The organism is Streptomyces kurssanovii, from assembly GCF_040677245.1.
GTDB classification, from domain to species: Bacteria; Actinomycetota; Actinomycetes; order Streptomycetales; family Streptomycetaceae; genus Streptomyces; species Streptomyces kurssanovii.
Genome location: NZ_JBFAQK010000027.1, coordinates 1 through 57671 on the forward strand (window position 1 = coordinate 1; position 57671 = coordinate 57671).

Below are 57671 nucleotides of genomic sequence, written 5' to 3' on the forward strand. Positions count from 1 at the left end.
TTTTTTGTCTCATTTTCTTTTTTTTTTCTTGTTTCTTTTCTGTTTTCTTGTTACCCTGGGTGTGGGCCCCTGGCCACACCCCCCCACCGACGGCTTCGGCCGGTCACGGCCGGCAACCGCGCGGCGCCGCGCTGGAGGTGGAGCGGCTTCGGCTGCGGCTGCCGGGCGCCTCGGCGCGCCCCGAGCATGCTCGTGTGCCGGAACACATGCAGGGCCGCCGGGCGGCGCGGTTCTCGAGGTCGCCACCGCTCTGGCCGGGATCGACGGCTGCTTGGGCAACCGTTGCACGGCCGGTGGCGGCACCGGGGCGACGTAGCGCCGTCGAGGCGGCCGCCGGCCCGGTGCCCGCCCGGCCGGGGCAGGCCCGCACAGGCGTATGTCGGGTCCGGTCGCGGCGGCGGGTCGCTGTCAGCCGGCGGTACGGCGCCGGTCGCTGCTCCGGCGCAGCTTCGTGGCCTGGCGATCGAGGTCGTCGACGCGGGCGGCCAGTTCCGGGTGGTCGCCCAGATGCGCGCGGGACTCCATCAGCGGGCCGACGAGGCCGGCGGCGTCGTCGTCGCCGAGGGCCCGGACGAGGTCGTCCACCGTGCCACGGGCCCGGCTGGGAAGGTCGCCGAGGGAGGCGATCTGACCCGCCAGCCGGCGCAGGTCGGCTGCATTGTCGCGGGCCCAGGCGGTGACGGTGCGGTTGGCGGCACGCCGGTCCCGGGTGGCCTGGATTCGCTGTTCACCCGTGGTGCCGGCGGCGCCGGGGCGCAGCCGCAGATAGCGGCGCTCGGCGGCCTGGCGGCTGGCGACACCGAGGGGCTGGGCCAGGTCGGCCCAGCTCGCGCCCGCGTCACGGGCCGCCTCGATCAGGCCCGTCTCCCAGCCGGCGAGCTGCCGGCGCATCTCACGCAGCAGGAGCAGGGCGGCCAAGGCCTCTTCCGGCCCGGTGGGGCCGGGGTCGCCGTCGTCATGGTGGTCACGGCCGGTGCCGGCACGGGCAGTGCGCACCGCTTCGTCGATGGTCCGCAGTGCCGCCGTCGCGGCGAGCAACGAAGCGGGGCTGCTCGGCGGTCCGGCCTGGTCGGCTGGGGTCACGCTGCCTCCTGAGGTGTCACCCTTTCAATGACATTCCGTCTTGTCATCGGATGGATGACATGTTACAACGGTGTCAGGTGAAGCGCATTGGCCTTGGCACTACTGCCTGAACCAATGGAGGTGTTCTGCGATGTTGATGCGCACCGACCCGTTCCGTGAACTCGACCGGCTCACCCAGCAGCTCCTGGGTTCCAGCGGCACTTGGTCGAGCCCGTCGGCGATGCCGATGGACGCCTACCGCGAGGGCGACGTCTACGTGATCGCCTTCGATCTGCCCGGCGTGTCCTCCGACGCGATCGAGATCGACGTCGAGCGCAACATGCTGACAGTGAAGGCGGAACGGCGACCGGCCACCAAGGCCGACGACGTCCAGATGGAGCTGTCCGAGCGGCCGCTGGGAGTCTTCTCCCGGCAGGTGATGCTGGCCGACACTCTCGACACCGAACACATCGAGGCGGCTTATGACGCAGGTGTCCTGACCCTGCGCATCCCGATCGCCGAACGCGCCAAGCCCCGCAAGATCAGCATCCGCGCCGGCGGGGAACAGAAGCAGATCGGCGGCTGAGCGGCAGCCGTCACTCATCGACGGAGGACGGGGCACCACGCACTCCCCCTCCCGGCCCCGTCCTCCGCCACCGTCGCGAGCACAGTCCGCGAGCAGAGTCAGGGGGCAGCAGATGGCCATGCGTTGGCAGGCATTTCTCGACGCCGTGCAGGAGCGCGGCGAATACTCGTCGGCTCAGGAGGCCGAACGGGCCGCCCGCACTGTGCTCGCCCTGCTCGGGGCGCATCTGGTGGGCAAGGAGCGCGCGGAGCTGGCAGCGCGGCTTCCGGAGACCTTCGCCATGATCCTGCTCAATCCGCTTCAGGCGGCAGAGCCCCTGGATCCGGAGCGCTTCGTGCGGGCGACGGCGGCCTGGATCGACGGGGCGACGGAACAGACCGCCAAGTGGGACGTCAGCGCGGTACTGAGCGTGGCGGCCGACGCCGCCGGCGACGACCTGTCGCGCCGTGTCCTGCTCCAGCTGCCCCCGGGCTACGACGTCCTTTTCGGGCGACCCCAGCACATCTGACACACCAGACCGACCCGCCACGCGGTGCGGCACCGACGTGGCAGGACCACAACGAAAGAGAGGACCACCGACCGTGCAGTGGCAGCAGCTCATCGAGCAGGTGCGCTATTCGGGGCGCTATGCGACCGGCGAGGAGGCCGAAGACGTTCTGCGTGCCGTGTTGACCGTCCTGGGCAGTCATGTCAGCGGCGACGAACGCTGCGAACTGGCCCGCCTGCTGCCCGTCGAGGCTGCCGCGCTCCTCACCGCCCAGATCCCGCTCACGGAGCCGTTGACGGCACCCGCGTTCGTCGACGCCGTCGCCGGACACCTGCCCGCGTGCACCGGACCGGAGGCGCGCTGGGCCACCAGCACCGTCCTCTCGCTGATCGCGCAGCTCGCCGGCGAGGACCTCTCCCTGCGGATGCTGTCCGAGCTGCCGCGCGGCTACGCGCTCCTCTTCGGCCGGGCCGAACTCACCGCGGCCGCCTGACCGTCCCACGCGCCGCACCGCCCGGCCATGGCCCGCGGGCTCACGGCTCACGGCTCACGGGCTCACGGGCTCACGGCCAGGAAGATGTACGCGGCGAGGATCGCCAGATGCACGCCGCCCTGGAGCAGCGTGGCCCGGCCGGGCACGATGGTGAGAGCGCCGACGACGACGGTGAGCGCGAGCAGCACCATATGGGTGGCACCGAGACCGAGCAGCAGCGGCCCCTCCAGCCAGATGGTGGCCAGGGCGATCACCGGGATCGTCAGCCCGATGCTGGCCATGGCGGACCCGAGCGCCAGATTGAGGCTCCGCTGCACCAGGTCCCGGCGGGCGGCACGCACCGCGGCGAGCGTCTCCGGCATGAGGACGAGCAGGGCGATGACGACGCCGACGACGGAGTGCGGCAGCCCCGCGGAATCGACGCCGGACTCGATGGTGGGCGACACCGCCTTGGCGTCGCCCACCACGGCGACCAGCGCGACGAGGAGCATGACGAGGCTCAGCAGAGCGACCGAGCGGCCGGGCACCGCCGAGCGCTCCTCGTCCGTGGCGTCCTTGACGGCCCCGTCGTACGTGACGGGGAGGAAGTGCTCACGATGACGTACGGTCTGCATCGCGACGAACAGCCCGTACAGCCCGAGTGATGCCACCGCGGCGAACGTCAGCTGGGCGGCGGAGAACTCCGGGCCCGGCTTGCTCGTGGTGAAGGTCGGCAGCACCAGACTGAGGGTGGCGAGGGTCGCGACGGTGGCGAGCGCGGCGCCGGACCCCTCGGCGTTGAACACGGCGACTCTGCGGTGCAGGGCCGCCACCAGCAGGGACAGTCCGACGATCCCGTTGCAGGTGATCATCACGGCGGCGAACACGGTGTCCCGGGCAAGGGACGCCGACTTGTCGCCTCCGTCGACCATGAGAGTGACGATGAGCGCCACTTCGATGACGGTCACGGCGACGGCGAGCACCAGCGACCCGAACGGCTCCCCCACCCGGTGGGCGACGACCTCGGCGTGGTGCACGGCGGCGAGCACCGCACCGGCCAGGCAGAAGGCGACGACGACCACCGCGAGCAGCGGCAGGTCCCTGCCCCAGCTGAGCACCAGGGCGACCAGCGCGACCAGCGGCACCCAGACGGTCCATTGACCCATGACGGACTTGATCTTCACCGCGCTCATAGGTGCCAGGCTGCCAGCGCCCGGCGGTCACCGCGCGACGACCCGCGGCTGCCTGCGCAGTCCTGCGGCCTGAGGAGGGCAAGGAGGCGACGTCCCGTCGTGCTGACGATGCCGAGGTCCGCAAGGCGGACGCGGCGCGGCCGATGATGCGAGGCCCATCTCCGCCGAGGCCGAACGCAGGCGGTCATTCCGCCGAGCGTTTCGGCGGGTCAGCTCTGCAGTCGCGCCTGACCTTTCTCTGCCACTGCGTAGCCCGGCACGGACGGCCACCGAACCGTCAGAACCACCGACTCTTCCTCCGCGAACCACGAGTGGTCGACTCCGCGCCCCCACACCACGTAATCGCCTTGCTCTTCCAGCAGGGCGCTGCGGCCGGGGAATTCGACGCGGAAGCGGCCGCTGATGAGAACCAGGAGAGCGGTGCGCTCCTCGCCCTCCACCCAGTGCAGTCGCTCGTCGCCACGGGGGTGGACACCCCATTTGATCTCTACAGCCTCGCTGTGCCGCGCATCGCCGGCGTCCTTGAAGTGCCCGAGCAGCCACCCGCGGTCCAGTGCCGCATCCTTGCCCGCGTTGCCCACGTACACGCTGTCGTTCACACGGCGGGACGCTAGCAGTGGCTCTTGTGCGCGTCCTCGGACGTCCGGCACAGGCCCGAGAACTGCCAACGGCCGTTGGTGTGCCGGTCCGGGCGGCTGGCCGGAAGGGAGCGTGGCTGCCCGGAGTGGCCGGTGGGCAGCGCCTGTGGCCTTCAAATCCGGTAGGGGTGCAGGCCGACGTGGTCTGCTTCGACACTGATCTCCACCCAGGATCCGTCCGTGTCTCTGTGCACGGGCGATGCCATGTCGACGAGCACGGGCCAGTCAGCCAGCTGAAGCCACGGGCCGGCCTCGTCAAGGTGGACCATGCCCCTCATGATCACGCGATTGTCCTCCTGGCGGAGTTCCGGCTCGGCAGAAGAGACGGCGCCTCTTGTGGATCACCGTGCCAGCGAACGACGGCGATGCCGATGTGGGTATGGACCCGCACTCTCATGGTGCCGTTCGAAGCGTGCGGCAGACTCTCCGTGCGGACCGGCATCGGCCCATCATCCACGGTCCCATCGGTCCTCGCGACGGGACCGGGTTCATCGCGGCCGTACGCAGCCCGGCAGCCGGGCGGACGTCTCGGGCCGCGGGCGGCGAGCGTGACCGGCGACACCGGCACCGGGCCGGGTGCGACGGTGCGGGTGCCATCCGTCGTCGGTGGCCGCCCGCGGTCACAAGGCGCGTTCGTGGCCCTCCCAGTACGGCTCCCGCAGGCGCCGCTTGTAGAGCTTGCCGTTGGGATCGCGTGGCATGGAGGCGACGAAGTCCACCGATCTGGGGCGCTTGTAGGGGGCCAGGTGCCGTTCGCAGTGGGTGAGGATCGCGGCGGCGAGGGCGTCGCCCGGCGGGTGGCCGTCCGCCGGTTCCACCACGGCTTTGACCTCCTCGCCCCGGTCGGCGTGCGGGACGCCGAAGGCCGCCGCGTCCGCGACCGCGGGGTGGGTGAGCAGTGCGGCCTCGATCTCGGCGGGATAGATGTTCACCCCGCCCGAGATGATCATGTCGATCTTGCGGTCGCGCAGGAAGAGGTAGCCGTCCTCGTCGAGGTGGCCGAGGTCGCCGACCGTGAAGAAGTCTCCGATGCGGTTGCTCCGCGTCTTTGCCTCGTCCCGGTGGTAGCTGAAGCCGCCGGTCGTCATCTTCATGTAGACCGTGCCGAGTTCCCCCGGCGGCAGCCGGTTGCCGTCGTCGTCGAAGACGGCCAGCTCACTGATCGGCCAGGCCCTGCCGACCGTGCCGGGCCGCTTGAGCCATTCGTCGGCCGTCGCGAACGCGCCGCCGCCCTCGCTGGCCGCGTAGTACTCCTCGACACAGCCGCCCCACCAGTCGATCATGGCTCTTTTGACGTGCTCGGGGCAGGGTGCCGCGCCGTGGACGGCGTGCCGCATCGACGAGACGTCGTAGCGCCGCTTCACCTCCTCCGGCAGGGCGAGCAGTCGGTGGAACTGGGTCGGCACCATGTGGGTGTGCGTGCAACGGTGCGCGTCGATGAGGCGCAGCATCTCCTCGGGCGTCCACTTGTCCATCAGTACGAGGGGGTGCCCGATGTGCAGGGCCGCGCCCGCGAACTGCAGCACCGCCGTGTGGTACAGCGGCGAGCAGACGAGGTGCACGTTCCCGTCGTGGGGCCGGATGCCGAAGATGCCGAGGAAGCCGCCGAGGTGGCTCTCCTCGGGGAGCCTGCCGGGCAGTGGCCGCCGGACGCCGCGCGGACGGCCGGTGGTGCCGGAGGTGTAGTTCATGACCCAGCCGAGCGTGCGGCCTTGCGGCGGTGTGTCCGGATGTCCCTCGAGGAGTTCCTCGTAGGGGCGGAAACCGGCCACGTCGCCGACGGAGTAGCGGTGGGTCCGCGGCAGGTCCGCCTCGTCGGCGGCGGCGGCCGCCGCGTCGGCGAAGCGTTCGTGGGTGACGAGCACCTTGGCGCCGGAGTCGGAGACGATCCACGCGATCTCGGAGCCGACCAGGTGGTGGTTGACGGGGACCAGGTAGAAGCCCGCCTGGGCGGCGGCGAGATAGGCGGTGACGAGTTCCGCGCAGTTCGGCAGGACGACGGCGAACGCGTCCCCGCGTTCGAGGCCCGCCGCGCGCAGCCCGTGCACCAGCCGGTTGGCTGCGGCATGCAGTTCGCCTGCCGTCCAGCTCCCGCCGGCCGGGGCGGTCAGTACGGTTCGGCCGGGGTCAGCGGCGGCCTGCGCCCAGAAGCCGTTCCCTGCCGGCGCGGACGCGTCCATCGGCGCACCGGTCATGACGTGCTCCTTCCGGCGATGCGGTTGATCCGGTCGACGGCCCGCTCGAAGCCGCGGGTCAGGTCGTCGAAGACCTCCCGTACGCTGCGCTCGGAGTTCATGCGGCCGACGATCTGACCTACGGGGGTGCCCAGCAGCGGCCCGACCTCGTACCGCTGGATGCGGGATACCGCTTCCGCCACGAGCAGTCCCTGGAGCGGCATGGGCAGGGTGCCGGGGCCTGCCGGGTCGTCCCAGGCGTCCGTCCAGGCGGTGCGCAGCTGGCGGGCCGGCTTGCCGGTGAGGGCGCGGGAGCGGACGGTGTCGCCGGAGCCCGCGGCCAGCAGTTTCGCGGTGAGGGCGCGGGATCCGAGGGTGGCCTCGGTGGTGGTGAGCCACAGGGAGCCGAGCCAGACGCCCTGGGCGCCGAGGGCGAGGCCCGCGGCGATCTGCTCGCCGCTCCCGATGCCTCCGGCCGCGAGGACCGGCAAGGGGCCGACCGCTTCGACGACTTCGGGGGTGAGCACCATGGAGGCGATCTCACCGGTGTGGCCGCCGGCCTCGTACCCCTGGGCGACGACGACGTCGATGCCCGCCTCGGCGTGGCGGCGGGCGTGCGCGGCGCTTCCGGCGAGGGCGGCGACGAGGACTCCCTGGTCGTGGGCGCGTGCGACGACGTCGGCGGGTGGCGGGCCGAGGGCGTTGGCGAGCAGTTTGACGGGGTGGTCGAAGGCGACGTCGAGCTGGCTGCGGGCCACCTGCTCCATCCAGCCGGTGATGCGCCATCCGGAGGCCTCGCCCTCGGCCAGTTCGGGTACGCCGTGCCGGGCGAGGGTGTCGGTCACGAATCTGCGGTGCGTCTCGGGGATCATCGCCTCGACGTCCGCCTCGCTCACGCCCTCGACCTTCTTGGCGGGCATGACGACGTCGAGCCCGTAGGGCATGCCGCCGGTGTGCTCCTGCATCCAGCCGAGGTCTCGCCTGAGGTCGTCGGGCGCGGTGTAGCGGACCGCGCCGAGTACGCCGAAGCCTCCGGCACGGCTGATGGCGGCGGCCACCGCGGGGAACGGTGTGAAGCCGAAGATGGCGTGCTCGATGCCCAGTTGTCTGCTCAGCTCCGTCTCCATGGGCGCAGGATGCCGCAGGGCGCCGGACGAGGGAAGACGTTTTCTGATGCAGCGTCAGATTCTTTGGAGTGGTTGACAGACCCAGAGGACCGCAAGAAAGTTTCACGTGTCGTGGAAGATCCGAAAGATACTTTCAAAGACGCGCAGAGAGGGGTCCGTATGACCGACGACTCGGCGGGCAGAGGGATCAGCAGACGAAGGCTGGGCGGCGGAGTGCTGACACTGGGCGGTGCGCTCGCCCTGGGACCGGTCCCCTTCGCGGCGGCTGCCGGACGCGACGGAGGCCCGGGCGCCGGTGGAACGAACCCGGGCGGCGGCTCGGGACACCGGCCGACACTGCGGCGGGGCACTCCGCAGCGGGCCGGGCTGCTGGCCCGTCATCTCGACCAACTGGTCTCGGACGCCGAGAAGTTCCTCGCCCCTTCCCCCAAGCACCCGTGGTACGCGGGGGCGGTGCTGCTCGCCGGGCGGGGCGGCACGGTGGCGCTGCACCGGGCGATCGGCAAGGCGCTGCGCTACTCGGCGTACGACGAGAAGACCGACACGGCCGTCGAACTCCCGGCCGACCAGCAGATCCCCATGACCGAGGACACCGTCTTCGACCTGGCGTCCGTCTCGAAACTCTTCACGTCCGTGCTGGCGGTGCAGCAGATCGAGCGGGGCACGCTGGAGCTGGAGGCCCCGGTCGCCTCCTACCTGCCGCGGTTCGCCGGTGCGGGCAAGCAGGACATCACGGTGCGTCAGCTGCTCACGCACACCTCCGGCTTCCGTTCCTGGATCCCGCTGTTCAGGGAGCCCACGCAGGAGGCCAGGCTCGAGCGGCTGTGGAACGAGGCCCCCGCGAACCCGCCCGGCACCACGTACCTCTACTCCGACCTCAACCTGATCTCGCTCCAGCTCGTGCTGGAGAAGATCACCGGTCGCCCGCTGGATGCGCTGCTCCACGACGAGATCACTGCTCCGCTAGGGATGCACCGCACGCGTTTCAATCCACCGGCCTCCTGGAAGCCGAAGATCGCGGCGACCGAGGACGCCAGGCTCCCCTGGTCCGGACTCGAACGCGGCATGGTGTGGGGCGAGGTCCACGACGAGAACGCGTACAGCTTCGGCGGCGTGGCCGGGCACGCCGGCGTCTTCTCCTGTGCATGGGACCTGGCGGTCCTCGCCCGTACGCTGCTCAACGGGGGCGTCTACGGGAGCTCCCGGATCCTGCGCCCGGCCTCCGTCGAGCTGATGTTCTCCGACTTCAACACCGCCTTCCCCGGCGACGAGCACGGCCTCGGCTTCGAGCTCTACCAGCACTGGTACATGGGCGCGATGGCGACACCGCGGACCGCCGGGCACACCGGCTTCACCGGCACCAGCCTCGTCCTCGACCCGACCACCGACTCGTTCCTGATCGTGCTCGGCAACTCCGTCCACCCCGTCCGCAGCTGGCGGTCCGGCAGCGCGCCCCGGGTCGCCGCGGCCAACAACATGGCCAGGGCCGTCGCCGTCCGTCCCGACCACGGCCGCACCGCCTGGTTCGCCGGCATGGCCGGCTCCACGGCGGCGACCCTCACGCTGCCCGCGCTCACCCTCGCCTCGGCCGGGCCCCTGCTGCGGTGCTCGTTGTGGTGGGACACCGAACCGCGCTCCGACGCGCTGTACCTCGAGGCGTCCCAGGACGACGGGGCGACCTGGCGGCCGGTCCCGTTCACGGCGGCCCGCAAGGGGGGCGAGGAGTCACCGCACCCTGCCGGCTCGGCCACCGGCTGGTCCGGGCGGGCATGGCACCGGGTCACCGCGGACCTGACCGCGTGGCGCGGCTCGCCGGTACGGCTGCGCTGGCGGTACGCGACCGACCAGCTCTACGTCGGCCGGGGCGCGTACGTCGACGCGATCCGCGTCGAGGACGGCCCTGGCCCGGCGGCCTTCGACGAGGCCCGCCCCGAGGACGCCGCCCTGATCGACCCCAAGGGCTGGACGGCCTCCAGGGACTGACGCCCCCTCACCGGCCGGGACCGGCGCCCCTGCCCGACACGGGGCGCCGGCACCCGGCCGGCGCCCCGTCCCGCCGCACGGCAGACCCCCCGCCCGAAGCCTCGCCCGCCGCGCGGCAGACCCCCGGCCCGGAGCCTCGTCCGCCGCGCGGGCGTCAGCGCCCCAGCGCGGCCATCGCGGCGTTGTGTCCCGGCACGCCGCTGACTCCGCCGCCGCGGACGGCGCCCGCGCCGCACAGCAGGACGTTGGCGTGCGCGGTCTCCACGCCCCACCGCCCCGTGGTGCCGGTGCCGGTGCCGGTGGCGTACGGCCAGGACAGGTCACGGTGGAAGATGTGGCCGCCGGGCAGCCGCAGTTCCCGCTCCAAATCCAGCGGCGTCTTCGCCTCGATGCACGGTTCGCCGTTCGCGTCGAGGGCGAGGCAGTCGGCGATCGGCTCCGCCAGGTACGCGTCGAGTTCCGCGAGCGTCGTGGCCAGCAGCTCCGCGCGTGTCCGTTCGTTGTCCTCGGCGAACAGCCTGGCGGGGGTGTGCAGTCCGAAGAGCGTCAGTGTGTGGCAGCCCTGGGCCGCGAGTTCCGGCGAGAGGATCGACGGATCGGTCAGCGAGTGGCAGTAGATCTCGGACGGCGGAGCGCTCGGCAGCCGCCCCGCGGCCGCCTCCTGGTAGGCGGTGGCCAGTTGGCCGTAGCCCTCCGAGACGTGGAACGTGCCGGAGAAGGCGTCCTCGGGCGCCACGGAGCCGTCCCGCAGCCGCGGCAGCCGCCGCAGCAGCATGTTGACCTTCAGCTGCGCGCCCTCGGCGGGTTCCGGGCTCTCCTCTCCGAGGAGCGCGGCGAGCGCCTGCGGCGAGGCGTTCACCAGGACCCGGCGGGCGCCGACCGCCCCCTCGCCCACGCGGTTCCGGTAGGCGACCTCGGCCCGCTCGCCGTCCGTGTCGATCCGGGTGACCTCGTGTTCGAGCGCGAACTCCGCGCCCGCGTCGCGAGCCGCGGCGGCCAGCGCGTCGGTGAGCGCGCCCATCCCGCCGACCGGCACGTCCCAGTCGCCGGTGCCGCCGCCGATGACGTGATAGAGGAAGCAGCGGTTCTGCACCAGCGACGGATCGTGGGCGTCGGCGAACGTGCCGATGAGGGCGTCGGTGAGAACGACCCCCCGGACCAGGTCGTCGGTGAACCGCTTCTCGATCGCGGCGCCGATCGGCTCCTCGAAGAGCATCCGCCAGGCCTGCTCGTCGTCGACCCGCCTCCGTAGCTCGTCCCTTGTGGGCAGCGGCTCCGTCAGCATCGGGAAGACCCGCCGGGCGACCTGGCCGGTGATGCCGTAGAACTCGCGCCACGCCTCGTACTCGCGGTCCCCGCCGGTGAGGGCCCCGAAGGACTCCCTGGTCCGGGCGCCGCCCACCAGCAGGCCGCCGTCGCCCTTGGGCGTGTAGGAGGAGATGGTGCGCTTGCGCACCGCGAAGTCCAGCTTCAGGTCGCGCACGATCTTGTCGGGCAGCAGCGAGACGAGATAGGAGAACTGGGACAGGCGGGCGTCGACACCGGGGAACGGACGGGCGGAGACGGCCGCTCCCCCGGTGTGCGGCCGGCGCTCCAGCAGCAGGACGGAGCGCCCGGCGCGAGCCAGATAGGCGGCGGCGACCAGGCCGTTGTGGCCGCCGCCCACGATGACGGCGTCGTACGAGGCGAGTGCGGGCATGGGCGGACACTAACCGCCGGACGCCCGCTCCGTCACCGTCCCGCGCAGCGCGGCGACCCGCCGGTACAGCTCCAGCGCCTCGGTGTGGCGGCCCAGCTGCTCCAGGCAGTGCGCCTCGTCGTTCCTGCTGGACAGCGCGTCGGGGTGGTCGGGGCCGAGGATCCGTTCTCGTTCCCGCGCCACCTGCTCGTAGACGCCGAGCGCGTCGGCCCAGCGGGCGAGCCAGCCGAGCGCCACGGCCACCTCGCGCCGGCTCACCAGCGTGTCGGGGTGGTCGGGGCCGAGGACCCGCTCGCGCAGGGCGCTCACTTCGCGCGCCTCCGCGAGGGCCTCCTCCCAGCGGCCGAGCCGGCCGAGATTGACGCCGAGTCCGTGGCGCGCGCGGAGGGTCTCCGGGTCGTCGGGCCCGCAGACACGGGTGCGGTCCTCGACGAGGGAGCGGTAGAGGTCCAGGGCCTCCGCGCCGCGGCCGAGCCGGCCGAGGCAGATCCCGGTCTCGTACCGGGCCGCGAGGGTGTCCGGGTGATCGGGGCCGAGGGTCGCGGTGCGGGCCGCGGCGACGTCCTGGTACGTGGCGAGCGCCTCGGCCCAACGGCCCATCAGTCCGAGCGCGTAGGCCATCTCGTAGCGGGTGACCAGGGTGTCCCGGTGGGTGGCGCCGAGCACGCGGGCGCGGGCCGCCGCCACGTCGCCGGCGATCCGGAGGGACTCCTCGATCCGGCCCATCCGGCTCAGGTTGAAGGCGAGGTTGTGCCGGCAGCGCAGGGTGTCGGGGTGGTCGGCCCCCATGGCGCGCTCGCGGGACTCGAGTACGGCCGCGTAGATCCGGTCGGCCTCGGCGTACCGTCCGAGCCCGCCGAGCACGTACGCCGTCTCCTGGCGGGCGGCGAGCGTGTCGGGATGGTCGGGGCCGAGGGCGCGCTCGCGGCCGGCGGCGACCCGGCCGAACTCCTCGAGCGCCTCCGTGGCGCGGCCGGTGCGGCTGAGGCTGAAGCCGACCTCGTAACGGCTGGACAGGGTGTCGGGGTGGTCGGCGCCCAGCAACGCCTCGCGTTCCGCGGCCACCGCGCGGTGCACCTCCCCCGCCTCCTCCCACCGGCCGAGGCGGCCCAGGCTCAGACCCGCGTTGTGCCGGGTGGCGAGGACGGCGAGCAGCTCGGGCGGCGGAGTGGGCCGGGCGGGGACCTGGGCGGGCACACGGGCGCCGGTGTGCGGGACGGCGGCGACGGACGGGCTGGTCCACCGGCCGGTGAGCGCCGCGGTGTGGTCCTTCTCCGGTGCCACGGACTGCGCGGCGAAGGCGCCGGTCGCCTTGTGGCCGACCGTCATGCCGCGTGTCCAGTAGGGCAGGGCGGCCTCCCGGGAGGCGTCGGGCACGGGCCGGCGCTGGAGCGGGACGACGGCGGGGACGTGCCGCGTGTGTCCGGACGCGCCGATCCTGCGCCGCAGCTCGCCTGCGGCGGCGGGCCGCTCCTCGGGGGTCTTGGCGAGCAGGTCGAGGACCATCAGGTCGAGGAACTCGGGGATCTCGTCGCGGTGTTCACGCAGCGGCCGGGGCACGGTGTCACGGTGCCCGACGAGGATCGACCAGGTGTCGCCGACGTCGAAGGGCGGGGAGCCGGTGGCGAGCTCGTAGAGCACGCAGCCCAGCGAGTACAGGTCGCTGCGGTGGTCGACCTGTCCGCCGGCGATCTGCTCCGGTGACATGTAGTGCGGGGTGCCCATGGCGATGCCGGTGCCGGTGAGCTTGGACGTGAAGCCGATGTCCTCCCCGAGGCGCGCTATGCCGAAGTCGCAGATCTTCACCGCGCCGCCGCCGGTGAGCCGCATGATGTTGGCGGGCTTGAGGTCCCGGTGGACGATGCCCTGTTCGTGGGTGTAGTCGAGGGCGTCGGCGATCTGGTCGGCGATGTCGACGACATCGGTGACGGGCAGCGGCTGCTGCTTGTTGTCCTCGAGCAGCTGGCTGAGGTTGCGCCCCTCGAGCAGCTCCATCACCAGGTACAGGACGCCCTCGTGCTCGCCGAAGTCGTGGACGACGGTCACGCCCCGGTGCTGGAGGGCCGCGGCGACGCGGGCCTCACGGCGGAAGCGTTCCCGCAGGATCCGGGTGAAGGACCGGTCGTGCTGGGACCCGATCGGCTTCAGGCACTTGACGGCCACATGACGGCCGAGGGATTCGTCGCGGGCCCGCCACACCTCGCCCATGCCGCCCCGCCCGATGAGATCGAGCAGTCGGTAGCGGTCCTGGATCAGTCTGGTTTCCGCCATCGCGTGCTGTCGCCCCCGTCACTTCGCTGCGCCCTCCCCGGCCGGTCCAGTATGGCGGCCCGTCTGCGTAGTTTGTACGGGGCCGGGCGTGCGCCGGGCCCGAGTCGCGCCATCGCTTCGAGAATGTGACCGGGCGGGAGTTGCCAGCGTATACGGGAGGGGACGCAGCGCAGCAGGTTGCCCGTGACGGTGAGTTGCCGTGTCACGCGTCCGGGCGGCGGGGCGGCTCTGCCGTAGAGGTCGTGGGCGTACGGGGGCAGGGCGTTGTACGCGAGTGCCGACACGCGCTCCCATGCCAGTCGGCGTGCCGGGACCAGGAGCGGGTGGACGGGCGGGCGGCGGAGGAAGTCGTCGACGTCGAGGGCCTCCGGGCCGGCGGCGAGTCCCGGCCGGACCGTCTCGAAGTAGTCCGCCAGCTCTCCGACGGTGGCGGGCACGGCGGCGGGGTCCAGCCCGACGAGGCGGGCGGCTTCCCGCTGTTCGCCGAGGTAGCGGTCGGCGTGCTCGTCGTCCAGCGGGAGCCCTGAGCGGCGGGCGACCTCGAGGTAGGAGCCGACCTCCGCGCAGTGCACCCACAGCAGCAGTTCCGGTTCGTCGACGCCGTAGCGTTCCCCGGTGGCGGGGTCGGTGGCCTTGAGCCGGCTGTGGATCCGGCGGACGCGGGCGCCGGCCTTCTCCGCGGCCTCGGCGGTTCCGTAGGTGATGGTGCCGACGAAGTCCGCGGTGCGCATCAGCCGGCCCCAGGCGTCCTCGCGGAAGTCCGAGTTCTGCATGACGCCGCGGACGGCGCGGGGATGCAGCGCCTGAAGGTAGAGGGCGCGCACGCCGGCGATCCACATCATCGGGTCGCCGTGGATGTTCCAGGTCACGGAGCCGGGTCCGAACAGTCCGGGGTCGGCGGCGTGTCCGGGCGCCGTGTCCGGAGTCATGTGAGATGACGTGTCGGACGTCGTGTGAGGCGTCGTGTCAGGGGTCTTCGGGGTCATGTCCGGGGTCATGGGTCACCCAGCTCCCTCGTCCGGCACTGCCGCTCGACGGTCACCTCGCAACCGGCGCCGCGGGCGGGTCGAACCATGGTAAGTGCGTCCGGACCGAAAGGATCAATCCGGGTATTCAAGAACTTCCGACCCTAAGGTGGGGCAGTGTGAAGGGCCACCAGCGAGTACGGGACGACGAGGGGAGCGCGGTCCGGCTGATCGCACTGTCGGACGGCGTGTTCGCCATCGCCATGACCTTGCTGGCGCTGGACATCGCACTGCCCGACGGTGTGAACTCCGCCGATTTCGACGAGGCGCTGGCGGATGTGATGCCCAGCGTGTGGGCATACGCTCTCAGTTTCCTGGTCATCGCGGCGTTCTGGCGGGGCCACCACCAGGTCTTCCGGTACGTGGAGAAGGTGGACGGGACGGTCATCAGGCTGGGGCTGCTGGGCCTGGGGCTGATCGCCCTGATGCCCTTCCCCACCACCCTGCTGGCCGAGTACGGGGACCTGTCCTGGTCGGTGGCCGTCTACTCCGGCGCCGTCGCCGCCATGGGGATCGCACAACTCGCATTGACGATCGCGTTGTGGAAGCGCCCTTGGCTGTCGGGGGCGGCGCTGCCCGACCGTGTCGCGCGCAACGACGTGGCCGATCTCGCGGCGACCGCGGCGGTGTTCGCCATCGCCGTGCCGCTGGCCTTCGTGTCCCCGACGGGCGCGAAGCTCTGGTGGGCGGTGCTGATCCCGGTCAAATGGGTGCTCGGCGAGCGGGGCAACCGCCTGCGCGCCGCCGCCGGCGATTCGGCTCCGGAGAGTACGTCACACGATCACGGCCATGATCCTGGCAGACGCGATGAGCCCGGTCGATGACCGAGGCCGGTCGCTCCCGGCGCACGGTGACAACGGCCGGCGCACGGAACAGTGAGCGCTGGAGGAGCTGACGTGGACACTGACCGAACCGCCGGGAGCGGCGGACCGCACTGTCTGGTGACCGGCGCGTCCGGCTACATCGGCGGGCGGCTGGTTCCGGAACTGCTGAAGGCCGGCCACCGGGTGCGATGCCTCGCCCGCACGCCGGGCAAACTGCGTGACCACCCCTGGGCGGGAACGGCGGAGGTGGTCAAGGGTGATGTCACCGACGCCGACTCGGTCGCCGCGGCGCTGCGGGGTATCGACGTCGCGTACTACCTGGTGCACGCTCTGGGGACCGGCTCCGGGTTCGAGGAGACGGACCGCCGCGCTGCCCGGACGTTCGCGGAGCAGGCTCGTGCGGCCGGTGTGCGGCGGATCGTCTACCTCGGCGGCCTCACGCCTCGCGGCGTTCCTGAGCGGGAGCTCTCCCCGCATCTGCGCTCGCGTGCCGAGGTCGGCCGGATCCTTCTCGACGCGCCTGTGCCCGCCACCGTGCTGCGGGCCGCCGTCGTCATCGGCTCCGGGTCGGCGTCCTTCGAGATGCTGCGCTACCTGACCGAACGGCTGCCGGTGATGGTCACCCCCAGCTGGGTGCGCACCCCCGTCCAGCCCATCGGGGTGCGCGACGTGCTGCGGTATCTGGTCGGTTCGGCCACCATGCCGGACGACGTGAACCGGGCGTTCGACATCGGCGGTCCGGACGTCCTGACCTATCGGGAGATGATGCGCCGATACGCCGCCGTCGCCGGGCTGCGGCGACGGTTGATCGTGCCCGTGCCGGTCCTCACTCCCGGTCTTTCGAGTCACTGGGTCGGCCTCGTCACACCGGTGCCCGCGTCCATCGCCCGGCCGCTCACGGAGTCGCTGCGCCATGAGGTCGTCTGCCGGGAGCACGACATCGCCGGCTACGTGCCCGACTCCCCCGGCCACCCACTGCCGTTCGACGAGTCCGTCGCCCTGGCGCTGCGGCGTGTCCGCGAAGCACAGGTCGCCACCCGCTGGTCGTCGGCCGGTCTGCCCGGCGCGCCGAGCGATCCGCTGCCCACGGACCCCGACTGGGCCGGCGGCAGCCTGTACGTGGACGAACGGCAGCGGACGGTCGAGGCGTCCCGCCAGGCGCTGTGGAAGGTGATCGAAGGCATCGGCGGGGAGAACGGCTGGTACTCCTTCCCGCTCGCCTGGGCGGTGCGCGGCCGGCTGGACCGTTTCGTCGGCGGTGTGGGGCTGCGCCGCGGCCGTCGCGACGCCGAGCGTCTGCGGGCCGGCGACTCGCTCGACTTCTGGCGGGTGGAGGAGATCGAGCCCGGGTGTCTGCTCCGCCTGCGTGCGGAAATGCGGCTGCCCGGCCTCGCCTGGCTCGAGATGTACGCCGAGGACGACGACGAGGGCCGCGTCCGCTACCGGCAGCGGGCCCTGTTCCACCCCCGCGGCCTCCTCGGTCACGCCTACTGGTGGAGCGTCTCCCCGTTCCACGCCCTTGTGTTCGGCGGCATGGCGCGCAACATCACCCGGGCCGCCGCCGAAGAGCCGGCCCGTGGAAGCGACCCGCGCGACGAGCGGGCCCGCGAGTCGGCCTCCCCGGGCAGCGGGTCCTGATGGTCCGGCCCCGGGGGCGCCGGCCCGGAAGCAGGAGTGGCGCATGACCGTCGCGGTCGTCCTGTTCACCTCCGACCTGCGTCTGCACGACCATCCCCCGCTGCGGGCGGCGCTGCGCGCCGCCGACGAGGTGGTGCCGCTGTTCGTGCTCGACCCGGCCGTTCACCATGCCGGTTTCGACGCGCCGAACCGGCGGGCGTTCCTCGCCGACTGTCTCGCCGACCTCGACGCCTCGCTGCACCGGCGCGGCGGCCGGCTGGTGCTGCGCGCGGGGCCGGTGGCCCGCGAGGTCGGCGCGGTCGCCGCCGCCTGCGGGGCGCTCGAGGTGCACATGGCCGCGGGCGTGACCCGGTTCGCACACCGGCGTGAGGAGTTGCTGCGCGAGGAACTGGCCACGCGTGGCGTGCGGCTGGTCGCGCACGACGCCGTGGTGACGGCCGTCGCGCCGGGTGCCGTGGTGCCGACGGGCTCCGACCACTACGCGGTCTTCACGCCCTATTTCCGCCGCTGGTCCGCGCTACGGCTGCGTGCGCCGGAAGCCGCCCCGCGTGAGGTACCGGTCCCGGAGGACGTGGCCGGCGATCCGCTGCCGGCCCGCGGTCCGGGGCCGGGTGTCTCCCCCGGCATTCCGGCGGGCGGCGAGAGCGAAGGGCGCCGGCGCCTGGCCGCCTGGGTCCGCGGCGGGCTCGCCGCCTACGAGGACCGGCACGACGACCTGGCCGGCGATGCGACGTCGAGGCTCTCTCCGTACCTGCACTTCGGGGCGCTTTCCCCCGTCGACGTCGTGCAGCGGGCCCGTGCACGCGGTGGCCCGGGGGCGGAGGCGTTCGTCCGGCAGCTGTGCTGGCGCGACTTCCATCACCAGGTGATGGCCGCCCGGCCGGAGTCCTCGGTACGCGACTACCGCACGCGCGACGACGACTGGCACTCCGAGGAGGCCGCTGAGGAGATCGCCGCGTGGAAGGAGGGCCGCACCGGCTACCCGGTGGTCGACGCGGCGATGCGCCAGCTCAGGTACGAGGGGTGGATGCACAACCGGGCCCGGCTGCTGGTGGCGAGCTTCCTCACCAAGACGCTGTACGTGGACTGGCGCGTCGGTGCGCGTCACTTCCTGGACCTGCTGGTGGACGGGGACATCGTCAACAATCAGCTGAACTGGCAGTGGGTGGCCGGAACCGGCACGGACACGCGCCCCCACCGCGTGCTCAACCCGGTGGTCCAGGGCAAACGCTTCGATCCGCAGGGCACGTACGTACGCCGCTGGGTGCCGGAACTCAAGGGTGTCGTAACCCGGTACATCCACGAACCATGGCGGCTGCCCCCGCCCGAACGGGCACAGCAGGCCTACCCGGAGCCACTGATCGACCTCGCGGACGGCCTTGCCCGGTTCAAACACGCCCGCGGCCGGGACTGAAGGAGACCGTTCACACCCCTGACGGCCAGGGCCTACAGCCGGGGTATCAGATCCGACATGACGGCGAGGGGCAGCGAAGGATTGGCGGCTGCCGCCTCCACCACCTGCCAGTCGGCGTCGGTGAGTAGCTCTTCGATGACCGGCGGCGGAAGTGCCGCATGACTGGCGGCTACAGGCCTCGCCTGTGCGTCCGCCAGGCAGGCGAGCAGCGCCGGTGCCGACGCATTGCGATGCCGGGCGATCTCGCGGAACGCCTTCCGCACCGATGGTTCGTGCCGGGCAAGATCCTCCAGAAGTGCCGGAGTCGCGTCCGGATTGGCGGCCACCTTGGCGACGACCCGGACTCCGTGCCGGTCGAGCATGGTGCGCAGTCGGCCTTCCGAGAGGCCCGGGTGCGGAGCGATGGACTTGACCACTTTTGCGTCGGAGTCGGCTGCCAGCGCGTCGCGTACAGCGGGTGGCAAATCGCGGCGCTGGGCTATGAGCATCCGCGCGGCCGGGTTCGGCGACTCGGCCAGCTTCTCGACCTCGTCGGGGGATGCCGAGGCGATCCGCGGCAGCAGAGTGGCGCCGATCCTGGTGGCGCCGGCCAGGTGCGTCAGCACGTCGAGCGGTACGAGCGGGTTGTGGGCGAGCCTGCGCCGCACTTCGTGGTCGCGGTCGGTGGCCAGTGCGCGGATCAGGACGTCGTCGATCGCCGGATTCTCAGCGAGATCGGCTCGAACACCGGGGTTCGGATCCACGGCGAGCCGAGCGCAGACCTCCGATGGCAGATCGGGGCGGCCGGCGAGTGCCCAGCGCAACTGCAGCGAAGGGTGGTCGACGAAGCCGACGACGGCTTCGGCAGGTGTGACGGGATTTCGAATCGCCGTCTGCTGCGTGTCGTGCCTGATGGACTCGTGGGAGCCGTCGCAGGAGGCGCCGGACGGCAGATCGCAGTCGAGTCGCGAGCATTGTGGATCGTGCGCGAACGGCGCCTCTTCACGGTCGCAGACCAGGCACCGTTGTGCGGGTGGCAGCCCCTCGCCGGTGAGCAGCGCCGCCAGTACGGCCGGTGGCGTCGCCTCGTTGGCCGCCACCGCGCGACGGACCTCGGCATGCGGATGCGCCGCAAGTCTGGTGGCCGTTTCCGGTGTCGTCCACAACGCGAGCTCCGCGACGACCTGCACGTCCGGGTCGGTGGCCAGCATCTCCACCACATCGAGCGGAAGGCCGGAGCAGGCGGCCAGCTTCTCCCTGCGCTCGACGACGGGATCTTCCGCGAGGGGGCGCGCCCACTCCGGGCGGCCGGCACGCTCGGCCAGCAGGGCGAGCGCGACGTCCGGTTGCGTCGCGGCATCAATGTCTGCGGCGGTCAGCAGGCCTGCATACGCAAGCGACACAGCGCATTCCTCGACACGAGAGGCCAGCACCACCGCCTGCGCGTGGCTGAGGTCGTCCCGATGCGCGAGGTCCGCAGCGATCTCGGCGTCCGCGACCGCGATCAGCCGGTCGACCAGCTCGGACGGCAGGCTCACGTTGGCGGCGAGCCCGCACAGAACATGGTTCACAGAGGCATCCTGCCTGGAACGTCACCGAATGGCTCCTGGGTTTCGACGCCCAGGTGCTATCGGTAGAGAGGCGGCCCAGACCTGCGCTCCGAGGTTCGCAGAGCGCGTTGTCGCGCTCAGCGCGGCCCCGCGCCCGGCTCCGTCGGGCGCGCCGTTCCGCGCAACCCGTTCGGCGGAATCGCACCGGCTTGCTCCGTACGACCCGGCTCGAAGGCCGGGGACCTCCGCAACGGTGGCCCGGACGACAGCCGTCATCGGACCGAGCGGCCGCGACGCGGGCCGAAGGCCCTGGCCCACCGAGCACCGCTCCCCGATGCTGGACGGCATCGGGCGCGCCGCGGTGGCCGTGCCCGTCGAACCGTACGGAGGCTCCCCCATGACCCGCGCGATATCGGCAGGCGTAGACGGATCTCCGGAGAGTCTGGCGGCGGCCGACTGGGCGGCACGCGAAGCCACGATCCGCGGTGTCCCGCTCCGCCTCGTGCACGCCTGGCTCTGGCAGCCGTTGGACGTACCGGTCGTCCAGGACCGGGAAGCGCAGGTCATGTCCGCGAACGCCGTCGTGCACGAGGCCGAAACCCATGTGCTCGGCCGGTACCCGGGAGTTTCCGTCACGGGCGAAGTGGTGCCGGAGGTGCCCGTTTCGGCTCTGCTGGGCGAGGCGGAGAAGTCCGACATGCTGGTGCTCGGTTCCAGGGGGCACGGGGCGCTGATGGGCTTTCTTCTCGGCTCGTACGGCCAGCAGGTGATCGCCGCCGCGACGACTCCGGTCGTGTCGGTCCGCAACCGGGACAAGGGGATGCCGGGGGCTGACACCGGCGAGGTCGTCGTGGGCCAGCAGGGCACGCCGGAGGACAGCGAGCCGGTGCTGCGCTTCGCGTTCGAGGCGGCTGCCGCACGCGGCGCCTCGGTTCGCGCGGTACGGGCCTGGAGCCTGCCGCCGTTCTTCGCCTACACCCCTGAGTCGATGCGGCTCGTCGACGAGGCGGGAGGGCTCGTGCCGTTCGAGGAGAAGGCGCTTCGGGAAGCACTCATGCCTTGGCGTGAACGGTTCCCCTCCGTAGCGGTGACGGAGCATGTCGAGATCGGAAGCCCGGGGCAGGTCCTGTTGTGGGCCGCCTCACGCGCCGGGCTTCTGGTGGTGGGCCGCCGTGTGCGCCGCTCTCCCGTGGGCACCCGCATCGGGTCCGTCGCCCACGCCGCCCTCCACCACGCCCCCTGTCCCGTGGCGGTGGTCCCGCCCGCCTGACGACCGATCGCTCGGCTGCTTGCCGACCTCCCCGTTGGTCATTGCCATCCCGGCGTCGTCGCATCCGTCCGATGCCTGTGGCGACGCGGCGCCGGAACACTCGGGCGCGGGTCCGGGCGCGGGCCCGGACCGTCGCACGGGAGAGGGCTCACGTGGCGGTGCGGCAGTGCACGCTGACGGCGTAGCCGCAGCCTTCGTAGTAGGGATCGCCGCTCCAGGTGGCGTAGCGCTGCCGCAAGGTCAGTCCGGCCTCGGTGCACCAGTGGTCGAACTCTGTGAGGGTCACCGTCGGTTCCGGCAGCGGCAGGTGCGCTGCGTCCAGTCCCATGCCGGTGACCAGCAGACCGCCGGGGCGCAGTGCGCCGGCCAGTTGCCGGACGACAAGGGGTTCGGTGCCGGGGGCCAGCAGGGGGATGACGTTCCCGGCGGCGAGCGCCAGGTCGAAGTCCTGCTCCAGGCCGAGGGTGTCCAGACGGGCCAGGTCGCCGAGGAGCCATTCCTGCGTGGGGGCGTTTCGGCGGGCAACGGCGAGCATCGAGGAGTCGACGTCCACGCCGGTGCAGTGGTGGCCCAGTTCCGCGAGTCGGACAGCGATCCGCCCGGTGCCGCAGCCGGCGTCGAGTACCCGGGCGGCGGGCTTCAGCAATGCGGTGCAGAAGGTGGCCTCGCCGTGGACGTCGTGACCGGCTTCGGCGAGCTGAGCGAAACGCCGGGCGTACTCCTCTCCGGATTGTCCACCGGTCAGTTCCGCCCAGCGGTCGCGTTGCCCAGTCATGTCCACCAGTGCCTTCCGGTCAGCCTCGCCCACCGAGAGCGAAGGCGGTGCCATCACACTATGGGCGACCGTAGGTGCGCACCTCGCGGAATGCCCGGGTGGCCCCCGTCGTCACCCGGCGTTGCACCGCTCATCCCAGCGCCCGGTCGAGGTTGAATGCCGCGCTGATCAGGGCGAGATGCGTGAACGCCTGCGGGAAGTTGCCGCTCTGCTCGCCGGTGTGGCCGATTTCCTCCGCGTACAGCCCGAGATGGTTCGCGTACGTGAGCATCTTCTCGAATGCCAGCCGCGCGTCCTCGAGGCGTCCGGCGCGGCTCAGTGCCTCGACGTACCAGAAGGAGCAGATGGAGAACGTGCCTTCCTCGCCCCGTAGTCCGTCCGGGCTGGCCTGCGGGTCATACCGGTAGACCAAGGAGTCGGACACCAACTCCTCGCCCAGTGCGTCCAGCGTCGAAAGCCATTTCGGATCCGTCGGGGATATGAATTTCGCCAGCGGCATCATCAACACGGAGGCGTCGAGGACGCTGTCGCCGTACTGCTGGAGGAACGCCCTGCGTTCCGCCGACCAACCGCTGTCCATGATCTGGCGGTAGATGGCGTCGCGTTGGCCGCTCCAGCGCGCCATGTCGGCCGGCAGCCCGCGATGCCGGGCAAGGCGCATCGCCCGCTCGATCGCCACCCAGCACATCAGGCGCGAGTAGAGGAACCTCTTGCGTCCGCCACGGGTCTCCCATATGCCCTCGTCGGGCTGGTCCCAGTTGTCGCAGACCCAGTCGACCAGCGCGCAGACGGTGTCCCAGTGTGCGCTGGATATCGGCTCGCCCCACTTGTCGTAGAGGTAGATCGAGTCGATGAGGGCTCCGTATATGTCCAGTTGCAGTTGGCCGACCGCGTCGTTACCCACACGCACGGGGGCAGAGCCCTGATGGCCCTCGAGATGAGGCAGCTCACACTCGGGCAGTTCGCGGCGGCCGTCGACGCCGTACATGATCTGCAAGGGGCCCGTCCCGGAGTCGGAGAGGTGGGCGAACTCGATCAGGAAGCGCATGAACGCCCGCGCCTCCTCGGTGAAACCGAGCCGGAGAAGCGCGTAGACGCAGAAGGCCGAGTCGCGGATCCAGACGTAGCGGTAGTCCCAGTTCCGTTCGCCGCCGATCTGCTCGGGCAGGCTCGTCGTCGGCGCAGCCACAATGGCGCCGGTCGGCACATAGGTGAGCAGTTTGAGCGTCAGCGCGGAGCGGTGCACCATTTCGCGCCAGCGGCCGCGGTAGCGGGACGTGGACAGCCACCGCCGCCAGTACCGGACGGTGGCCTGGAACAGTTCCTCCGCCTCGGCCACGGCGCAGACCTTCGGGGGCACCGTGTCCCCGATACGGTCGAGCGCGAAGACGGCACTCTCGCCCTCGTGGAGTTTGAAGAGCGACCACACGTCCCGTCCGTCGTTCTCCCCCGGCACGCTGGACGTCAGGGCAAGAGAGAGTGAGGCCGTCTCGAAGATCTGGCAGCCGTGCTCGGTGTGTACGGTGTGCGGCTCGGTGCCGTAGCCGAACCGTGGTGAGATCCTGGCCCGGAACGGAAGTGATCCACGGACGCAGACCACTCTGCGGATCAGCCGGTGCCGGTCCGCCTCGCGTGAGCCGTCGACGATCGGCATGAAGTCCTGGATCTCGGCCACCCCGTCATCCGCGAAGAAGCGGGTGATGAGCACGTTGGTGTCGGGGAAGTAGAACTGCTTCGTGCGGGCCGGCACGTCCGGCGCCAGCTCGAAGCTCCCTCCCTTCTCGGCGTCGAGGATCGAGGCGAAGACGCTGGGAGCGTCGAACCGGGAGCAGCAGTACCAGTCGATCGTGCCGTTCGTTCCCACGAGAGCGGCACTGCGCAGGTCTCCGATCAGCCCGTGTTCCGAGACCGGCAGGTACCTGCCGGTCTCGGCGCTCCCGGGACCGCGCACCGTGGGGGGTACCTCTTCGCCGCTGACGGCCTCAGCAGGCACGGTGGCCTCCCTCCGCCGGAGGAGAGTGCGATGTATCAGCTCATTTCATAGTACGGCGTACCTTTGGTCGGGTGTCATGTCTGCGTCCGCCGACGACGATGTGCGAGGTCCGCCGGGCGCGAGCCGACGGGGACGGTTCTCGGACAAGCCCGGCGGCGGCAAGCCGAAGCCCCTCCGCACATACGGCCCGCGGACGGCGCTGAGCAGCAACGGATCACGAGGCCGCCTCCGCCGTCACCGGTCCACACGGCCGGCGTATCGACCCCGACGATGGTCCGTCGGCTCCGCGTCGGGGACGACCGCGCTCACCCGCCCCAGGCCCAGTCGGCGATCTCGGGCATGTCCGTGCCGTGGTCGCGGATCCACGCGTGGTGGCGTGTGCGGGCGTCGGCCATGGTCTGCCGGACGGTCACCGCGCGCACACCGAGTCCCGGGGTCCGGTCGATGACGTCCATCACGAGGCGGTAGCGGTCGAGGTCGTTGCGCACCACCATGTCGAAGGGCGTGGTGGTGGTCCCCATCTCCTTGTAGCCGCGTACATGCAGGTGGGCGTGGCCGGTGCGGCGGTAGGCGAGCCGGTGGATCAGCCACGGGTAGCCGTGGTACGCGAAGATCACCGGCTTGCCGGTGGGGAACAGAGCGTCGTACTCCGAGTCCGTCATGCCGTGGGGATGCTCCTCGTGCGGCATGAGGCGGGCCAGGTCGACGACGTTGACGACGCGTACGGCGAGGTCGGGAAGATGGCGGCGGAGCAGATCGGCGGCCGCGAGTACCTCCTGCGTGGGGACGTCGCCGGCGCAGGCCAGCACCACATCGGGTTCCTGGCCGGCGCTCTCGGTGCCCGCCCATTCCCAGACACCCGCGCCGCGCGCGCAGTGGAGGCGGGCCTCGTCGAGCGACAGCCAGTCGAAGCAGGGCTGCTTGCCGGCGACGATCACGTTGACGTGATCGCGGGTGCGCAGCGCGTGGTCGGCGACGGACAGCAGGGTGTTGGCGTCCGGCGGCAGGTAGACCCGTACGACTTCGGGGCTCTTGTTGAGTACGTGGTCGACGAAGCCGGGGTCCTGGTGGGAGAAGCCGTTGTGGTCCTGGCGCCAGACGTGGCTGGTCAGCAGGTAGTTGAGGGAGGCGACGGGGGCACGCCAGGGCAGTGACCGGGACGTCCTGAGCCACTTGATGTGCTGGTTGACCATCGAGTCGACGATGTGGACGAAGGCCTCGTAGCAGGAGAACAGCCCGTGCCGGCCGGTGAGGAGGTAGCCCTCCAGCCAGCCCTGGCAGGTGTGTTCGGAGAGGATCTCCATGACGCGGCCGTGCCGGTCCAGATGCTCGTCGGTCTCGAGTGTCCGGGCCTGCCAGGCCTTGCCGCTGGCGTCGTAGACCGCCTCGAGTCGGTTCGAGGCCGTCTCGTCGGGTCCGACGAGCCGGAAGTCGCGCCGGCCGGCGGTGGCCGCCATGACGCTTTCGAGCAGATCGCCCAGAACCCGGGTCGGCTCGTGCAGCGTCATTCCGGGCTTGTCGACGGGTACGGCGAACTCTTGGAGCGGTGCGATGGGCAGTTCCCGCAGGAGCAGACCGCCGTTGGCGTGCGGAGTCGCGCCGAGCCTGCGGCTGCCTGCGGGCACGCAGGCCAGGACCTGGGGCCGGGGACGGCCGTGTTCGTCGAAGAGTTCCTCCGGCCGGTAGGAGCGCAGCCATTCCTCCAGCTGGGCGAGGTGGACGGGGTTGTCACGTACTCCCGCGAGCGGGACCTGGTGCGCTCGCCAGGTCCCTTCGACCGGCAGGCCGTCGACCTCGTCCGGACCCGTCCATCCCTTGGGCGTACGCAGCACGATGACGGGCCATCGCGGGCGTACGACCGTGCCGCCGTTCCGCGCTTCGCGCTGGATCCGGGCGATGCTGTCGAGGGCGGTGTCCATCGCGGCGGCCATGGCGCGGTGCACCGCGACGGGGTCGTCGCCGGTGACGTGCAGCGGCTCGTGCCCGTAGCCGCGCAGCAGCTCGTCGAGCTCCGCTTCGGGCAGCCGGGCGAGCACCGTAGGGTTGGCGATCTTGTAACCGTTGAGGTGGAGCACCGGCAGGACGGCGCCGTCGTGTACGGGGTCGAGGAACGTGTTGGAGTGCCACGAGGCCGCGAGCGGCCCGGTCTCGGCCTCGCCGTCGCCGATGACACAGGCGACCAGCAGCTCCGGGTTGTCGAGTGCGGCGCCGTAGGCGTGCGAGAGGGCGTAGCCCAGTTCGCCGCCCTCGTGAATGGACCCGGGGGTCTCGGGTGCGACGTGGCTGGGGACCCCGCCGGGGAAGGAGAACTGCCGGAACAGCCGCTCCATACCGGCTTCGTCCCTGCTCACGTCCGGGTAGGTCTCGCTGTAACTGCCCTCCAGCCAGGAGTTCGCCAGCACGGCGGGACCGCCGTGCCCCGGCCCCCAGACACACAGCGCGGAGAGGTCCCGCCGCCGGATGACCCGGTTCATGTGCGTGTGGACGAGGTTGAGCCCGGGGGACGTGCCCCAGTGCCCCAGCAGCCGCGGCTTGATGTGCGCCGGCTCCAGAGGCTGCCTGAGCAGCGGATTGCCCATCAGATAGATCTGGCCGACCGACAGGTAGTTGGCGGCCCTCCAGTGGGCGTCGAGCGCGGCGAGCTCCTCGTCGGACAGCTCGGAGCGATGCTGACGCTTGGCCTTGCGCATGCGTTTCCTCCGTCGACGAGCCGGGGCTTGTCCGGCGTGCCGACCCGCACCGGTTCGGTTCCGGCCACTCCACGCCGACCAGCTCAGCTCTCCACTACGTCCACTCCCGGACCGGGACTCTTCCGCGCCCGTCGCCGCCATGGTTGTCGAGATGCTCCCTCCGCGCACGGTGACACAGCCGGACGGCGCCGAAGGAGGGACCGTCCGGCCCCGCTACGGGCGCTCAGGCCCTACCGGCGGACGGCCGTGCGGGAGGTACCGGAGGCCGGGTGTCCGGCGTCTGCGGCGGCGGGGACGCGCGTCCCCGAGTCGGCCGGTCAGCGGCGTACCCGGGGCATCCCCAGTCCGATCCACGAGATGATCTCGCGCTGGATCTCGTTGTTGCCGCCGCCGAAGGTGAAGATCACGGCCGAGCGGTAGCCGCGTTCCAGTTCGCCGCCGAGGACCGCGCCCGCCGAGCCCTCCTTGAGGGGGCCCGCGGCGCCGACGATCTCCATCAGCCAGGCGTAGGCGTCGCGGCGGGCCTCCGAGCCGTAGACCTTGACCGCGGAGGCGTCCTGCGGGGTGAGGGTGCCGTCCTGGACGGCGTTCACCATCTGCCAGTTGAGCAGCTTCATGGCGTCGAGCCGGGTGTGGGTGCGGGCGAGGCGGCCGCGCACCCAGCCGAGGTCGATCACGCGGCGGCCGTCGGTGAGTTTGGTGTCGGCGGCCCAGCGCTGGACGTCGCGCAGTGCGCGGATCGCCATGGTGCCGTGGGCGGCGAGGGTGACCCGCTCGTGGTTGAGCTGGTTGGTGATCAGCCGCCAGCCCTTGTTCTCCTCGCCCACCCGGTGGGCGACGGGAACGCGCACGTTGTCGTAGTAGCTCGCGGTGGTGTCGTGCGAGGCGAGGGTGTTGATCAGGGTGCAGGAGTAGCCGGGGTCGGACGTCGGTACGAGCAGCATGGTGATGCCCTTGTGGGGCGGGGCATCGGGGTCGGTACGGACGGCGAGCCAGATCCAGTCGGCGGTGTCGCCGTTGGTGGTCCAGATCTTCTGTCCGTCGACGACGTACGTGTCCCCGTCCCGCACGGCCCGGGTCCTGAGGGCGGCGAGGTCGGTGCCGGCGTCCGGTTCGCTGTAGCCGATGGCGAAGTCGAGCTCGCCGGAGAGGATCTTCGGCAGGAAGTACGCCTTCTGCTCGTCCGTGCCGAACTGCATGATCGTCGGGCCGACGGTGTTGAGTGCCATCAGCGGCAGCGGCACCCCGGCCTGGGCCGCCTCGTCGAAGAAGATGAACTGCTCCATGGGGCTCAGACCGCGGCCGCCGTACTGTTCGGGCCAGCCGACGCCGAGCCAGCCGTCCGAGCCGAGCCGGCGGATCGTGCGACGGTAGAAGCGTTTCCTGGCGGCCGGCTCGGCGTACCGGGCGTAGGCGTTGTCGGGGACGATCCCCGCGAAGTACCTGCGCAGTTCTGCGCGTAACTGTTCCTGCTGCGGCGTGTATTGAAGGTGCACGGCCCCTCCAGGCGTCTCGCGGTGCGCCCCTTGCTCGGCGGCGCGCACACAGTAGAACGTGTTGCAAGAATCCGGAAGGGCCGTGCCCGGGCGTGCTAGCGGGAGGCGTAGACGGCTTCGACGAGGGCCATCTTGCGCGGGTCGTCCGCGATGTGCGGGCCCATACGGTTCATCACGTACCCCATGGCTATGCCGGCCTCGGGGTCGGCGAGTCCGCAGGAGCCGCCGAAGCCGTCGTGGCCGAAGGCCCGGGGGTTGGGCCCGTACGAGCCGTTCCTGCCGCTCAGCCAGAGGCCGAGACCGGCCTCCGTGTCGTGCTCGAAGCCGGCCGCGAGGATCAGATCGGAGCAGCCGCCCTGGCCTTCGCGCACCCGCTCCGCGGCCTCCCGCGACAGCACCCGGTGCCCGTCGAGCTGTCCCTGCCCGGCGAGGATGCCGTACAGCGCGGCGACCGCGCGGGCGGTGCCGTGGCCGTTGGCGGCGGGGATCTCGGCGGCCCGCCACCCGGCGGAGTTGGCCGCGACCGCGCCGGTGGGCGGGTTGGTGAGGGCGGCGATGGCGACGGGCGCCAACTGGGCGAACACGGCCGCCTGTTCACTGCTTTCAGCGACCGCCGGGTGCACCAGTTCGGCGGCCCGGCCGAAGTCCCGCTCCGGCAGGCCGATGGTGAAGTCGATGCCCAGCGGTCCGGTGATCTCCTGCCGCAGGAATGCGCCCGGCAGCTGCCCGCTGACCCGGCGCACCACTTCCCCGACGAGGTGGCCGTAGGTGATCGCGTGGTAGCCGGAGCGGGTGCCGGGCTCCCACCAGGGTTCGGTCGCGGCCAGCCGGGCGCAGGTCAGCTCCCAGTCGTAGAGCTGGTCGAGCGAGTGCGGCTCACGCAGTCCGGCCAGGCCCGCCCGGTGCGAGAGCAGATGGCGTACGAGGACCCCCTTCTTGCCCGCCGCCGCGAACTCGGGCCAGTAGTCGGCGACCGGCGCGTCCAGGTCGAGCAGTCCGCGGTCGGCGAGGACGTGGGCGCACAGGGCGGTCGGCCCCTTGGTCGTGGACCACACGTTCACCACGGTGTCGCTCCGCCACGGCACGGTCCGGGCCTCGTCCGCCCAGCCGCCCCACAGGTCGACGACCTTGTCGCCGCCGGCGAGGACGCTCACGGCGGCGCCGAGCTCCCCGCGTTCGGTGAAATTCTTCTCGAAGGCGGCACGGACCGCCGAGAAACGCTCGTCGCAGTGGCCTTCGATTCTGATGGGTCGTTCCGCGCTGCTGGGTCGATCCGCCATGTCAGGCAATCCTCCGTCGCCTTGTCCGTGCACGTCGGCAGCGAACATACCGACTGGTCGGACTGAGGGGGAAGGGGGCGTACGGCTGTTCGTCACCGGTGAGCGAGGATGGACCCGCACGATCCCGGACCCGGAAGGACGACCCGATGGCCCTCGACGATTCCGCACCGCTGCGCGAAGGCTCGGCGCCCGACGGTTCGGTGCTGCTGCACACCGAAGGACACGCCGGGTACATCACGCTCAATCGCCCCCGGGCCATCAACGCGCTCACCCACACCATGGTGCGAACCGTCGACGCGGCGCTCGACGCCTGGGAGCGCGACGACGACATCACCGTCGTGGTCCTCGCCGGCGCCGGTGAGCGGGGGCTCTGCGCCGGAGGGGACATCCGCGCCATCCACGACGACGCGCGCGCCGGCGGCGGGGCGTCGGTGGCCTTCTGGCGGGACGAGTACCGGCTCAACGCGCGGATCGCCCGCTGCACCAAGCCGTACGTGGCGCTCATGGACGGCATCGTGATGGGCGGCGGCGTCGGGGTGTCCGCGCACGGCAGTGTCCGGGTCGTCACGGAACGCTCGGCCGTCGCCATGCCGGAGACGGGGATCGGCTTCGTGCCGGATGTCGGCGGCACCCACCTGCTGGCGCGGGCGCCCGGCGAGCTGGGCACCCACCTGGCGCTCACCGGTGACGCGGTCGGCGCCGGTGACGCGCTGCTGCTCGGTCTGGCCGACCACTTCGTGCCCGGCGACCGGCTCGCCGGCTTCGCCGGGTCCCTCACGTCGGCGGAGCCCGCGGAGGCGTTGCGCCGGTACGCGGCCGAGGCCCCGCCGGGGGAACTCGCCGCCCGTCGTGACTGGATCGACCACTGCTACGCCGCCGGATCCGTCGAGGAGATCGTCGAACGGCTGTCGGACTGCGGGGAGCCGGCCGCCAAGCAGGCCGCCGAGACCATCCTGAGCAGGTCTCCCACCGCTGTGAAGGTGACCCTCGCCGCGATGCGCCGGGCCCGCGCGCTGGGCGCCCTCGAGCCCGTCCTGGAGCAGGAGTTCCGGGTCTCGTGCACGGCCCTCGCCTCGCCGGACCTGGTCGAGGGCATCCGCGCCCAGGTCATCGACAAGGACCGCGACCCGCGGTGGTCGCCCGCGCGGCTCGACGCCGTCAGCGAGAGGGACGTCGAGCGGCATTTCGCCCCTCTCGCCGCGGGCGAGCCGGGCCTGGGACTCACGGACTGATCCCGGAACCACGGCTGTTGCCGTCCTCACGGGACGGCCCGCTGCGGAGCACCGGCCCGCTCCGGAGCACCGGCCCGCGGCCGTCCGAGGCCGGCCGTGGACCGGAAGGGGCGGGGTGAGCAGACCCCCGCCCCTTCCGCGTCACGCCGCCCTGTCCCGCGGCGACACCACGCTCCTGCGCACCTCGGTGGTCGTGCCGTTCACCGTCACCGCCAGCGTGAACTCCCCGGGACGCAGCGCCGTGAGACGGCCCGTCACCGGGTCGAAGGCCGCCACGTGGCGGCCCCGTGCGCCGTCCGCCGGGCCGATGTGCACGTTGGGCGAGCCGGACCAGTCCGCGCTGACGGGGAACGCCACGGGAACGCGGCGCGTGCCCTGGACGACCGTCGCCTTCGCGTCCCCGCTCTCGCCGGGCCGCAGCGCGGCGGGCGCCTCCAGGCCGAGCCCGTCCACGTGCGTCCTGGTCTGGACGGAGAGCCAGTCGGGCCCGGCCTCCCACGGCGCCCTGCGCGCTGCCAGCTGCTCGGCGCGGGAGACGTCGTCGACGCCGACGAGCGACCAGCCCGTGAAGCCTCCCTCGTCGGCCGGACCGGCCGGGGCCTTGCCGGAGTTGCCGTTGACGAGGTAGGGCACACCGTCGACGTGCGCGGCGTGGAACACGCCGACATGGCTGCCGATCAGCGCCGCCCCCTTGCCCGTCGTACGGCGGAACTCCGCCAGCCAGTTCTCGATCAGCGCGGCCTCCTTGCGGTCGCCGAGCCGGCTGGCCTGCTGGACGGTCGGGTCACGCGGCGGGACGTGCTCGACGACCATCACGGAGCCGATGGCCGCGTCGGCCGCCGCCGCGTCGAGCTGGGCGCGGAGCTCCTGGATCTGGGCGAGGCCGCCTCCCCGCAGCGTCAGGCTGGAGGTGTCCAGGGTGACGAAGCGGGTGCCCCGGTGGTCGAACGTGCGCTGCGCGGGCCCGAACTCGGTGACGAAGTTGTCGATCTTCCCGCCCATCACCTCGTGGTTGCCGGGCACGTAGTACCAGGGCAGGTCGTCCCCCAGTTCCTCGTCGAGCACGCGGCGCGCGAACGCCAGGTCGGCCGGTGAGCCCTCGTCCACCAGGTCGCCGTTGACGACGAGGAAGTCGGGCCGTGCCGCCTTGATCTCCCGGAGGGTCCGGCGGGCCTGGGCGACGATCGGGCTGTCCGGCGCGCGGGCGACGAACTGGGCGTCGGACATGACGGCGAACTGCCAGTCGCGCCCTTCCGTGACGGCCTCGGGATCGATCAGCGGGTCGACGACGGGAGGCACGCTCGGCAGATCGACCGCGGGGGGCACCTGGGCGTCGAGCCCGTCGACGACGATCCCTCCGGTGTACTGCCGGTTCGCGGCGGTCTCCGCCAGGTAGAACCGGTGCACCTCCAGCGGCATCGCCGCGCCCTGCGGCACGTCGAATTTCACCTGCCGCCAGCCGGTCCAGGTGATGTAGGGCCCGCGCAGCAGCTGATCGGACCCGGCGGCGTCCTTCAGATGGAGGGTGGGCCAGGCGCCGTTGCCGTCACCCTTGATCCAGAGGGTGAAGGACTGCGGCTGTCCGGCGACCGGGATCCGCTGCGGCGGGTTGGCGTAGGCGGCCCTCGTCGCCGTCGACCGGGTGAAGTCGTAGGTGAGGTTCAGGCCGGTGCCTTCATGTCCGTCCGGTGTCGCCTCGACGGAGCCGCTCGCCCGGGCCTGGCTGAAGGTCCATGAGCCGGCGTCGTCGAAGCCGGTGACGGCCTGCTCGGCGAGGCCGACGCTCACGGCGAGCGTGGTGCTCACGCCTCCGGCGGTCGCGGTGATGCGCCCGGCGGTGTCGCGTCCGGTGCGCGCGGTGACGGTGAAGGAGCCGTGTCCGTCGTCGCGGACGTCGAACAGGCCGTGGTCGTAGTCGAGTCGTACGTCGGCGGGCTCGATGGGCGCGCTGTTGCCCTGGGCGTCGAGACCGAGGACGCCGAAGGCGCCGGTCGCGCCGGGGTCGGCGAGGGAGACCCGGCGGGTGGTCGGCTCGACGCGGGCCAGGTCGTCGAGCACCGTGAGCCGGATGCCGCCCTCGGCGCCGGCGCGTTCGGCCCGGACGTCGGTCGTGCCGCTGCGCCGGGCCCGGAAGACGCCGTCCTGGTCGACCCGGCCGACGGAGGGCCGCAGGGTGCGCCAGTGCGGGGCGCCGGCGGCCGGTCCGTACGTCTCGTCGTGGCCCGCGGCGGTGAGCCTGCGGGTGAGCCCGGGGAACACCCGCTCCGGGTGACCGCCGAGCACCGGGTCGGCCGTGGGGGCCAGGGATGCCGGTACGGCGGTCTCGACCCAATAGCCGCGCAGCGTGCCGCTGCCGTCCGGGGCGGTGAGGGCCAGGCCGTTGGGGACCTCGCGCTCGCTGCCGTCGGAGGGGCTGTTCTCCACCTGGAGCGCGTCACTGCCCGGTTCGCGGGCGACCAGGGTCGACGAGCCGCCGCCGTCGAGGTTCAGCGCGCTGTGCGCGCCGGCCTTCTTCATCATCAGGCCGAGCTCGGTGAGAGTGACGCCACCGCTGTCGGCCTGCCGGCCGTCGACGGTGACGATCTGCATCGCCCGCCCGTCCTTCGAGAAGCCGACGGCGGTGCGGGGCGCGGCGGTGTTGTTGCCGGCGCCGTCGTGGTTCTGTGCGACGCCGTCGACGACGAGAAGTTCACGGCCGCCGACCGCGGTGCGCGGCACGGGGCCGCCGTCGGTGCGGGGCCGGTACTCCGTCGTCACCGCGTCACCCGGCCGCAGGGCCTTGAGTACGCCGGCCCCGGCCTCGCGGCCGACGAGGACCGTGGTGCCCGCGGGCACCGGCCCGGTGCCTGGCCGGTCGAGCACTTCGACGACCTTGCCTTCGCGTACGACCGCTTCCGCGACGGGCGTCGCCGTGTCGGTGGTGAGGGCGCGGTCGGCCTCTCCCCATGCCGAGGTGTATGCCCCGATCCCGCCCGCCGGGACGTTGGCGGCGTTGTACGCGCCCAGCGGATGGGTTCCGCCGGGGACGGTGAGCGTGCCCTCGAAGTACATCTCCAGCACCCGGCCCGCGCCTTCCGGGCCGATACCGACGGCCCGATGGGCTCCAGGGGCGGGCGAGTGGGTGATCTCGCCGTCCTTGACGCCGGGGCCCTGCGGCGCGCCGGTCTGGTTGATGTCGAAGAAGTCCCCGTTGATCGCCGCGACGGTGCGGCGGCCCTCGCCGGCGTCGTGCCGGGCGGCGAGCTCGGAGACGCTGCCGCGGTCGGCGACCTTTCCCGAGAACAGGTAGTCGGCCTGTATGCCGCTGCCCAGGTCGACGGAGAGCGCGTCGACGCGCAGCCACTTGTCGGCCTCGAGACGGTCGTACGAGGTGAGCCGGACGCCGGGTGCGATCGGCCGGGACGCGCGGGCGGTCTCGATGCCGTCGGGGTCGGCGACGGCTGTCTGGCTGCCGCCGGGCGCGCTGGCCGGCGGCGGTGCGATCGGCCGCAGTATTTCGGCGGACTGGCGTGGCGGGGGCGGTGGATCAGCGACGGCGGGGGCGGCGGCCCCTACCACGAGTGCGGACAGCGTCGCGGCCAGCACGACGGTGTGTCTTGCTCTGCCAAGGCCCACAAGTACTCCTGGAGGATGGCTGGTTGAGCGTGCAGTAAGCGCTGTCGGCGGACAGCATCGCCGGGCCAAGAGGATCGCGCCAGAGGTCGGGATGAAGGACGGGAGAACACAAGGAACGCACTGGCATCTTCGCGTGACGGGGCATCAGCACCCGGTGTCACCACGCCGATGCCCGAGCGACTGCGACGGGCAGGGTGAAGTCCGTTGCCGCCGGAGTGTCCTCGACGGGACGGACGCGCGCCGTCGTCCACCGCCGACGCCGCGCCACAGCCGGCCGGGCCACGGCGGCCGAACGCCCGCCGAACGCCGACGAGTCGGCGGACCGGACGCGGGCGGCACGCGGCCGTCAGCGGCGCGGGGGGCGTAGGCAGGTGGCACGAAGCACCGCCGGCGGGCGGCCGTGTCGTGGGCGGTGCCCGGACGAGGAGGCCGGAGCCTCCGGCCCCGGACACGGAGACGGCGGGCCGGCCGCGACGGGATACGCCAGGCCGCGCGGGCGGCCGCACGCCGGTTCAGGGACGACCGGGTCCATGTCTCCGGCTCGGACACGAAGGGGACCGGCCGCGGCGGTGGGACCGCGCTCACGGTGTCGTGACCGGTGCCCGGACCACCCGGTCCACGTCGGCTCGGCCAGGAAGGTCCGTCGGCGTTCGGTGGGACCGCGCACAGTGTCATGGCCGGTGCCCGGACCACCGGGTCCACGTCTCCGGCCCCGGACACGGAGACGACCGGCCGCGACGGGATACGCCGGGCGGCCGCACAAGGCGCGGAGCCGGTGCCTGGGCCAACGGGTCGAGGTCTCCGGCTCGGAGACGGCCGGCCACCGCGGTGGGGCCGCGCGGGCGGCCGAACGAGGCGCGGCCGCAGGGCGGCGTGGTCCGGGGCAGCGAAAGGCGGGCGGACCGTCGCGGTCCGCCCGCCTACGTCATGTCAGTGCTGGGCGCTACGGCGCTTGCGCGCGGCCCACATGATGCCGCCGCCTGCCAGGATCACCGCGGCAGCCGCTCCGGCGATGACCGGGGTGGCGCTGGAGCCACCGGTCTCGGCCAGGCCGCCGCCGGGGGTCTCGGTGCTCGGCGGCGCCGAAGGCGTCGCGGGCGCACTGGTGGCCGGCGCGCTGGTGCTCGGCGTCTCGCTGGGGGTGGGCGAGGTCTCGCTCGGCGTCGGCGAGGGGGGCGTCGTCGACGGCGTCGGGCTCGGGGTCTCGTCCTCGCACACCGGCGCGGTCTTGGACTCGTCGCGCGAGAACTGGTCGCCGTCGCCGGCCACGACGACCAGACGGACGGTGAGTTCCTTGTCGTGCTCCGGAAGGTCGAGCTTGTCGTGGAATTCCTTCTTGAAGGTCTTCTTCGGCAGCAGTTCCTTGCCGTCCACCGTGATGGTCACGGTGTTCTCCTCGGTGGGGCTGTACGCGGTCAGGTCGACGCTGACCTCGTCACAGGTCACCGACCACACGGGCGTGTGCGCGATCGCCGGTGCGGCGGAAAGGCCGACGCCGAGTGCGCCGGCCGAAGCGACGGCTATGAGCGCTCCCGTACGCCGCCACGTTCTTCTGGTCTCTGTCACTGATTCCTCCACGATTACCGCGCCAATGCGTCTGGCGGTGCGCGCACAGTACCGCTGACGCCACATGGCACCACAACCGCCCCATCCCCTTGGCGCATACGGCGGCTGAAATCTCGTCAGTCGAGTCCGCGGCGCGTCGCGCGGGTCCACGCGGGCAGAACGAACCAGCACACCACGAACCACACCACCATGGCGACGACGAGCCACAGCGCGATCGTGTCGTCGAGCACCACCCGGAGGATGAGGAGGAGGGCGGACGCCATCGTGCACAGCAGCAGCACGAGACCGAGCACGGTCAGGCGGGAGGCCCAGGAGACCGTCTGCGGCTTGAGCCGGCGGCCGGTGAGCATCCGGTGGAACGCCACGGGACCGATGAGCACCCCGGTGGTCGCGGCGCCCAGTACGACGGTCACGGAGTAGATCGTCTGGTCGGTCTGCGACAGATCGACGAAGCGTGGCTGAAACGCGACCGTCAGCAGGAAACCGAAGAGGATCTGCACGCCCGTCTGCGCGACCCGCAATTCCTGGAGCAGGTCCGCCCACCTGCGGTCGGCCCTTTCCTCCTCTGTCTCGTCGCGGCCGCGTACGCCATTTCCCTTTCCATTGCCATTGCCCCTTTTCCGGTCCATTACGCTCAGGCTCCATTCGTATCGGACAGTGTGTGCGACGGGAAAATGCGGGCACCCGCCGTCATGGAGGTGCAGACAATGGTTCCTATCCTGCTCGTTCTCCTTCTCGCCGTCGTTCTGTTCGGCGCCGGATTCGCTTTGGAGGTCCTGTGGTGGATCGCCCTCGCCGTCCTGGTGATCTGGCTGCTGGGATTCCTGATGCGCAGCACGACGGCGGGTGGCGGGCGCTCTCGCTGGTACAGGTGGTAGTGGCAGTCGAGTGACGATGGGCCGCTCCTAACGCAGGGCGGCAAGCCGGCGGCCGGCCGGGCCAAGTGCCCGCCGGCCGCCGAGCGCGTCGCCCCACGGGTCGGTGCGTGCCTGTTCGAGCGCGTCCGTGACCGTCCACCGCCGCGGGCCCGTCCGCGGGTCGTCCAACTGGTCCCAGCTGATCGGCGTCGCGACCGGCGCACCCGCCCTGGCACGCACCGAGTAGGGCGTCACCGCGGTCTGCGCGTAGCCGTTGCGCTGCACGTCCAGATAGAGACGGTCGCCGCGGGCCTGCTTGCGCACCGCGGTGGTCAGGTGGTCGGGGTCGCGCCGCGCGAGGGTCTCCGCCACCTCCTGGGCGAAGGAGCGCGCCCCGTCGAAGTCGGTGTCGCCCGACAGGGGCACGATCACATGGAGCCCGCGGGAGCCGGTGGTCATCAGGACCGAGTTGAGGCGCAGATCGTCGAGCAGCTCACCGAGCTGCCGCGCCGCGCGTCGCACCGTCTCGAAGTCGTCGGCCGTGTCGCCCGAGGGATCCAGGTCGAACACCAGCCGGTCGGGCCGCTCGAGCCGGCCGGCCCGTGACTGCCACCGGTGGAACGTGATGCACGCCTGGTCGACCAGGTGCATCAAAGTGGCGGTGTTGTCGCACACGGTGTGGACGACGGTGCCGCCCTCCTTGGCGACCTCGACCCTGCGCACCCAGTCCGGATAGCTCTCCGGGGTGTTCTTCTGTACGAAGCGGGGGCCGCCGACGCCGTCCGGGTGCCGTTCCAGCATCAGTGGACGGCCGCGCAGATGCGGCAGCATGTGCGGCGCGACGGCCCGGTAGTACTCGGCGAGATCGGCCTTGCTGATGCCGTCGTCGGGGAAGAGCACCTTGTCCGGTCGCTGGATCTCGACGGTCCGCCCGCCGGCCCGCACGGGGTGGGTCCGCTCGTCCTTCACGGGTGCACCATGGCTTCCGCGACGAGCAGGCGCACGGCGGCGCTGATGGATTCGGCGTCGATGCCGGAGGCGTGGAGTTGTTCCGCGGGCGTGGCGGACGCCGGGATGTTGCGCACCCCGAGCCGGATCAGCCGCGGCATGGGGCGTCCGTCGGAGAACGCTTCGGCCACCGCGTCGCCGAGGCCGCCCTCCGTGCGGTGGTCCTCCACGGTCAGCAGACAGCCGGTGTCGTTGGCCGCGCTCTGCAGGGCGCCCGCGTCGACGGGCTTGACCGAGTAGAGGTCGACGACGCGTACCGGGATGCCTTCCCGTTCGAGGACGGCGGCGGCGGTCAGCGCCTCGTGGACGGTCACTCCCGCGGCGACGACGCACACGCGGTCGCGGTGCGAGGCGCGCAGCACCTTGGAGCCGCCGACCGGGAAGTCCTCCTCGGGGCCGTAGATCACCGGCATGTCGGAGCGGCTGGTGCGCAGGTAGCTCACGTTCGGCAGGTCGGCCATGGCCGCGACGAGCCGCGCGGTCTGGTTGGCGTCACAGGGGTAGAGGACGGTGCTGCCGGGCACCGAGCGGAACATCGCGAGGTCCTCGAGTCCCATCTGCGAGGGCCCGTCCTGGCCGATGGCGACGCCGGCGTGGGATCCGACGAGGTTGACGGAAGCGCGGCTCACGGCGGCCATCCGGATGAAGTCGTGGGCGCGGGTCAAGAAGGCGGCGAACGTGGCGGCGTAGGGGACGTAGCCCCGTGTGAACAGGCCGACGGCGGCGGCAACGAGCTGCTGTTCCGCGATGTAGCACTGGAAGTGGCGGCCGGGGTGTTCCTTGGCGAAATACTCGGTGCGCGTCGAGTCGCCGACCTCGCCGTCGAGCGCGACGACGTCCGTGCGTGCGGAGCCCAGAGCGGCCAATGCCTGCCCGTACGCGGTGCGGGTGGCGACCTTGTCGCCCACGTCGTACGCAGGGAGGGTGAGCCCGCCGGTGTGCCGCTCGTGCAGCACCTGGGCCGCCGGCGGCTGCTGGACCTCGATCCTGGCGGTGCGCACACCGCCCAGTTCCGCGATCGCGTCCGACGCGTCGGCGAGGGGCTTGCCGTGCTTGCCCTCCTGGTCCGCCACGGCGGCCACTCCGTGCCCCTTCTCGGTGCGGGCGATGACGGCGGTGGGGCGGCCGACGGTGCCGGCGGCCTCCGACAGGGCGTCGTCGACGGCCCTGACGTCGTGCCCGTCGATCTCGACGGTGTGCCAGCCGAAGGCCTGAAGGCGGCGGGCGTACGCGTCGAGGTCCCAGCCGAAGCGGGTGGGGCCGCGCTGGCCGAGCCGGTTCACGTCGAGGATCAGCGTCAGGTTGTCCAGCCGTTCGAAGGAGGCGTGCTCCACGGCCTCCCAGACGGAGCCCTCCGCCATCTCGCTGTCGCCCGACAGCACCCACACGCGGTACGGGATCTGGTCCAGCCGCTTGCCGGCGAGGGCCATGCCGACCCCGACGGGCAGTCCTTGGCCGAGCGAGCCGGTGGCCACGTCGACCCAGGGCAGCCGGGGGGTGGGGTGCCCTTCGAGACGGCTGCCGTGTCGGCGGAAGGTCAGGAGTTCCTCGTCGTCGACGGCTCCGGCCGCCACGTACATGGCGTACAGCAGGGGTGACGCGTGCCCCTTGGAGAGCACGAGCCGGTCGTTGCCCGGGTGTTCGGGCCGGCCGAAGTCGTAGCGCAGGTGGTGGGCGAGCAGCACGGCGCCGAGGTCGGCCGCGGACATGGAAGACGTGGGGTGCCCGGAGCCCGCGGCGTCGGCGGCGCGTACCGCGTCGACGCGCAACTGCTGGGCAAGCTCGGTGAGTTGTTCGTCCTGCATCTCACTGCTCCTTGGAAGGGGCGCCGCCGACGCGCGCCAGTTCGGGCGAAGCGGTGTCCAGCGGGACCGACCAGGAACGCACCAGCCCCAGCTGGACCGCCTGGCGCGGCAGTACGGCGTCGAGCGCCCAGTCGGCAGCGACGCGCACCCGGTTGCCGGGCATCGCGGCGAGGTGGTAGCCGCGGGTGACCGCGCCCGCGAGCGGCCCGGACAGCGCCACGCCGAGGGGATTCGCGGCGGCCTTGACGCCTCCGAGGTCGACGGCGAAGCCGAGGTCGTGGTGGGAGTAGGCGCGGGGGGTGCCGCGGCCGAGGGAGGCGGCGACGTTGTGGCCGGCCGTCCTGCCCTGACGGGAGGCGTGCTGGGCCGTCATCGGCGTGTACTCGCCCGGCCGGGTCACGTCGGGGACCGCGGCGGCGTCGCCGCACGCGAAGACTTCGGGGTGGCCGGGCACGGTGAGCCTGGAGTCGACGACCAGCCGTCCGCGCTCGACGGGCAGTCCGACCTCGGAGACGAGCGGGTCGGGCCGCACGCCCACGCACCAGACGAGGGTGCGGGTGGCGATGTCGTCCCCGTCGTCGAACAGGGCCCCGTTCGCCGTCGCCTCCTTGACGGAGGTCTTGGTGCGGACCTCGACGCCCCGCTCGCGCAGCACCCGGTCGGCGGTGTCGGAGAGCCTGCGGTCCAGCTCGGGAAGGACCCGCTCCGCGATGTCGACCAGGATCCAGCGCGGCGGGGGCTCCGGGTGGCCGGTGCGCTGCCGGTCCGCCAGCGCGCGGGTGAACAGGGCGCCCTGGGCGGCCACTTCGGTGCCGGTGTAGCCGGCCCCGACGACGACGAAGGTGCGGCGTGCGGCGCGCTCCTCCATGGTCTCCGCGGTCGCGGAGATCTCCATCTGCCGGGTGACGTGGTCCCGGAGGTAAAGGGCCTCCGGCAGCCCGCGGAAGCCGTGCGCGTGTTCGGCGACACCGGGGACGGGAAGCAGCTTGTTGACGCTGCCGACGGCGAGGACGAGCCGGTCGTAGCCGAGCCGGCCCGTCCCTCCCTCGGTGTCTTCGTAGTGGACGTACCGCCCGTCCAGGTCGACCCCTGTGGCCCGGCCCAGGACCAGCCGGACCCGCGGCAGCGAGCCGGGCAGGGACACGGTGACCCTGCGGGGTTCGAGGATGCCGGCCGCCACCTGCGGCAGGAGCGGCAGGTAGAGGAAGTAGTCGGTCGGGTTGAGCAGGACCACCTCCGCATCGTCGCGGAGGGTCCGGCTGAGCGTGCGGGCCGCCTGGAATCCGGCGAACCCGGCTCCCACGACGACGACTCGGGAACGGCTCACGATCGGCTCCGTTCTCAGACGTGAACGGTTACGGGACTTACGCGTCGAGCGCGCTCCGGGTGCCCTCGCGGCCGCCGGTCAAACCCTGAACGCCCCGTTGACGCCCGGGCCGGACCCGTCCGTTTCCGGGCGGCGGTCATCGGTGCGCGCGCCGCTCCGGCTTCCGTACGCGCGGGGCTCACGCCCGTCCTCATGCGTACGTGCGAGCCCTGTCCTCATTCGTACGTGCGGGGGTTCGGCCTGTCCTCCACCACCGGCGTCGAGGGGGGCACGACCACGCGCCGCCGCCGGGCGATGCTGGTGAACGTGGCGACTCCGATGATGCCGACGGCCATGAGGATCAGTCCGACGACGTCGAGGTTCGCGCCTTCCACCTCCCAGTCGGTGGCGAACGTGAGAATCGCTCCGGCGGCGATCAGGATGATGCATCCGCCAAGACCCATGTGACTCACCTGTTTCTGTCAGTTCAGCCGGTCCGTTCTTGTCTCTGTCAGCTGGTCCGTTGCGGGTACCCGCCTGAGGTAGGGCCATGCATGGGTCAAGCGGCCCCCGCCCCGTGGCGGCCGGCGGATAGGGCACCGGGCGCAAAGGATCAAGAGCGCCCCGGAGAGGGCAAGGTCACAGCCGCCGGACCTGCTGTGACTGTGGGTACTGACCTAACATCCGGGGCATGACGGTCCTCCCCGATGACGGGTTCTCACTGGCCGCCGAGTTTCCGGATGCGACCCATGAGCAGTGGCAGCGCCTGGTCGAAGGCGTACTGCGCAAGGCAGGCAAGGACGCGGCGGGCGCGGCGGCAGAGGACGCACTGTCCACGGCGCTGGAGGACGGGATCACCACCCGTCCTCTCTACACGTCCGACGGCGGTGCCGACTCGGCCGGTTTCCCCGGTTTCGCCCCCTTCACCCGCGGCGCCACTCCGGAAGGCGGTTCGGTCGCGGGCTGGGACGTACGCCAGCGTCACGAGCGGCCGGACCCGGCCCGGACCAACGAGGCGGTCCTCGCCGACCTGGAGAACGGCGCGGCCTCCGTGTGGCTGGCCGTCGGCGACGCGGGCGTGCCCGTCGACGGTCTGGCCACGGCCCTGGAGGGCGTCCACCTGGACCTGGCTCCCGTCGTGCTGGACGCGGGCGGCGACTTCGAGGCCGCGGCACGCGAACTCCTCGGTCTGTACGAGAAGCGGGCGACGGCCCCGGAGTCGGCGCTCGGCCATCTCGGCGCGGACCCGCTGGGCCACGCCGCACGCACCGGCCGCCACGCGGACATCAAGGAGCGGACCGCCGTCGCCGCCGAGCTCGCCGCGCTCTGCCACGCCACGTATCCGAATCTGCGGGTGGTGAGCGTCGACGCCCTTCCGTACCACGAGGCCGGCGCCAGTGCCGCCCAGGAGCTGGGCTGTTCGCTCGCCACCGGTGTCTCCTGGCTGCGGGACCTGACCGCCGCCGGGCTGGACGCCGAAGCGGCCTGCGGGCAGCTGGAGTTCCGGTACGCGGCCTCCGCGGACCAGTTCCTGACGATCGCCAAGCTGCGGGCGGCCCGCCGGCTGTGGGCCCGCGTCGCCGAGGTGTGCGGAGTGACCGGCGCCGGCGCCGCCCAGCGCCAGCACGCCGTGACCTCCCCGGTGATGATGACGCGGCGGGACCCGTGGGTGAACATGCTGCGCACGACGGTCGCCTCACTGGCGGCCGGCGCGGGCGGCGCCGACGCGGTGACTGTGCTCCCCTTCGACCACGCGCTGGGCCTGCCGGACGCGTTCGCGCGCCGGATCGCCCGCAACACCTCCTCGATTTTGCTGGAGGAGTCGCACCTCGGCCGGGTCGTCGACCCGGCCGGCGGCTCCTGGTACGTGGAGCGGCTCACGGACGAGCTCGCCCGGGCGGCCTGGGCGTGGTTCCAGGAGATCGAGCGCGCCGGCGGCCAGGCCGCCGCGCTGCGCGGCGGACTCGTCGCCGAGCGCCTCGGCGCGACGTGGGAGAGCCGCCGCAAGAAGCTCGACACCCGCCGCGAACCGGTGACGGGCGTCAGCGAGTTCCCGCTGCTCGGTGAGCCGGCGGTCGAACGTGACCCGGCGCCGCGGCGGCCCGCGGGAGGCCTGCCGGTGGTCCGCCGCGACGAGGCGTTCGAGGAGCTGCGGGCCCGTTCCGACGCCCATCTGGCGGCGACCGGCGCGCGGCCCAGGGTGTTCGTCGCGGCGCTCGGCCCGGCGTCCGCGCACACCGCGCGGGCGGGCTTCGCGGCCAACCTCTTCCAGGCCGGCGGCATCGAAACGGTGCAGGACCCGGTGAGTGTCGACGCGGCCTCGGCCGCGGCGGCCTTCACGGCGAGCGGCGCGCAGGTGGCGTGCATCTGCTCCAGCGACGCGCTCTACGCGGAGCAGGCGGCGCCAGTGGCCGCGGCCCTGAAGGCGGCCGGCGCTCTGCGGGTGTTCCTCGCCGGGCGGCCCGGCGAACAGCGTGAGACGTACGAGAGGGCCGGGGTCGACGAGTTCGTCGTCGCGGGCGGCGACGCGGTCGCCGTGCTGACCGGGGCCCTCGACCGGATCGGAGTGGCGTGATGGGCATCCCGGACTTCACGGGGATCGAGCTGGGTCCCGCCACCGCGGGCACGGCCGACGAGAAGCAGTGGCGCGCGGCGCTCGAGGCCGCCACCGGCAAGGAGGCCGGTGAGCTGGTGTGGGAGACGCCGGAAGGCATTCCGGTGAAACCGCTGTACACGGACGCGGACCTGGCCGGCGTCGACTTCCTCGGTACGTATCCGGGTGTGGCGCCGTATCTGCGCGGCCCGTACCCGACGATGTACGTCAACCAGCCCTGGACGATCCGGCAGTACGCCGGGTTCTCCACGGCCGAGGAGTCGAACGCCTTCTACCGGCGCAACCTGGCGGCGGGCCAGAAGGGCCTGTCCGTCGCGTTCGACCTGCCGACGCACCGCGGGTACGACAGCGATCACCCGCGGGTCACCGGCGACGTCGGCATGGCCGGTGTGGCGATCGACTCGATCTACGACATGCGGCAGCTGTTCGACGGCATCCCGCTGGACCGCATGAGCGTGTCGATGACGATGAACGGGGCGGTGCTGCCCGTCCTCGCGCTGTACATCGTGGCCGCGGAGGAGCAGGGCGTTCCGGCTTCGAGGCTCGCGGGGACCATCCAGAACGACATCCTCAAAGAGTTCATGGTCCGCAACACCTACATCTATCCGCCCGGCCCGTCGATGCGGATCATCTCGGACATCTTCGCGTACACGGCGCAGAAGATGCCGCGCTACAACTCGATCTCCATCTCCGGCTACCACATCCAGGAGGCCGGGGCCACGGCCGACCTGGAGCTCGCGTACACGCTCGCCGACGGCATGGAGTACCTGCGGGCCGGTATCGGGGCGGGCATGGACGTGGACGCGTTCGCGCCCCGGCTGTCGTTCTTCTGGGCGATCGGCATGAACTTCTTCATGGAGGTCGCGAAGCTGCGGGCGGCACGGCTGCTGTGGGCGAAGCTGGTGAAGGGCTTCGACCCGAAGAACCCGAAGTCGCTGTCGCTGCGCACCCATTCGCAGACCTCCGGCTGGTCGCTGACGGCCCAGGACGTCTTCAACAACGTCACGCGCACCTGTGTCGAGGCGATGGCGGCAACGCAGGGGCACACCCAGTCGCTGCACACCAACGCCCTCGACGAGGCGCTGGCCCTGCCGACCGACTTCTCCGCGCGCATCGCCCGCAACACCCAGCTGCTGCTCCAGCAGGAGTCGGGCACCTGCCGGGTCATCGACCCGTGGGGCGGCAGCGCGTACGTCGAGAAGCTGACGCACGACCTGGCCCGGCGCGCCTGGCGGCACATCGAGGAGGTCGAGGCCGCGGGCGGCATGGCGAAGGCCATCGACGCCGGCATCCCCAAGCTCCGCATCGAGGAGGCCGCGGCGCGCACCCAGGCACGTATCGACTCCGGGCGTCAGCCGGTGATCGGGGTGAACAAGTACCGGGTGGAGTCCGACGAGCAGATCGACGTGCTCAAGGTCGACAACTCCCAGGTGCGGGCCCAGCAGATCGAGAAGCTGCGGCGGCTGCGCGCGGAGCGCGACGAGGCCGCCTGTCAGGACGCGCTGCGCGCCCTGACCGCGGCCGCGGCGGCCGGTCATGTGGCGGACGGCGGTCTCGAGGGCAATCTGCTGGCGCTGGCCGTGGACGCGGCCCGCGCGATGGCGACCGTCGGGGAGATCTCCGACGCCCTGGAGAAGGTGTACGGCAGGCACTCCGGCCAGATCCGTACGATCTCGGGTGTGTACAGGAACGAGGCAGGCATGTCGCCCGCGGTGGACGCGACCCGTGCCCTGGTCGGGGAGTTCGAGGAGGCGGAGGGCCGGCGGCCGCGCATCCTGGTCGCCAAGATGGGCCAGGACGGGCACGACCGGGGCCAGAAGGTGATCGCGACCGCGTTCGCCGACCTCGGCTTCGACGTGGACGTCGGCCCGCTGTTCCAGACGCCGGCCGAGGTCGCGCGGCAGGCGGTCGAGGCGGACGTCCACATCGTCGGCGTCTCGTCGCTGGCGGCCGGACACCTGACGCTGGTGCCGGCGCTGCGCGAGCAGCTGGCGGCGGAGGGCCGCGAGGACATCATGATCGTCGTCGGCGGTGTGATCCCGCCGCAGGACGTCCCGGCGCTGCACGAGGCCGGAGCCGCGGCGGTGTTCCCGCCGGGAACGGTGATCCCCGACGCCGCGAGGGACCTGGTTCGGACCCTGGCCGGTTCGCTCGGCCACGAGTTGCCGTAGGTCCGCGCATGCCACCGAAGATCGACATCGACGCCTATGTGAAGGGCGTGCGGGACGGTTCGCGGGCGTACATCGCCCGCGCCGTCACGCTGGTGGAGTCGACCCGCCCGGACCACCGGGCGCTCGCGCAGCGGCTGCTGACCGAGCTGCTGCCGTTCGCCGGGGCGGCCAGGCGGGTGGGCATCAGCGGGGTGCCCGGCGTCGGCAAGTCCACCTTCATCGACGCGCTCGGCTCGATGCTCACGGGGCTCGGACACCGTGTGGCGGTCCTCGCCGTCGACCCGTCGTCCACCCGCACCGGCGGCTCGATCCTGGGCGACAAGACCCGGATGGAGCGCCTGGCGGTGGACCCGGCGGCGTTCGTACGCCCCTCACCCAGCTCGGGGACGCTGGGCGGGGTCGCCAAGGCCACCCGGGAGACGATGGTGGTGATGGAGGCCGCGGGCTACGACGTCGTGCTGGTGGAGACGGTGGGCGTCGGCCAGTCGGAGACCGCCGTGGCGGACATGGTCGACTCGTTCCTGCTGCTCAGCCTCGCCCGCACCGGTGACCAGTTGCAGGGCATCAAGAAGGGCGTGCTGGAACTGGCCGACGTGATCGCCGTCAACAAGGCCGACGGTCCGCACGAACGCGACGCCCGCTCCGCGGCCCGCGAACTCGCCGGGGCCCTGCGTCTCATGAACCCGGCCGACGCCGCCTGGACCCCGCCCGTGCTGTCGTGCAGCGCCCGGGAGGGCACCGGGCTGGAAGCGGTGTGGGAGCGCCTGGAACAGCACCGTACGGTCCTGGGTTCGACCGGCGCTCTCGACGCCAAGCGCCGCGAGCAGCAGATCGGCTGGACGTGGGCGATGGTCCACGACACGCTCCTGGACCGGCTGCGCAGGCACCCGGGGGTGCGGGAGCTGACGGCCGGTCTCGAGGAGCAGGTCCGTGGCGGGCAGCTGACCGCCACGCTGGCCGCCGAGCGGATCCTCGAGGCATTCGCACAGCCGGAGTCGCGGCAGCCGTAGCGCATGGCGGAGCCGGGTGCGCGGTTCCGCCGATCCGCGCACCCGGCCCGTTCTCCCATCCCATGGCCGCTCGGCCGATCTTCGGGTCCCCGCCCTCCGCGGGTCCAAACCTGACTGCCCGAAACTGCCGCGCCCGCCCGGTCTCTTCCCGTGTCGGTGCCGGTGGAGCTGGGTACCCGGCCCCGGCAGCCGCCCCGAACGGGCTGGTGAGGGACGAGTGGAAGGCGAACAGCGATGGCAGAGCTCGTGAGAGAAGTCATGACGGCCGGGGTGGCGGCAGTGCGGCCGGACGCCTCACTCGTCGAGGCGGCGCGACTGATGCGGGACCTGGACATCGGCGATGTGCTGGTCGCCGACGGCGACACGGTGGTCGGGATGCTCACCGACCGGGACATCACCCTCCGCTCGGTCGCCGAGGGCGCGGATCCCGCCGGCGTCAGCGCCTCCTCCGCGTGCACCCCCGACCCGGTGTGCGTGGCCCCCGACGACTCCGTGATGTCCGCGGTGCGGCTGATGCGCACGCACGCGGTGCGCCGGCTGCCGGTCGTGGAGGACGGCCGCCCGCTCGGCGTGGTGAGCCTCGGAGACCTCGCCGCCGCCCAGGATCCGCACTCCGCGCTGGCGGAGATCAGCGTCGCCGAGAGCAACAACGAAAGGAGCTGATCATGCTGATCGCGTTTCTGACGGCCCATGAAGGAGTGGAACAGGTCGAACTCACCGAGCCCTGGCAGGCGGTGTCGGACTCCGGCGACAAGCCTCAGCTGGTGTCGACGCGTCCCGGCCGGGTGCAGGCGTTCAACCACCTCGACAAGGCGGACACCTTCCCCGTCGACCAGGTGGTCGCGGACGCGTCGGTCGACGAGTTCGGCGGGCTGGTGCTGCCCGGTGGTGTGGCCAATCCCGACGCGCTGCGCATGGACGCGGACGCCGTGGCGTTCGTCAAGGCGTTCTTCGACGCGGGCAAGCCCGTCGCCGCGATCTGCCACGCGCCGTGGACGCTGATCGAGGCGGACGTGGTGCGCGGCCGCAGTCTCACCTCGTGGCCCAGCCTGCGTACCGACATCCGCAACGCCGGCGGGGAATGGGTGGACGAGCGGGTGCGCGTCTGCGAGGCGGCGCCGAGCACGCTGATCACCAGCCGCAAGCCGGGTGACCTCGAGGCGTTCTGCGACGCGTTCACCGCCGAGTTCGCGAAGGCTTCCGGCGTCGGCGCGAGCAGCTGAGCCGCCGGACACACGTGTGGACGCGCCCGGCGCGTTCACACGCTCGAGGCCGGCCTGGCCCGGGCAGCGGCACACGGAGCAGGCCCCCGGCGCACGGGGGCCTGCTCCGTCTCGCGGACGTTCACTGCGTCCTTTCCCGGGCCCCGGAACGGGTTCGGCCCGCGGCCACCGGCCGGTCGGGGTGGCGCCGCAGATACTCGGCCTCCAGGTCCGCCATCCGCACATTGTGCGCTTCCAGGGCGGCGGCCGAACCGTAGAGGAGTGTGTCGTGGCGGCTGCGGTGGATGGTCTCGAGTTCCCGCAGCAGGTCCTGTTCGCTGAGGTCCGCCGGGTCGACGCCCCTGTGCCCGTGCTCGCTCTCGTTCACGGCAACCGTCCCTTCCGAGTCGTGCTGGTCGTGGCGTGTGTGGGTTGACCTTGCGGGTACCCGCTGGTGACGCGATACCCGGCCTCCGAGGGAGGAAGTCATGCAGCTGTCGTTTCTCACCCCTCTCTACGAGCGTCCAGGTCCATGGGCCAGCGTTCATCTCGACACCGGATGGGAGAACGAGTCGACCACGAGGCGGCGTGAGCTGCAGGCCCGCGATGTGTGCGACTCCCTCGCACGGCAAGGGGCCGACGACGCGACCGGGCGTGCTGTCTACGACGCCCTGATGTCACGGCCGGGGCCGACGCACGGGGCCGGGCGCGCCGTCTTCGCGACCGCGGGTCAGGTGGTCCTCGACCCGCCGCTCGCCACGCCCCCGGCCGTCTCTGCGGACGTACGGTGGTCCGCCCTGCCGCACGTGTCGCCGCTGCTCGACCTCGGTGCGCGGGAACCGGTGTGCCTGGTCGCGTACATCGACCGGCTCGGCGCGGACCTGGAAGTCCGCACCCCGGTCGCCGCCCGCCCCGCCGGCCACGCCGAGGGCTGGGACTGGCCGATTCACCGAACGGGACGTGACGACTGGTCGGAGTGGCACTTCCAGCGGAGCGTCGAGAACACCTGGGAGCACAACGCCGGTGAGATCGCGGCCGCGATCGCCACCTGCGAGCAAGAGGTGAAGGCCGACCTGATCGTGCTGGCCGGCGGGGCACGTGAGCGCAGGGCGGTCCACGACAAGCTGCCTCCCCAGCTGCGGCCGATCACCGTGGAGACCGAGCACGGCGGCCGGGCGGAGGGCGCGGCCACCCGGTTGCTGGGCAAGGACATCGAGAGCGCACTGCACGAGCTCGCCCTGCGCACCACCGACAGGGAGCTCGACCGGTTCCGCGCCGCCCACGACTCGGTCGCGCAGACCGTCCCCGATCTGGTGGAGGCCGCCCGCGAGCACCGGATCGCCGAGCTGTTCGTGAGGCCGGACGGTGCCGACACGCAGCGCGAGGTCTGGGTCGGCAGCGAGCCCGACCAGCTGGCCGTGCGCCGCACGGAGACGCAGTACCTGGGCGAGACCCGGCCCTCCGCGGCCCGTGCCGACGACGCGCTGCTGCGCTCGGCGGTGGTGACCGGCGCGGAGGTGCAGAGCGTCCCCGCCGACGGCTCCCACGACGTGCCGGTGGGCGGCCTCGGCGCACTTCTGCGCTGGCCGTACGAGGCAGGAGAACGGCGATGAGCAGCCGAGGGAGCGGCGGCAAGGACAAACAGCAGCGCGCCGTTCTGCACACGCTCCTCGAGGACCACGGGCGTACGTACGCGGAGGAGGCCGGGATCAATCTGCGGGACACCCCGCAACCGCTGTACCGGCTGCTGGTCCTCGCCCATCTGCTGAGTGCGCGCATCCGGGCCTCGGTGGCGGTCGCGGCGGCCCGTGAGCTGAGCGACGCGGGGATGCGCAGCCCCGAGGCGATGAAGAAGGCGTCGTGGCAGGAGCGCGTCGACGCCCTCGGCCGCGGTGGCTACCGCCGTTACGACGAGCGCACCGCGACGCAGCTGGGCGACGGCGCGGAGCTCCTGATCGAACGGTACGGCGGCGATCTGCGGCGGATGCGGAAACAGGCCGACGGCGACGTCGACGAGCTGCGCCGCCTGTTGCGGGAGGTCCCTGGTATCGGTCCGGCGGGCGCGGACATCTTCCTCCGCGAGGTGCAGGCCGTGTGGCCGGAGGCCGGGCCGCTGCTGGACGAGAAGGCCCTGCAGGGCGCCCGCCGCCTCGGGGTCGCCGACGACCCGGGGACGCTGTTGAAACTGGCGGACGCCGACGCGGCGCACCTGGCGGCAGGGCTGGTGCGGGCCGCACTCGACAAGGAACTCGCCGGTTCGGTGAAGGAACACGCCGCGGCCTGAGAGGTACCGGGTACCCGGCCGCCGGTGAGCGCGGCGGGTGGGCGAAGTGGCGACGGCGGACGGCAAGGGCCCGAGGCGAACCCGGCGACGGACCGGCCCGGACATGCGGATGCCGGACGCCGCGGCCTCCCGAGGCGTCCGGCATCGGTGCCGGGCCGGTCACTTGCCCAGTGACCGCTTGAGCTCATCCTTGTTCATGGAGGAGCGACCGTGCACGTTCCGCCGCTGCGCCTCCGCGTACAGCTGGTCGTACGTGGGCCCTTCCGAGCCGCTCTGCGAACGCTTGCCGCCGCGCCGCGAGGACGACATGTCCTGCGTGGACGTCTTGCTCGCGCTCTTGGACTCGCCCGAGCGGGCACGCTCCTTGTTGACCGTGCGGGCGGCCATCTCCTTCGCGCGCTTCTCGCTCGCTCCGCGTTCCTCGGCCCCCTCCTTGATGTGTTCGTACTGTCGTTCCCTCTTGGAACTCGAACCGCGTGGCATGACCACTCCTTAGCGACCGGACCTTGTGACCGGGGACGGGAAACCAACCCCTCCACCGTGCGCCGCGCCCGGATGGGCCGCAATCGCCGCGACTCGGGGCGCGGCCGATCGGGTACTGCGTGTACCCCCCCGCCCCGACGGACATTCCGGCGGCCTGCCGGTCACTTCGCGGAGCCCGCCGCGAGGGTGGGCGCACGACTTCTGCCGGGCCCGACCAGCGCGCGTAAAATCCTGACCGGGCGCGATCACCCGCTGGTCTGGTCGCACTGACTGCTCGAGATGGGAGTGGTCGTGGTCCTGCGTGCCGAAGGACCCGCGGGCGGCGGGCGGAGCGAACAGGCGTCGTTCGTCGACCGCCTCGGCGAGGAGAACGCCGCACTCCGCGAGGAACTGTCCCGGCGTCACCTGACCGATCTGGCCACCGGGATCCTCGCCGCCCAGCTGCGCCTGGCGCCCTCGGAGGCCGCGGAGCATCTCGCCCGTCTCGCCGAGTCCGCCTCCCTGAGCCGCGAGGACATCGCCGCCGACATCGTGAACGGCGTGGCCGGCAGCATCGCCGTCACCGCGCCCGCGTCGACGGCGGCCGGTCCGGACGACGCACAGGAGGAAAGCCTTCCGCCGCCGGCCGAGGCGCGCCGGCTGCGCCAGGTGGTCACGGCCGCCGAGGCCGCCGCGACCGTGTCAAAAGGCGCGGACACGCTGCTGGAGGGCGGATTGCGGCCGCTCGGTGTGGAGGCGCTGTGGCTGTGGCGGCTGAACGGGTCCGGGTGCCTGCGGCTCGCGGGTCACGCGGGGGTGAGCGCCCTCGAGGCGTCGCAGTGGCAGTGGATCCCTCCGGCGGCCCCGGCACCGGTCCGCGCCGCGTTCGCGGACGCAGCGCCGGTATGGCTGCCGACGGGTCCTCCGGAGGGAGAGACGCTGCCCGGCCCCTCGGACAGCGCGGCCCGCGCGCTGTTCCCGCTCCGGTTGCGGGGGAGGACCGTGGGACTGGCGCTCGCCGTGTGGCCCGCCGCCGCCGACCTGGACGGCTCCCTGCGGGGCGCGCTCACGGGCCTGGTCGAGGTCGCGGCGCGGGTACTGGCGGCCGAGGAGGTGACGCCGTCCGAGCAGCCCGTACTGGATGATCTGCTGGACGCGCTGACCCATCCGGCGATGACCCTCGTACGTGATCCTCGGACCGGGGCCCTGGTCGTCGAGCATGTCAACGGTCCGGCCGGCGACGCGCTGGGCGGCTCGCACCGGGCGGTGGGGCGGCCCGTGGAGGCCGCGTTCCCGCTGCTCCATGTCGATCTCGAGGCCATGTCGCGCAGGGCCCGGCACGCGAGCACCCCGCAGCGGGCCGCGCGACTGCCCGCCGAACACAGGTCGGGCACCGGGGCGCCGCTGGTGGACGTACGGGTGCTGCCGGCCGGCGACGACCGCACCGTCGTGCTGTGGCACACGCGGAGCGACCACCGCACGGCGGGCGGACGGGCCGTCGGCAGGCTGCGGGGCCTGGCGCTCTTCGAGGACGACTTCGGCTCCGGCCGGTCCACCTGGACGGAGCAGACGTACGCGATCTTCGGGATGCCCTTCGGCTCCGATCCGGTCCCGCTGACCGAGCTGGAACCGCGTGTGCACCCGGACGACGCGGGTGAGCTGCGCGAGCTCCTCACCGATCTGGTCGACCGGCGCAAGGGTGCCGCGGCCGTCGTCCGCGTGGTCCGCCACGACGGCGGGCTGCGCCATGTGCGGATCGCCGCGGAGCCGTTGCTGGACGGGGCCGACCTGTGCGGGATCACCGGCGTCTACCAGGACATCTCGGCCGAGTACCACACGGAGGTCGCGCTGACGGCGACGTTCGACCAGCTCACGGCCGTGCGCGCGCAGGCGACGCTGCGGCACCGGCTGGTGCTCCAGCTCCAGCAGGCGATCGTCCCCGAGATGCCGTCGCTGACGAAGCTGCCGGGGCTGAGCGTGGCGGCCCGCTACCGTCCGGCGGCGCAGGAGTACCGGGTCGGCGGCGACTGGTACGACATCCTGCCGCTGCCCGACGGGAAGGTGCTGATGGCGGTCGGCGACATCGCGGGCCACGGGATCGACTCGGCCACCGGCATGGTCGCCCTGCGCAACGCGCTGCGCGGCCTGGCTTTCACCGGCCACTCCCCCGCCCGGCTGATGGCCTGGCTGAACGAGGTCACCCTGCACACCGCCGGGCATCCCACGGCCACGGCGCTGTGCGCGCTGTACGACCCGGGCGACCGGACGCTGCGCTGGGCGAGCGCCGGCCATCTGCCGATCCTGCTGCTGCGTCATGGCACGGCCCGGCTGCTGGACCCCCCGCAGGACATCCTGCTCGGCGCGACGCCCGCGCCCGTCTACCGGGAGGCGACGACGCAGTTGCGCCGGGGGGACACGCTGCTGCTCTTCACCGACGGACTCATCGAGCGCCGCCACGACGGCCTCGACGAGGGTCTGGCGGCGTTGCGCCGCACGGCCGAGAAGCTCACCGCCTGTCAGGTCGACGAGCAGGTGGACCAGCTGCTGCGGGATGCGACCGGGGACACGGACGACGACACCAGTCTGATCGCCGTGCGTGTCGGCTGAGGTCCCCGCCGCGGGAGCGGTGCACCGGTGGGGCGCCCGTCAGCGGCCCTGTTCCAGCCAGAGCCGGATCTTCGCCACGAGCTGGTCGGCGTCGACCGGCTTGGACACGTAGTCGTCCGCTCCCGCGGCCAGCGCCTCCGCCCGGTCGCCCGCCATCGCCTTCGCGGTGACGACGATGATCGGCACATCGGCGGCGTGCGGCAGTTTCCTGATCGCCTCCATGGCGGAGTAGCCGTCGGTCCCGGCCATCATCACGTCCATCACGACGAGGCCGATGTCGTGGCGGGTCCGCACCAGCTCGATGCCGGTCCTGCCGTTGTCCGCCGTGATGACGCGCACCCCTTCGTGCTCGAGCAGTTCGGTGAGCGCGAAGACGTTGCGTGTGTCGTCGTCGACCACCAGGACCGTACGGTCCCTCACCGGTGCGACGGGCCCGGTGCCGGCGGCGCCCGGTCCGCCGTTCGCGTCACCGGGTTCGGCCTGGGTGGAACCGCGGCGGTGGACCGGCAGGTACAGGGTGAAGCAGCTGCCGCGTCCGAGGGTGCTCCGCGCCTCGATGGTGCCGCCCAGCAGCCGGGCGACCTCCCTGCTGATCGACAGACCGAGACCGGTGCCGCCGTAGTGGCGGGAGGTGGTTCCGTCGCCCTGCTGGAAGGCGCCGAACATGCTCTCCAGCCGGTCGGCGGGGATGCCGATGCCGGTGTCGGTGACGCGGAAGGCGACGACGGGCCCGGAGTCCCGCAGCGACGAGGGCACCTCCTCCTCGCCCGCGAGGGCGACCCGCAGCTGGACCCGCCCCTGGTCGGTGAACTTCAGCGCGTTCGAGAGCAGGTTGCGCAGCACCTGGCGGAGCCGGGACTCGTCGGTGGTCAGCCACTGCGGCGCGTCCGGCTCCGCCACGGCCTCGAAGGTGAGCTCGCGCTCCGTCGCCACGGGCCGGAACGTGGACTCGACGTGCTCCATGAGACCGCTGAGGGGGAAGGCCGCGGGGTGGACGGGCATCTTGCCGGCCTCGACCTTGGACAGGTCGAGGATGTCGTTGATCAGCTGGAGCAGGTCGGAGCCCGCGGAGTGGATGACCTCGGCGTAGTCCACCTGCTTCTCGGTGAGATTGCCCTCGAGGTTCTGTGCGAGCAACTGCGCCAGGATCAGCAGGCTGTTGAGCGGTGTGCGCAGTTCGTGGCTCATGTTGGCCAGGAACTCGGACTTGTACATCGAGGTCCGGGACAGCTGCTGCGCGCGGGCCTCCAGCTCCTGGCGGGCCTGTTCGATCTCCAGGTTCTTGCGTTCGATGTCGCGGTTGCGGTCGGCGAGCAGCGCCGCCTTCTCCTTGAGTTCGGCGTTGGAGCGCTGCAACTCCTCCTGGCGCGCCTGGAGTTCCCTGGAACGGTTGCTGAGTTCCGCGGTCAGCCGCTGGGACCTGTCGAGCAGCTCGTCGGTGCGGGTGTTGGCGATCAGCGAGCTGACGTTCACGCCGACCGACTCGATGAACTGGTCGAGGAAGTCGCGGTGGACGACCGTCAGGGGCTGTACGGCGGCGAGTTCGACGACGCCCAGAAGCTGGTCCTCGAGGACGACGGGCAGCACGACGAGGTGGCTCGGGTCGGTCCGGCCGGTGCCGGAGAAGACCGTCGCGTAGCCCGGCGGCAGGTCGTGCACCTCGATCGTGCGCCTGCTGCGGGCGGCCTGCCCCACCAGGGACTGGCCCAGCCGGATACGGCGGCCCTGGCCGGCCAGGCCGTCCTGGGCCCCGTACGCGGCGATCATGACGAGTTCGGTCCCCTCCTCGCCCTCCTCGGCGAGGAAGAATCCGCCGTACTGGGCGCGGACCAGGGGCGGCACCTCGTCCATGATCAGCTCGGCCACCTTGGTCAGGCTCCTGGTGCCCTGCATGAGGCCGGAGATCCGGGCGAGGTTGGTCTTGAGCCAGTCCTGTTCCTCGTTGGCGCGGATCGTCGCCCGCAGCGACTCGACCATGGCGTTGATGTTGTCCTTGAGGTCGCCGACCTCGCCGGGCGCCTCGACGGTGATGGAGCGGGTGAGGTCTCCCTCGGCGACCGCGCTGGTGACCTCGGCGATGGCGCGCACCTGGCGGGTCAGGTTCCCGGCGAGTTCGTTGACGTTCTCCGTGAGCCGCTTCCAGGTGCCGGAGACTCCCTCGACCTCGGCCTGCCCGCCCAGTCGTCCTTCGCTGCCGACCTCACGGGCGACCCTGGTGACCTCGGCCGCGAACGAGGAGAGCTGGTCGACCATGGTGTTGATGGTGGTCTTGAGCTCGAGGATCTCGCCCCGCGCGTCGACGTCGATCCTTCTGGTGAGGTCGCCGCGGGCGACCGCCGTGGTGACCTGGGCGATGTTGCGGACCTGGTTGGTGAGGTTGTTCGCCATCGAGTTGACGTTGTCGGTGAGGTCCTTCCAGGTACCGGAGACACCGCGCACGGTGGCCTGGCCGCCGAGGTTCCCGTCGGTCCCGACCTCGCGGGCGACCCTGGAGACCTCCTCCGCGAACGAGGAGAGCCGGTCGACCATCGTGTTGATGGTCTCCTTCAGCTCCAGGATCTCGCCCCGCGCGTCGACCCTGATCTTCTGCGTGAGGTCGCCGCGGGCCACGGCGGTGGCGACCTGCGCGATGGAGCGGACCTGGGAGGTGAGGTTGTCGGCCATGGTGTTGACGCCGGAGGTGAGCTCCCACCACACGCCCTTGACCTGCGGCTCCCTGGCCTGGCCGCCGAGCAGACCCTGTCCGCCGACCTCCCGGGCGACCCTCGTCACCTCGGAGGTGACGAGGGAGAGCTGGTCCACCATGCCGTTGTAGATGCCGGCGATCTCGCCGAGCAGACCGGAGTCATAGGGCAGCCGGACGGAGAGGTCACCGTCGCGCACGGCGGTGAGCCCGGCCAGCAACTTGGTGAGTCCCTCCTCGCTCAGCTCCGCGGGAGGCCGGCCCCGTAGGGGCTCGGGCGTACTGCTGGACGCGTCCATCGCAGACCTCGCGCTGTCGTGACGTACGGCGCCGTGGCCGGGTCACCGCGGAAGCGGCGTCGCCCACGGCCTTCTCCACTGTGGCACGCGGGCCATGTCACGACACCCCGGCGGCGGGCCGCTCGACGCGGGACGTCCGCCGGGCGGAGGGGTTCACTCGGGGACCGTGACGACGAACCAGACGGCCTTACCCGTCCCACGAGGTGCCCATCCCCACTCGTCCGACAGCCGGTCCAGCAGATACAGACCGTGTCCGGAGGCCCGGGCCGGGTGGTGCGGGCCTCGGGGCCGCGGACGGGCCGCGCCCGTATCGCTGACCTGGACCCGGATCCGGCCGGGGCCGCGGTCGATCCGCAGCTCGTACGGGGAGCCACCGTGCGTGCACGCGTTGGTGACCACCTCGGACACGAGCAGCAGTGCGTCCTGGGCCCGGACACGTCCGTCCGGGCCGGACAGGGTGAACCAGTCGTCCAGGGCCTCGCGCGTCAGATCACGGCACCGGGCCACCACACCCTGCCCACCGTCGAGGGGAAAGCGGCGGCTGACGGAGATCTGCTCAGACGCCCGTTCCATATGAATCGCGTGCCCCCGAACAATTGCTTCAAAGCACCTCAAAGGGGAATCATCAGTACATAAGAAGCTCGCCCGACGGTCCCGCTGCACCCGACAGCGCCGGCCTCCGCCCCGTCGAAGGAGCCTCGATGTCCAGCTCGACCCACACCCGGCAGCCCGTCCCCGGTGGAACCCCCGAATCCCCCGGCGGCCCGGAGCCGCTCCTCGCGGCGGACCGGCGCCCCGTTCCCGACAGCCTCCCCGAGATCCCCGACCCGCGGGCCGTCAGCCCCATGGACGCCCGCGCACTGTCGACCACGCTGTTCGCCCGGCTCGCCGATCTGGAAGAGGGCACACCCGAGTACTCCTATGTCCGCAACACACTGGTGGAACTCAATCTGAGCCTCGTCAAGTTCGCGGCGCTCCGGTTCGCCAACCGGGCCGAACCGATGGAGGACATCATCCAGGTCGGGACGATCGGTCTGATCAAGGCGATCAACCGCTTCGACCTGGAACGCGAGGTCGAGTTCGCCTCGTTCGCACTCCCGACCGTGATCGGTGAGATCAAACGGTTCTTCCGGGACTCCAGCTGGTCGGTGCGGGTGCCGCGCCGGCTCCAGGAGCTGCGGATCGACCTCGCCAAGGCGCTCGACGTCCTGGAGCAGCGGCTGGGCCGCAGGCCCACCACCACCGAGCTGGCCGCGTACCTCCACGTCAGCGAGGAGGAGGTGGTGGAGGGCGAGCGCGCGTCCAACGGCTACACCGCGCAGTC

General features: G+C 72.0%; 44 protein-coding genes (1 of these 44 running past the window's edge). 19 read left to right on the forward strand and 25 right to left on the reverse strand.

Annotated features, from left to right (window positions below; all coding sequences use genetic code 11):
• Nucleotides 1-408: 408 nt before the first annotated feature.
• Nucleotides 409-1083, reverse strand: a complete 675-nt coding sequence (locus AB0K36_RS19880; RefSeq protein WP_364595921.1) for a hypothetical protein — start codon at nucleotides 1081-1083, stop codon at nucleotides 409-411.
• 130 nt (nucleotides 1084-1213) lie between these two features.
• Here AB0K36_RS19880 and AB0K36_RS19885 point away from each other — a divergent pair, with 130 nt between their 5' ends.
• The 3 genes from AB0K36_RS19885 (at nucleotide 1214) to AB0K36_RS19895 (ending at nucleotide 2628) form a co-directional block, all read left to right on the forward strand.
• On the forward strand, nucleotides 1214-1648 hold the full coding sequence (locus tag AB0K36_RS19885) for an Hsp20/alpha crystallin family protein (RefSeq protein ID WP_189472852.1): 435 nt from the start codon (nucleotides 1214-1216) through the stop codon (nucleotides 1646-1648).
• A gap of 112 nt (nucleotides 1649-1760) precedes the next feature.
• Nucleotides 1761-2156 (forward strand): DUF2267 domain-containing protein, encoded by a 396-nt coding sequence (locus AB0K36_RS19890; protein WP_364595924.1) that lies wholly within the window; start codon nucleotides 1761-1763, stop codon nucleotides 2154-2156.
• 73 nt (nucleotides 2157-2229) lie between these two features.
• Nucleotides 2230-2628, forward strand: a complete 399-nt coding sequence (locus AB0K36_RS19895) for a DUF2267 domain-containing protein (protein WP_364595927.1) — start codon at nucleotides 2230-2232, stop codon at nucleotides 2626-2628.
• Between the two features lie 62 nt (nucleotides 2629-2690).
• Here the strand turns inward: AB0K36_RS19895 and AB0K36_RS19900 are convergent, their stop codons facing one another.
• From AB0K36_RS19900 to AB0K36_RS19915, 4 genes are all read right to left on the reverse strand, one after another.
• Nucleotides 2691-3800: a calcium:cation antiporter gene (locus AB0K36_RS19900; protein WP_364595930.1), complete on the reverse strand. Its 1110-nt coding sequence runs from the start codon at nucleotides 3798-3800 to the stop codon at nucleotides 2691-2693.
• A 209-nt stretch (nucleotides 3801-4009) separates the two neighbouring features.
• On the reverse strand, nucleotides 4010-4399 hold the full coding sequence (locus AB0K36_RS19905; RefSeq protein WP_364595933.1) for a cupin domain-containing protein: 390 nt from the start codon (nucleotides 4397-4399) through the stop codon (nucleotides 4010-4012).
• A gap of 659 nt (nucleotides 4400-5058) precedes the next feature.
• Entirely contained in the window at nucleotides 5059-6633 is a 1575-nt protein-coding gene (locus AB0K36_RS19910; protein WP_435877892.1) for an acyl-CoA synthetase, read from the reverse strand.
• Nucleotides 6630-7739 carry an NAD(P)H-dependent flavin oxidoreductase gene (locus tag AB0K36_RS19915; protein WP_364595936.1) on the reverse strand — a complete coding sequence of 370 codons (1110 nt, stop codon included), beginning with the start codon at nucleotides 7737-7739 and terminating at the stop codon, nucleotides 6630-6632. Before AB0K36_RS19915 ends, AB0K36_RS19910 begins: the two co-directional genes overlap by 4 nt.
• A gap of 159 nt (nucleotides 7740-7898) precedes the next feature.
• Between AB0K36_RS19915 and AB0K36_RS19920 the strand changes: the two genes are divergently transcribed.
• A complete protein-coding gene (locus tag AB0K36_RS19920) occupies nucleotides 7899-9722 on the forward strand; it encodes a serine hydrolase domain-containing protein (protein ID WP_364595939.1) in 1824 nt (607 codons plus the stop codon).
• A 154-nt stretch (nucleotides 9723-9876) separates the two neighbouring features.
• On the opposite strand, the gene AB0K36_RS19925 is transcribed toward AB0K36_RS19920, so the two are convergent.
• The 3 genes from AB0K36_RS19925 to AB0K36_RS19935 are packed head-to-tail and all read right to left on the reverse strand — an operon-like array spanning nucleotide 9877 to nucleotide 14621.
• A complete protein-coding gene (locus AB0K36_RS19925; RefSeq protein WP_364595942.1) occupies nucleotides 9877-11421 on the reverse strand; it encodes a phytoene desaturase family protein in 1545 nt (514 codons plus the stop codon).
• 9 nt (nucleotides 11422-11430) lie between these two features.
• Nucleotides 11431-13692: a serine/threonine-protein kinase gene (locus tag AB0K36_RS19930; RefSeq protein WP_364595945.1), complete on the reverse strand. Its 2262-nt coding sequence runs from the start codon at nucleotides 13690-13692 to the stop codon at nucleotides 11431-11433.
• Nucleotides 13674-14621: an oxygenase MpaB family protein gene (locus AB0K36_RS19935; RefSeq protein ID WP_364595948.1), complete on the reverse strand. Its 948-nt coding sequence runs from the start codon at nucleotides 14619-14621 to the stop codon at nucleotides 13674-13676. The genes AB0K36_RS19930 and AB0K36_RS19935 overlap by 19 nt, the downstream gene beginning before the upstream one ends.
• A gap of 215 nt (nucleotides 14622-14836) precedes the next feature.
• Here AB0K36_RS19935 and AB0K36_RS19940 point away from each other — a divergent pair, with 215 nt between their 5' ends.
• From AB0K36_RS19940 to AB0K36_RS19950, 3 genes are all read left to right on the forward strand, one after another.
• Entirely contained in the window at nucleotides 14837-15541 is a 705-nt protein-coding gene (locus AB0K36_RS19940; RefSeq protein ID WP_364595951.1) for a TMEM175 family protein, read from the forward strand.
• Between the two features lie 72 nt (nucleotides 15542-15613).
• Nucleotides 15614-17179 (forward strand): SDR family oxidoreductase, encoded by a 1566-nt coding sequence (locus AB0K36_RS19945; protein ID WP_364595954.1) that lies wholly within the window; start codon nucleotides 15614-15616, stop codon nucleotides 17177-17179.
• Nucleotides 17180-17222: 43 nt separating this feature from the next.
• Nucleotides 17223-18593 (forward strand): cryptochrome/photolyase family protein, encoded by a 1371-nt coding sequence (locus AB0K36_RS19950; protein WP_364595957.1) that lies wholly within the window; start codon nucleotides 17223-17225, stop codon nucleotides 18591-18593.
• 32 nt (nucleotides 18594-18625) lie between these two features.
• Here AB0K36_RS19950 and AB0K36_RS19955 read toward each other — a convergent pair whose 3' ends face one another.
• Nucleotides 18626-20143 (reverse strand): hypothetical protein, encoded by a 1518-nt coding sequence (locus AB0K36_RS19955; RefSeq protein WP_364595960.1) that lies wholly within the window; start codon nucleotides 20141-20143, stop codon nucleotides 18626-18628.
• Nucleotides 20144-20519: 376 nt separating this feature from the next.
• Between AB0K36_RS19955 and AB0K36_RS19960 the strand changes: the two genes are divergently transcribed.
• Nucleotides 20520-21392, forward strand: a complete 873-nt coding sequence (locus tag AB0K36_RS19960) for a universal stress protein (RefSeq protein WP_364596107.1) — start codon at nucleotides 20520-20522, stop codon at nucleotides 21390-21392.
• 148 nt (nucleotides 21393-21540) lie between these two features.
• Here AB0K36_RS19960 and AB0K36_RS19965 read toward each other — a convergent pair whose 3' ends face one another.
• The 5 genes from AB0K36_RS19965 to AB0K36_RS19985 all read right to left on the reverse strand — a co-directional run bounded on the left by AB0K36_RS19965 (nucleotide 21541) and on the right by AB0K36_RS19985 (nucleotide 29626).
• Nucleotides 21541-22167, reverse strand: coding sequence for a class I SAM-dependent methyltransferase (locus AB0K36_RS19965; protein ID WP_364595963.1), 627 nt, complete (start codon nucleotides 22165-22167; stop codon nucleotides 21541-21543).
• A gap of 130 nt (nucleotides 22168-22297) precedes the next feature.
• On the reverse strand, nucleotides 22298-24118 hold the full coding sequence (locus AB0K36_RS19970; RefSeq protein ID WP_364596109.1) for a glycoside hydrolase family 15 protein: 1821 nt from the start codon (nucleotides 24116-24118) through the stop codon (nucleotides 22298-22300).
• 347 nt (nucleotides 24119-24465) lie between these two features.
• Nucleotides 24466-26850, reverse strand: coding sequence for a phosphoketolase family protein (locus AB0K36_RS19975; protein WP_364595966.1), 2385 nt, complete (start codon nucleotides 26848-26850; stop codon nucleotides 24466-24468).
• A 317-nt stretch (nucleotides 26851-27167) separates the two neighbouring features.
• Nucleotides 27168-28346, reverse strand: a complete 1179-nt coding sequence (locus tag AB0K36_RS19980) for an acyl-CoA dehydrogenase family protein (protein WP_364595968.1) — start codon at nucleotides 28344-28346, stop codon at nucleotides 27168-27170.
• A gap of 95 nt (nucleotides 28347-28441) precedes the next feature.
• Entirely contained in the window at nucleotides 28442-29626 is a 1185-nt protein-coding gene (locus AB0K36_RS19985; RefSeq protein WP_364595971.1) for a serine hydrolase domain-containing protein, read from the reverse strand.
• A gap of 146 nt (nucleotides 29627-29772) precedes the next feature.
• On the opposite strand from AB0K36_RS19985, the gene AB0K36_RS19990 reads away from it, so the two are divergent.
• Complete coding sequence (locus AB0K36_RS19990) at nucleotides 29773-30858, forward strand: enoyl-CoA hydratase/isomerase family protein (RefSeq protein WP_364595974.1); 1086 nt, start codon at nucleotides 29773-29775, stop codon at nucleotides 30856-30858.
• A gap of 141 nt (nucleotides 30859-30999) precedes the next feature.
• Here AB0K36_RS19990 and AB0K36_RS19995 read toward each other — a convergent pair whose 3' ends face one another.
• The 3 genes from AB0K36_RS19995 to AB0K36_RS20005 all read right to left on the reverse strand — a co-directional run bounded on the left by AB0K36_RS19995 (nucleotide 31000) and on the right by AB0K36_RS20005 (nucleotide 36668).
• The gene (locus AB0K36_RS19995; RefSeq protein WP_364595977.1) at nucleotides 31000-34473 is read right to left on the reverse strand and encodes a phosphodiester glycosidase family protein; all 3474 of its coding nucleotides are present in this window, start codon (nucleotides 34471-34473) and stop codon (nucleotides 31000-31002) included.
• 930 nt (nucleotides 34474-35403) lie between these two features.
• On the reverse strand, nucleotides 35404-36039 hold the full coding sequence (locus AB0K36_RS20000) for an LAETG motif-containing sortase-dependent surface protein (RefSeq protein ID WP_364595980.1): 636 nt from the start codon (nucleotides 36037-36039) through the stop codon (nucleotides 35404-35406).
• A gap of 116 nt (nucleotides 36040-36155) precedes the next feature.
• Nucleotides 36156-36668 (reverse strand): DUF6328 family protein, encoded by a 513-nt coding sequence (locus tag AB0K36_RS20005; protein WP_189472922.1) that lies wholly within the window; start codon nucleotides 36666-36668, stop codon nucleotides 36156-36158.
• A gap of 78 nt (nucleotides 36669-36746) precedes the next feature.
• On the opposite strand from AB0K36_RS20005, the gene AB0K36_RS20010 reads away from it, so the two are divergent.
• A complete protein-coding gene (locus AB0K36_RS20010) occupies nucleotides 36747-36917 on the forward strand; it encodes a hydrophobic protein (RefSeq protein ID WP_159694679.1) in 171 nt (56 codons plus the stop codon).
• Nucleotides 36918-36944: 27 nt separating this feature from the next.
• On the opposite strand, the gene ligD is transcribed toward AB0K36_RS20010, so the two are convergent.
• The 4 genes from ligD to AB0K36_RS20030 all read right to left on the reverse strand — a co-directional run bounded on the left by ligD (nucleotide 36945) and on the right by AB0K36_RS20030 (nucleotide 41479).
• A complete protein-coding gene (gene ligD, locus AB0K36_RS20015) occupies nucleotides 36945-37865 on the reverse strand; it encodes a non-homologous end-joining DNA ligase (RefSeq protein WP_364595983.1) in 921 nt (306 codons plus the stop codon).
• The gene (locus AB0K36_RS20020) at nucleotides 37862-39709 is read right to left on the reverse strand and encodes a transketolase (protein ID WP_364595986.1); all 1848 of its coding nucleotides are present in this window, start codon (nucleotides 39707-39709) and stop codon (nucleotides 37862-37864) included. Before AB0K36_RS20020 ends, ligD begins: the two co-directional genes overlap by 4 nt.
• A gap of 1 nt (nucleotide 39710) precedes the next feature.
• Nucleotides 39711-41036 carry an NAD(P)/FAD-dependent oxidoreductase gene (locus AB0K36_RS20025; RefSeq protein WP_364595989.1) on the reverse strand — a complete coding sequence of 442 codons (1326 nt, stop codon included), beginning with the start codon at nucleotides 41034-41036 and terminating at the stop codon, nucleotides 39711-39713.
• A gap of 215 nt (nucleotides 41037-41251) precedes the next feature.
• Nucleotides 41252-41479, reverse strand: coding sequence for a DUF6458 family protein (locus AB0K36_RS20030; RefSeq protein ID WP_189472929.1), 228 nt, complete (start codon nucleotides 41477-41479; stop codon nucleotides 41252-41254).
• Between the two features lie 227 nt (nucleotides 41480-41706).
• On the opposite strand from AB0K36_RS20030, the gene AB0K36_RS20035 reads away from it, so the two are divergent.
• The 5 genes from AB0K36_RS20035 to AB0K36_RS20055 all read left to right on the forward strand — a co-directional run bounded on the left by AB0K36_RS20035 (nucleotide 41707) and on the right by AB0K36_RS20055 (nucleotide 48033).
• Nucleotides 41707-43590 (forward strand): methylmalonyl-CoA mutase family protein, encoded by a 1884-nt coding sequence (locus AB0K36_RS20035; RefSeq protein WP_364595993.1) that lies wholly within the window; start codon nucleotides 41707-41709, stop codon nucleotides 43588-43590.
• Nucleotides 43590-45800, forward strand: a complete 2211-nt coding sequence (gene scpA, locus AB0K36_RS20040) for a methylmalonyl-CoA mutase (protein ID WP_364595996.1) — start codon at nucleotides 43590-43592, stop codon at nucleotides 45798-45800. The genes AB0K36_RS20035 and scpA overlap by 1 nt, the downstream gene beginning before the upstream one ends.
• Nucleotides 45801-45808: 8 nt before the next feature.
• Entirely contained in the window at nucleotides 45809-46810 is a 1002-nt protein-coding gene (gene meaB / locus AB0K36_RS20045) for a methylmalonyl Co-A mutase-associated GTPase MeaB (RefSeq protein WP_364595999.1), read from the forward strand.
• A gap of 234 nt (nucleotides 46811-47044) precedes the next feature.
• Entirely contained in the window at nucleotides 47045-47473 is a 429-nt protein-coding gene (locus tag AB0K36_RS20050; RefSeq protein WP_189472938.1) for a CBS domain-containing protein, read from the forward strand.
• 2 nt (nucleotides 47474-47475) lie between these two features.
• Nucleotides 47476-48033 carry a type 1 glutamine amidotransferase domain-containing protein gene (locus AB0K36_RS20055; protein WP_364596002.1) on the forward strand — a complete coding sequence of 186 codons (558 nt, stop codon included), beginning with the start codon at nucleotides 47476-47478 and terminating at the stop codon, nucleotides 48031-48033.
• A 121-nt stretch (nucleotides 48034-48154) separates the two neighbouring features.
• Here the strand turns inward: AB0K36_RS20055 and AB0K36_RS20060 are convergent, their stop codons facing one another.
• Nucleotides 48155-48400, reverse strand: a complete 246-nt coding sequence (locus AB0K36_RS20060; protein WP_364596005.1) for a DUF6158 family protein — start codon at nucleotides 48398-48400, stop codon at nucleotides 48155-48157.
• Between the two features lie 100 nt (nucleotides 48401-48500).
• On the opposite strand from AB0K36_RS20060, the gene AB0K36_RS20065 reads away from it, so the two are divergent.
• Together AB0K36_RS20065 and AB0K36_RS20070 are read left to right on the forward strand one after the other, a co-directional pair.
• A complete protein-coding gene (locus tag AB0K36_RS20065) occupies nucleotides 48501-49625 on the forward strand; it encodes a baeRF2 domain-containing protein (RefSeq protein ID WP_189472944.1) in 1125 nt (374 codons plus the stop codon).
• Nucleotides 49622-50296, forward strand: coding sequence for an endonuclease (locus tag AB0K36_RS20070; protein WP_364596008.1), 675 nt, complete (start codon nucleotides 49622-49624; stop codon nucleotides 50294-50296). Before AB0K36_RS20065 ends, AB0K36_RS20070 begins: the two co-directional genes overlap by 4 nt.
• A gap of 159 nt (nucleotides 50297-50455) precedes the next feature.
• Here the strand turns inward: AB0K36_RS20070 and AB0K36_RS20075 are convergent, their stop codons facing one another.
• Nucleotides 50456-50779, reverse strand: coding sequence for a plasmid stabilization protein (locus AB0K36_RS20075; RefSeq protein ID WP_189472948.1), 324 nt, complete (start codon nucleotides 50777-50779; stop codon nucleotides 50456-50458).
• 279 nt (nucleotides 50780-51058) lie between these two features.
• On the opposite strand from AB0K36_RS20075, the gene AB0K36_RS20080 reads away from it, so the two are divergent.
• Entirely contained in the window at nucleotides 51059-53365 is a 2307-nt protein-coding gene (locus tag AB0K36_RS20080; protein ID WP_364596011.1) for a SpoIIE family protein phosphatase, read from the forward strand.
• Between the two features lie 39 nt (nucleotides 53366-53404).
• On the opposite strand, the gene AB0K36_RS20085 is transcribed toward AB0K36_RS20080, so the two are convergent.
• On the reverse strand, nucleotides 53405-56347 hold the full coding sequence (locus AB0K36_RS20085; RefSeq protein WP_364596014.1) for a HAMP domain-containing protein: 2943 nt from the start codon (nucleotides 56345-56347) through the stop codon (nucleotides 53405-53407).
• 153 nt (nucleotides 56348-56500) lie between these two features.
• On the reverse strand, nucleotides 56501-56920 hold the full coding sequence (locus AB0K36_RS20090; protein WP_364596017.1) for an ATP-binding protein: 420 nt from the start codon (nucleotides 56918-56920) through the stop codon (nucleotides 56501-56503).
• Nucleotides 56921-57048: 128 nt separating this feature from the next.
• Between AB0K36_RS20090 and AB0K36_RS20095 the strand changes: the two genes are divergently transcribed.
• Nucleotides 57049-57671, forward strand: the 5' portion of a protein-coding gene (locus AB0K36_RS20095) for a SigB/SigF/SigG family RNA polymerase sigma factor (protein ID WP_364596020.1). Its footprint extends 301 nt past the window's final position; 623 of the gene's 924 nt are visible here — the first part of the coding sequence; it begins with the start codon at nucleotides 57049-57051; the stop codon falls past the right edge of the window.

Excerpts from the sequence above, each read along its gene's own strand:
- meaB (WP_364595999.1), top strand. The coding sequence starts at position 45,809 with ATGCCACCGAAGATCGACATCGACGCCTATGTGAAGGGCGTGCGGGAC.
- AB0K36_RS19920 (WP_364595939.1), top strand. The coding sequence starts at position 7,899 with ATGACCGACGACTCGGCGGGCAGAGGGATCAGCAGACGAAGGCTGGGC.
- AB0K36_RS20075 (WP_189472948.1), bottom strand. The coding sequence starts at position 50,779 with ATGCCACGCGGTTCGAGTTCCAAGAGGGAACGACAGTACGAACACATC.
- AB0K36_RS19930 (WP_364595945.1), bottom strand. The coding sequence starts at position 13,692 with ATGGCGGAAACCAGACTGATCCAGGACCGCTACCGACTGCTCGATCTC.
- AB0K36_RS20070 (WP_364596008.1), top strand. The coding sequence starts at position 49,622 with ATGAGCAGCCGAGGGAGCGGCGGCAAGGACAAACAGCAGCGCGCCGTT.
- AB0K36_RS19965 (WP_364595963.1), bottom strand. The coding sequence starts at position 22,167 with ATGACTGGGCAACGCGACCGCTGGGCGGAACTGACCGGTGGACAATCC.
- AB0K36_RS19890 (WP_364595924.1), top strand. The coding sequence starts at position 1,761 with ATGGCCATGCGTTGGCAGGCATTTCTCGACGCCGTGCAGGAGCGCGGC.
- AB0K36_RS20055 (WP_364596002.1), top strand. The coding sequence starts at position 47,476 with ATGCTGATCGCGTTTCTGACGGCCCATGAAGGAGTGGAACAGGTCGAA.
- AB0K36_RS20030 (WP_189472929.1), bottom strand. The coding sequence starts at position 41,479 with ATGGGTCTTGGCGGATGCATCATCCTGATCGCCGCCGGAGCGATTCTC.
- AB0K36_RS19960 (WP_364596107.1), top strand. The coding sequence starts at position 20,520 with ATGACCCGCGCGATATCGGCAGGCGTAGACGGATCTCCGGAGAGTCTG.
- AB0K36_RS19915 (WP_364595936.1), bottom strand. The coding sequence starts at position 7,739 with ATGGAGACGGAGCTGAGCAGACAACTGGGCATCGAGCACGCCATCTTC.
- AB0K36_RS20035 (WP_364595993.1), top strand. The coding sequence starts at position 41,707 with ATGACGGTCCTCCCCGATGACGGGTTCTCACTGGCCGCCGAGTTTCCG.
- AB0K36_RS19985 (WP_364595971.1), bottom strand. The coding sequence starts at position 29,626 with ATGGCGGATCGACCCAGCAGCGCGGAACGACCCATCAGAATCGAAGGC.
- AB0K36_RS20090 (WP_364596017.1), bottom strand. The coding sequence starts at position 56,920 with ATGGAACGGGCGTCTGAGCAGATCTCCGTCAGCCGCCGCTTTCCCCTC.
- AB0K36_RS19975 (WP_364595966.1), bottom strand. The coding sequence starts at position 26,850 with ATGCGCAAGGCCAAGCGTCAGCATCGCTCCGAGCTGTCCGACGAGGAG.
- AB0K36_RS19900 (WP_364595930.1), bottom strand. The coding sequence starts at position 3,800 with ATGAGCGCGGTGAAGATCAAGTCCGTCATGGGTCAATGGACCGTCTGG.
- AB0K36_RS20080 (WP_364596011.1), top strand. The coding sequence starts at position 51,059 with ATGGGAGTGGTCGTGGTCCTGCGTGCCGAAGGACCCGCGGGCGGCGGG.
- AB0K36_RS20020 (WP_364595986.1), bottom strand. The coding sequence starts at position 39,709 with ATGCAGGACGAACAACTCACCGAGCTTGCCCAGCAGTTGCGCGTCGAC.
- scpA (WP_364595996.1), top strand. The coding sequence starts at position 43,590 with ATGGGCATCCCGGACTTCACGGGGATCGAGCTGGGTCCCGCCACCGCG.
- AB0K36_RS20010 (WP_159694679.1), top strand. The coding sequence starts at position 36,747 with ATGGTTCCTATCCTGCTCGTTCTCCTTCTCGCCGTCGTTCTGTTCGGC.
- AB0K36_RS19925 (WP_364595942.1), bottom strand. The coding sequence starts at position 11,421 with ATGCCCGCACTCGCCTCGTACGACGCCGTCATCGTGGGCGGCGGCCAC.
- AB0K36_RS19910 (WP_435877892.1), bottom strand. The coding sequence starts at position 6,633 with ATGACCGGTGCGCCGATGGACGCGTCCGCGCCGGCAGGGAACGGCTTC.
- AB0K36_RS19990 (WP_364595974.1), top strand. The coding sequence starts at position 29,773 with ATGGCCCTCGACGATTCCGCACCGCTGCGCGAAGGCTCGGCGCCCGAC.
- AB0K36_RS20050 (WP_189472938.1), top strand. The coding sequence starts at position 47,045 with ATGGCAGAGCTCGTGAGAGAAGTCATGACGGCCGGGGTGGCGGCAGTG.
- AB0K36_RS19950 (WP_364595957.1), top strand. The coding sequence starts at position 17,223 with ATGACCGTCGCGGTCGTCCTGTTCACCTCCGACCTGCGTCTGCACGAC.
- AB0K36_RS19885 (WP_189472852.1), top strand. The coding sequence starts at position 1,214 with ATGTTGATGCGCACCGACCCGTTCCGTGAACTCGACCGGCTCACCCAG.
- AB0K36_RS20005 (WP_189472922.1), bottom strand. The coding sequence starts at position 36,668 with ATGGACCGGAAAAGGGGCAATGGCAATGGAAAGGGAAATGGCGTACGC.
- AB0K36_RS20065 (WP_189472944.1), top strand. The coding sequence starts at position 48,501 with ATGCAGCTGTCGTTTCTCACCCCTCTCTACGAGCGTCCAGGTCCATGG.
- AB0K36_RS20085 (WP_364596014.1), bottom strand. The coding sequence starts at position 56,347 with ATGGACGCGTCCAGCAGTACGCCCGAGCCCCTACGGGGCCGGCCTCCC.
- AB0K36_RS19935 (WP_364595948.1), bottom strand. The coding sequence starts at position 14,621 with ATGACTCCGGACACGGCGCCCGGACACGCCGCCGACCCCGGACTGTTC.